At 34.9% G+C, this 57671-nt stretch carries 51 protein-coding genes (2 of these 51 running past the window's edge); 28 read left to right on the top strand and 23 right to left on the bottom strand.

Features of this window, described 5'->3' with window-relative positions; translation table 11 throughout:
- The 5 genes in view from ACGH6R_RS00805 to nikA are tightly spaced (at most 24 nt apart) and all read right to left on the bottom strand, a layout consistent with a single transcriptional unit that may run on beyond the window.
- A protein-coding gene (locus ACGH6R_RS00805) for an ABC transporter ATP-binding protein (RefSeq protein WP_411598631.1) crosses the window boundary here: on the bottom strand, nucleotides 1-535 show its 5' portion. The gene continues 245 nt to the left of window position 1, outside the view; the window shows 535 of its 780 coding nt (coding positions 1-535); its start codon is at nucleotides 533-535; its stop codon lies off the left edge, out of view.
- On the bottom strand, nucleotides 536-1402 hold the full coding sequence (locus ACGH6R_RS00800; protein ID WP_294827413.1) for an ABC transporter ATP-binding protein: 867 nt from the start codon (nucleotides 1400-1402) through the stop codon (nucleotides 536-538). It lies immediately after the preceding gene.
- The gene (gene opp1C / locus ACGH6R_RS00795) at nucleotides 1395-2228 is read right to left on the bottom strand and encodes a nickel/cobalt ABC transporter permease (RefSeq protein WP_411598630.1); all 834 of its coding nucleotides are present in this window, start codon (nucleotides 2226-2228) and stop codon (nucleotides 1395-1397) included. The genes ACGH6R_RS00800 and opp1C overlap by 8 nt, the downstream gene beginning before the upstream one ends.
- On the bottom strand, nucleotides 2225-3169 hold the full coding sequence (gene opp1B, locus ACGH6R_RS00790) for a nickel/cobalt ABC transporter permease (protein ID WP_220217247.1): 945 nt from the start codon (nucleotides 3167-3169) through the stop codon (nucleotides 2225-2227). Before opp1B ends, opp1C begins: the two co-directional genes overlap by 4 nt.
- Nucleotides 3170-3193: 24 nt before the next feature.
- Nucleotides 3194-4759: a nickel ABC transporter substrate-binding protein gene (nikA, locus tag ACGH6R_RS00785; protein WP_411598629.1), complete on the bottom strand. Its 1566-nt coding sequence runs from the start codon at nucleotides 4757-4759 to the stop codon at nucleotides 3194-3196.
- Nucleotides 4760-5054: 295 nt separating this feature from the next.
- Between nikA and ACGH6R_RS00780 the strand changes: the two genes are divergently transcribed.
- Nucleotides 5055-6377, top strand: a complete 1323-nt coding sequence (locus ACGH6R_RS00780) for a DEAD/DEAH box helicase (protein ID WP_411598628.1) — start codon at nucleotides 5055-5057, stop codon at nucleotides 6375-6377.
- A gap of 14 nt (nucleotides 6378-6391) precedes the next feature.
- Entirely contained in the window at nucleotides 6392-6730 is a 339-nt protein-coding gene (locus ACGH6R_RS00775; protein WP_267351012.1) for a YggL family protein, read from the top strand.
- Nucleotides 6731-6815: 85 nt separating this feature from the next.
- On the opposite strand, the gene ACGH6R_RS00770 is transcribed toward ACGH6R_RS00775, so the two are convergent.
- A complete protein-coding gene (locus ACGH6R_RS00770) occupies nucleotides 6816-8453 on the bottom strand; it encodes an ABC-F family ATPase (protein WP_411598627.1) in 1638 nt (545 codons plus the stop codon).
- 492 nt (nucleotides 8454-8945) lie between these two features.
- Here ACGH6R_RS00770 and ACGH6R_RS00765 point away from each other — a divergent pair, with 492 nt between their 5' ends.
- From ACGH6R_RS00765 to ACGH6R_RS00680, 18 genes are all read left to right on the top strand, one after another.
- A complete protein-coding gene (locus ACGH6R_RS00765) occupies nucleotides 8946-13670 on the top strand; it encodes a toxin VasX (RefSeq protein WP_411598626.1) in 4725 nt (1574 codons plus the stop codon).
- A gap of 21 nt (nucleotides 13671-13691) precedes the next feature.
- The gene (locus tag ACGH6R_RS00760) at nucleotides 13692-14357 is read left to right on the top strand and encodes a hypothetical protein (RefSeq protein ID WP_411598625.1); all 666 of its coding nucleotides are present in this window, start codon (nucleotides 13692-13694) and stop codon (nucleotides 14355-14357) included.
- 34 nt (nucleotides 14358-14391) lie between these two features.
- The gene (locus ACGH6R_RS00755) at nucleotides 14392-17640 is read left to right on the top strand and encodes a hypothetical protein (RefSeq protein ID WP_411598624.1); all 3249 of its coding nucleotides are present in this window, start codon (nucleotides 14392-14394) and stop codon (nucleotides 17638-17640) included.
- Between the two features lie 21 nt (nucleotides 17641-17661).
- Nucleotides 17662-18327 carry a hypothetical protein gene (locus ACGH6R_RS00750; RefSeq protein ID WP_411598623.1) on the top strand — a complete coding sequence of 222 codons (666 nt, stop codon included), beginning with the start codon at nucleotides 17662-17664 and terminating at the stop codon, nucleotides 18325-18327.
- A 28-nt stretch (nucleotides 18328-18355) separates the two neighbouring features.
- The gene (locus ACGH6R_RS00745; RefSeq protein WP_411598622.1) at nucleotides 18356-18508 is read left to right on the top strand and encodes a hypothetical protein; all 153 of its coding nucleotides are present in this window, start codon (nucleotides 18356-18358) and stop codon (nucleotides 18506-18508) included.
- A gap of 17 nt (nucleotides 18509-18525) precedes the next feature.
- Nucleotides 18526-19194, top strand: coding sequence for a hypothetical protein (locus ACGH6R_RS00740; protein WP_411598621.1), 669 nt, complete (start codon nucleotides 18526-18528; stop codon nucleotides 19192-19194).
- Nucleotides 19195-19226: 32 nt separating this feature from the next.
- On the top strand, nucleotides 19227-19352 hold the full coding sequence (locus tag ACGH6R_RS00735) for a hypothetical protein (protein ID WP_411598620.1): 126 nt from the start codon (nucleotides 19227-19229) through the stop codon (nucleotides 19350-19352).
- 46 nt (nucleotides 19353-19398) lie between these two features.
- Entirely contained in the window at nucleotides 19399-20058 is a 660-nt protein-coding gene (locus ACGH6R_RS00730; protein WP_411598619.1) for a hypothetical protein, read from the top strand.
- A 25-nt stretch (nucleotides 20059-20083) separates the two neighbouring features.
- Nucleotides 20084-20752: a hypothetical protein gene (locus ACGH6R_RS00725; RefSeq protein ID WP_411598618.1), complete on the top strand. Its 669-nt coding sequence runs from the start codon at nucleotides 20084-20086 to the stop codon at nucleotides 20750-20752.
- Between the two features lie 23 nt (nucleotides 20753-20775).
- Nucleotides 20776-20910 (top strand): hypothetical protein, encoded by a 135-nt coding sequence (locus ACGH6R_RS00720; protein ID WP_411598617.1) that lies wholly within the window; start codon nucleotides 20776-20778, stop codon nucleotides 20908-20910.
- A 46-nt stretch (nucleotides 20911-20956) separates the two neighbouring features.
- The gene (locus ACGH6R_RS00715) at nucleotides 20957-21625 is read left to right on the top strand and encodes a hypothetical protein (protein WP_411598616.1); all 669 of its coding nucleotides are present in this window, start codon (nucleotides 20957-20959) and stop codon (nucleotides 21623-21625) included.
- Nucleotides 21626-21823: 198 nt separating this feature from the next.
- Complete coding sequence (locus ACGH6R_RS00710) at nucleotides 21824-22492, top strand: hypothetical protein (protein ID WP_411598615.1); 669 nt, start codon at nucleotides 21824-21826, stop codon at nucleotides 22490-22492.
- Between the two features lie 25 nt (nucleotides 22493-22517).
- Nucleotides 22518-22769, top strand: a complete 252-nt coding sequence (locus ACGH6R_RS00705; RefSeq protein WP_411598614.1) for a hypothetical protein — start codon at nucleotides 22518-22520, stop codon at nucleotides 22767-22769.
- 611 nt (nucleotides 22770-23380) lie between these two features.
- The gene (locus ACGH6R_RS00700) at nucleotides 23381-28084 is read left to right on the top strand and encodes a toxin VasX (protein WP_411598613.1); all 4704 of its coding nucleotides are present in this window, start codon (nucleotides 23381-23383) and stop codon (nucleotides 28082-28084) included.
- Between the two features lie 18 nt (nucleotides 28085-28102).
- Complete coding sequence (locus ACGH6R_RS00695) at nucleotides 28103-28765, top strand: hypothetical protein (RefSeq protein ID WP_411598612.1); 663 nt, start codon at nucleotides 28103-28105, stop codon at nucleotides 28763-28765.
- 54 nt (nucleotides 28766-28819) lie between these two features.
- Complete coding sequence (locus ACGH6R_RS00690; RefSeq protein ID WP_411598611.1) at nucleotides 28820-29488, top strand: hypothetical protein; 669 nt, start codon at nucleotides 28820-28822, stop codon at nucleotides 29486-29488.
- Between the two features lie 27 nt (nucleotides 29489-29515).
- The gene (locus ACGH6R_RS00685; protein ID WP_411598610.1) at nucleotides 29516-30184 is read left to right on the top strand and encodes a hypothetical protein; all 669 of its coding nucleotides are present in this window, start codon (nucleotides 29516-29518) and stop codon (nucleotides 30182-30184) included.
- Between the two features lie 54 nt (nucleotides 30185-30238).
- Nucleotides 30239-30361, top strand: a complete 123-nt coding sequence (locus tag ACGH6R_RS00680; RefSeq protein ID WP_411598609.1) for a hypothetical protein — start codon at nucleotides 30239-30241, stop codon at nucleotides 30359-30361.
- Between the two features lie 547 nt (nucleotides 30362-30908).
- Here ACGH6R_RS00680 and ACGH6R_RS00675 read toward each other — a convergent pair.
- The 9 genes from ACGH6R_RS00675 to ACGH6R_RS00635 form a co-directional block, all read right to left on the bottom strand.
- On the bottom strand, nucleotides 30909-31517 hold the full coding sequence (locus ACGH6R_RS00675) for a hypothetical protein (RefSeq protein WP_411598608.1): 609 nt from the start codon (nucleotides 31515-31517) through the stop codon (nucleotides 30909-30911).
- 2 nt (nucleotides 31518-31519) lie between these two features.
- Nucleotides 31520-32284 carry a hypothetical protein gene (locus tag ACGH6R_RS00670; RefSeq protein ID WP_411598607.1) on the bottom strand — a complete coding sequence of 255 codons (765 nt, stop codon included), beginning with the start codon at nucleotides 32282-32284 and terminating at the stop codon, nucleotides 31520-31522.
- Between the two features lie 86 nt (nucleotides 32285-32370).
- The gene (locus ACGH6R_RS00665) at nucleotides 32371-32778 is read right to left on the bottom strand and encodes a hypothetical protein (protein WP_411598606.1); all 408 of its coding nucleotides are present in this window, start codon (nucleotides 32776-32778) and stop codon (nucleotides 32371-32373) included.
- A gap of 52 nt (nucleotides 32779-32830) precedes the next feature.
- A complete protein-coding gene (locus tag ACGH6R_RS00660; RefSeq protein WP_411598605.1) occupies nucleotides 32831-33292 on the bottom strand; it encodes a hypothetical protein in 462 nt (153 codons plus the stop codon).
- A gap of 284 nt (nucleotides 33293-33576) precedes the next feature.
- The gene (locus tag ACGH6R_RS00655; RefSeq protein WP_411598604.1) at nucleotides 33577-34020 is read right to left on the bottom strand and encodes a hypothetical protein; all 444 of its coding nucleotides are present in this window, start codon (nucleotides 34018-34020) and stop codon (nucleotides 33577-33579) included.
- Between the two features lie 318 nt (nucleotides 34021-34338).
- Nucleotides 34339-34977: a hypothetical protein gene (locus ACGH6R_RS00650; protein WP_411598603.1), complete on the bottom strand. Its 639-nt coding sequence runs from the start codon at nucleotides 34975-34977 to the stop codon at nucleotides 34339-34341.
- Between the two features lie 382 nt (nucleotides 34978-35359).
- Nucleotides 35360-36079 carry a hypothetical protein gene (locus ACGH6R_RS00645; RefSeq protein WP_411598602.1) on the bottom strand — a complete coding sequence of 240 codons (720 nt, stop codon included), beginning with the start codon at nucleotides 36077-36079 and terminating at the stop codon, nucleotides 35360-35362.
- Between the two features lie 205 nt (nucleotides 36080-36284).
- On the bottom strand, nucleotides 36285-36968 hold the full coding sequence (locus tag ACGH6R_RS00640) for a toxin-antitoxin system YwqK family antitoxin (RefSeq protein WP_411598601.1): 684 nt from the start codon (nucleotides 36966-36968) through the stop codon (nucleotides 36285-36287).
- A gap of 329 nt (nucleotides 36969-37297) precedes the next feature.
- Nucleotides 37298-37540 carry a hypothetical protein gene (locus tag ACGH6R_RS00635; protein ID WP_411598600.1) on the bottom strand — a complete coding sequence of 81 codons (243 nt, stop codon included), beginning with the start codon at nucleotides 37538-37540 and terminating at the stop codon, nucleotides 37298-37300.
- A gap of 584 nt (nucleotides 37541-38124) precedes the next feature.
- Here ACGH6R_RS00635 and ACGH6R_RS00630 point away from each other — a divergent pair.
- Nucleotides 38125-38982 carry a carboxylate/amino acid/amine transporter gene (locus ACGH6R_RS00630; protein WP_411596636.1) on the top strand — a complete coding sequence of 286 codons (858 nt, stop codon included), beginning with the start codon at nucleotides 38125-38127 and terminating at the stop codon, nucleotides 38980-38982.
- Between the two features lie 11 nt (nucleotides 38983-38993).
- Here the strand turns inward: ACGH6R_RS00630 and ACGH6R_RS00625 are convergent, their stop codons facing one another.
- The gene (locus ACGH6R_RS00625; RefSeq protein WP_411598599.1) at nucleotides 38994-39953 is read right to left on the bottom strand and encodes an AEC family transporter; all 960 of its coding nucleotides are present in this window, start codon (nucleotides 39951-39953) and stop codon (nucleotides 38994-38996) included.
- Nucleotides 39954-39967: 14 nt separating this feature from the next.
- Nucleotides 39968-40741, bottom strand: coding sequence for a peroxide stress protein YaaA (gene yaaA / locus ACGH6R_RS00620; RefSeq protein ID WP_411598598.1), 774 nt, complete (start codon nucleotides 40739-40741; stop codon nucleotides 39968-39970).
- A gap of 75 nt (nucleotides 40742-40816) precedes the next feature.
- Here yaaA and ACGH6R_RS00615 point away from each other — a divergent pair, with 75 nt between their 5' ends.
- Together ACGH6R_RS00615 and rnz are read left to right on the top strand one after the other, a co-directional pair.
- The gene (locus ACGH6R_RS00615; protein WP_220217224.1) at nucleotides 40817-41044 is read left to right on the top strand and encodes a YccJ family protein; all 228 of its coding nucleotides are present in this window, start codon (nucleotides 40817-40819) and stop codon (nucleotides 41042-41044) included.
- A gap of 5 nt (nucleotides 41045-41049) precedes the next feature.
- On the top strand, nucleotides 41050-41967 hold the full coding sequence (gene rnz, locus ACGH6R_RS00610; protein WP_411598597.1) for a ribonuclease Z: 918 nt from the start codon (nucleotides 41050-41052) through the stop codon (nucleotides 41965-41967).
- A 37-nt stretch (nucleotides 41968-42004) separates the two neighbouring features.
- Here the strand turns inward: rnz and argE are convergent, their stop codons facing one another.
- Nucleotides 42005-43162 carry an acetylornithine deacetylase gene (gene argE / locus ACGH6R_RS00605; RefSeq protein WP_411598596.1) on the bottom strand — a complete coding sequence of 386 codons (1158 nt, stop codon included), beginning with the start codon at nucleotides 43160-43162 and terminating at the stop codon, nucleotides 42005-42007.
- 348 nt (nucleotides 43163-43510) lie between these two features.
- Here argE and ACGH6R_RS00600 point away from each other — a divergent pair, with 348 nt between their 5' ends.
- From ACGH6R_RS00600 to ACGH6R_RS00590, 3 genes are read left to right on the top strand one after another with little or no spacing between them, the layout of a single operon-like run.
- Complete coding sequence (locus ACGH6R_RS00600; protein ID WP_267350896.1) at nucleotides 43511-44584, top strand: HlyD family secretion protein; 1074 nt, start codon at nucleotides 43511-43513, stop codon at nucleotides 44582-44584.
- A 13-nt stretch (nucleotides 44585-44597) separates the two neighbouring features.
- Entirely contained in the window at nucleotides 44598-47396 is a 2799-nt protein-coding gene (gene rbbA / locus ACGH6R_RS00595) for a ribosome-associated ATPase/putative transporter RbbA (RefSeq protein ID WP_411598595.1), read from the top strand.
- 2 nt (nucleotides 47397-47398) lie between these two features.
- Entirely contained in the window at nucleotides 47399-48532 is a 1134-nt protein-coding gene (locus ACGH6R_RS00590) for an ABC transporter permease (RefSeq protein ID WP_267350900.1), read from the top strand.
- A gap of 752 nt (nucleotides 48533-49284) precedes the next feature.
- On the opposite strand, the gene ACGH6R_RS00585 is transcribed toward ACGH6R_RS00590, so the two are convergent.
- The 3 genes from ACGH6R_RS00585 to ACGH6R_RS00575 all read right to left on the bottom strand — a co-directional run bounded on the left by ACGH6R_RS00585 (nucleotide 49285) and on the right by ACGH6R_RS00575 (nucleotide 52534).
- A complete protein-coding gene (locus ACGH6R_RS00585; protein WP_267350902.1) occupies nucleotides 49285-50106 on the bottom strand; it encodes a helix-turn-helix transcriptional regulator in 822 nt (273 codons plus the stop codon).
- A gap of 719 nt (nucleotides 50107-50825) precedes the next feature.
- On the bottom strand, nucleotides 50826-52091 hold the full coding sequence (locus ACGH6R_RS00580; protein ID WP_411598594.1) for a Y-family DNA polymerase: 1266 nt from the start codon (nucleotides 52089-52091) through the stop codon (nucleotides 50826-50828).
- The gene (locus ACGH6R_RS00575) at nucleotides 52088-52534 is read right to left on the bottom strand and encodes a LexA family protein (protein WP_267350906.1); all 447 of its coding nucleotides are present in this window, start codon (nucleotides 52532-52534) and stop codon (nucleotides 52088-52090) included. The genes ACGH6R_RS00580 and ACGH6R_RS00575 overlap by 4 nt, the downstream gene beginning before the upstream one ends.
- A gap of 999 nt (nucleotides 52535-53533) precedes the next feature.
- On the opposite strand from ACGH6R_RS00575, the gene ACGH6R_RS00570 reads away from it, so the two are divergent.
- Nucleotides 53534-54517, top strand: coding sequence for an AEC family transporter (locus ACGH6R_RS00570; RefSeq protein ID WP_267350908.1), 984 nt, complete (start codon nucleotides 53534-53536; stop codon nucleotides 54515-54517).
- A gap of 169 nt (nucleotides 54518-54686) precedes the next feature.
- Here ACGH6R_RS00570 and cmoB read toward each other — a convergent pair whose 3' ends face one another.
- Together cmoB and cmoA are read right to left on the bottom strand one after the other, a co-directional pair.
- Nucleotides 54687-55655, bottom strand: a complete 969-nt coding sequence (cmoB, locus tag ACGH6R_RS00565) for a tRNA 5-methoxyuridine(34)/uridine 5-oxyacetic acid(34) synthase CmoB (RefSeq protein ID WP_411598593.1) — start codon at nucleotides 55653-55655, stop codon at nucleotides 54687-54689.
- A gap of 66 nt (nucleotides 55656-55721) precedes the next feature.
- The gene (gene cmoA, locus ACGH6R_RS00560) at nucleotides 55722-56453 is read right to left on the bottom strand and encodes a carboxy-S-adenosyl-L-methionine synthase CmoA (protein WP_267378672.1); all 732 of its coding nucleotides are present in this window, start codon (nucleotides 56451-56453) and stop codon (nucleotides 55722-55724) included.
- Nucleotides 56454-56533: 80 nt separating this feature from the next.
- Between cmoA and ACGH6R_RS00555 the strand changes: the two genes are divergently transcribed.
- Nucleotides 56534-57671: the 5' portion of a metallophosphoesterase gene (locus ACGH6R_RS00555; RefSeq protein WP_411598592.1), read on the top strand. Its footprint extends 5 nt past the window's final position; only the first 1138 of its 1143 coding nucleotides appear in the window; its start codon is at nucleotides 56534-56536; the stop codon falls past the right edge of the window.

The raw sequence follows: 57671 nt of genomic DNA, 5'->3' as shown, positions 1-57671 counted from the left end.
CTTCATCAAACAAAATAAATTGCGGATGACAGGCAATCGCTCTGGCTATGCAAATTCGTTGCAATTGACCGCCACTCATTTCATGAGCAAACCGCTGACAGAATGAATGATCTAATCCAACTTGTTCCAGTAATTGATCTATTCGTTTTTTTCGTGCTGTCGATGATAACTTTTCGTGAATATCAAGGGGTTCAGCAATAATATTAGCAGCCGTAAAATAAGGATTCACCGAAGCATTATAATCTTGAAATACAGCGCTAATATTGCGTCGCTGTGATGAGCATTTCCATGCTCGTTTCGCAATATCTTGCCCGTTAAATAGGATCTTACCCGTATCGGGTTTTTCTAAACCTAAAATAAGCTTTCCAAGAGTGCTTTTGCCACTGCCACTTTCACCAATAATACCCAGACATTCGCCCTGTTTTAACGAGAAAGAAACATCATTAATGACCTTGTTCTTCTTGCGACTAAACAGACCTTGATGAGGTTGTAAAAAGGATTTGCTTACTTGTTCAACTTGCAATAATGCAGACATTTAAGCACTCTCCAATGTCGGAATAAACATTTTAGGATAAACCACCGAATCAAATTTAGCTAATAACTGTTTGCGCGCGCTGATTAGATAACGGGTGTAATCATTTTCAGCATGGTAAAAGATTTGATCTCGACAGCCTTGTTCAACAATTTTACCTTGTTGCATGACAACAATATGATCGGCAATATGATGAATCACGCCTAAATCGTGTGAAATAAAAATCATGGCGGTAGTTGATTGCTGCTTGATTTGTTCAAACATTTTCAAAATATGGAACTGACTAATCGAATCTAAAGCGGTTGTTGGTTCATCAGCAATGATCAATTCGGGTTTTAGCATTAATGCAATACCGATCATGATTCTTTGTAACATTCCACCACTCAATTGATGAGGATACTTATTATAAATCTGTTTGGGATCATTTAAACCGATTTCTTTAATCATGGTTAGTGTTTTGGCAACGGCATCTTTTTTGCTTAAGGGAAGGTGTGCTTGTAATGTTTCGATGACTTGTTTGCCGATACGATAAAGCGGATCGAAAGCACTCATTGGATGCTGTAAAATGATCGCGATAGTGTTACCCCGAATCTGACGCAGTGTGTCAGCTGATTGGGTTAAAAGATCGCCTTTCACTTGTCGATTTAACTGAGGTTGTCTAGGATTAAAAAGGATTTGACCTTCGACTTTAAAATAGGGTTCTAATAACCCCATGATCGCTTTACTGGTTAAACTTTTACCACTACCACTTTCGCCGACAATGCCTACGCATTGGTGATGTTCAACATTAAACGAAATGTTATCCAATAACGTTTGACCATTATCAAGGTTAACCGTGAGATTTTTAACCTCTAACAGGGGGTTACACATGTGTTTTTTCCTTCGGATCTAAAATATCTCGCAAACAGTCACCTAATAGATTAAAAGCCGCCACGACGACTAAAATAGCTATCCCCGGATAGACCATTTGCATTGGATGTTGAATCATTACATTCTTGGCTTCACTAAGCATTAATCCCCATTCGGCAGTCGGTGCTTGCACGCCCAATCCAATAAAAGAGAGCGCCGAAATATTCAAAATGACCCAGCCTGTATCGAGCGTGGCTAACACCACCAATTCCGACATAACATTAGGTAACAGATGACGGCGAATAATAAAGCTGTGTGGTGCACCAATGGCACGTGAAAATAAAATATAATTTTTTCGACTATATTTAATCACTGAACTGCGGATCATTCGGCTGTACCATGCCCATTTCACCACGATATTAGCAATAATCACGTTTTCAATCCCCACACCTAGCACTCCGACAATTGCTAAAATCATGACTTGACTAGGGAAGGAGAGCATAATATCGCAAAGGCGCATAATAACTTCATCAAGTTTGCCTCGTTGGTAACCTGAAATTAGCCCGATGATTGAACCGACGATAATGGTAATTGTCATGGTTAATAAGGATAAAAAGAGAGTCGAACGGATACCATAAAGTAAACGAGAAAAGATATCCCGACCTAAATGATCACAGCCTAGCCAATGTTCAGCTGAGATACTGGCATATTTGCGGATAATACGAACTTTATTTGGATCAAATGGGGCAATATAGGGCGCAAAAATACCCAAAAGAATGATGATGGAGATGATTATCAAACAGCATAATGCCATTTTATTTTTCATCAACTGTCTTGCTAAACTCATGCTAAATCCCCACTATTTTGTAATCGAGGATCCAACCATTGATGCACCACATCAACAATAAAATTACATACGACAAATAAAATCGCCATAACTAAAATATAAGCTTGAATCACCGGATAGTCTCGATTCATGATAGCAGCTATACATAAGCGCCCAAGTCCCGGCCATGAAAAAATATATTCCACAACAAACGAACCGGCAATCAATTGTGGAATTGTCATACCCAGTGCGGTAATGGTGGTATGTAATGAATTAACTAAGACATGTTTTAAAATTATCGCCCGTTCCTTTAATCCTCGACTACGTGCATAAAATACAAAGTAATTCTGCATATTTTCCAGCATATTATTACGAATAAAGCGAATATAAGTCGCAATATAAACAAAAGATAAAGTTATTGTCGGTAAAATAAGATTTTGCCATGTGCCATAACCATTGGTTGGTAACAGATCTAAATAATTAGCAAAAAACCAAATACACAGCAAACCAAGCCAATAACTAGGCATGGCGGTACCAATAAAAATGAGGATTCGAACAACATGATCGAAGACTGAGTTAGCAAAAATAGCACATAACACACCTAGTACTAAGCTAACGAATAAAGTAAGAACAAATGATGACACTGCCAAAAGTAAAGTTGGGGTTAAACAACGAATCATTTCATCCCAAACTAATCGATCCCGATGAACGAATGAACGTCCAAAATCCAGATGAAAAGCATGATATAACCAACTAAAATATCGAGACCAAAAGGGCTCATTTAACCCCAACTCTTGGCGCATACTTTCGATGGCTACAGGCGTTGGCATAATCTCATTTAAGCGTAAAGCAACTTCAGCAGGATCAGAAGGGGCAAGGTTGATCAGCAAAAAAGCAATGAACGAGATACCGATCAAAATCGGTATCATCATCAATAAACGTTTAAAAATATAATGTAACATTATGACTAACTAACTATAACGCAATTAATAGTGCATTTTCTCAAAAGGAATATCAAATTGTGATGGAGCAAACTCAATGCCTTTAAGAGATTTAATAGCAATAGCTCGATTGCGTTCATAAGTTAAAGGAATATAGACCGCTTGTTTATGCAATGTTTCAAGCACATAACGATATAGGGCTTGGCGTTCTTGCTCGTCCGTTGAAATCAATGCTTTGCTAATGCTGGCATCAATTTGAGGCTTTTCTTTTAAGCCTTGTTGTGCCATATAATCCCCATATACTGGTAATTTCATACCGGATAAAAAGGATTGTGGATCATAAGGCGTACCCCAAGAAATATCGAATACCATATCAAAATCACCCGCTTTTTGGCGGTCACGATAGCCTTGTTCTTCTTCACCATGAATATTCAGTTTTAATCCAACTTGTTCAAATTCATCTTGCATATATTGGGCGATGGTTTTTTGTGAAGCAGTATTACTATCATAATACAGTGTGATTTCGAACGGTTTGCCGTCTTTTTGGCGGTATTGTTGACCGTTGGCTTTTGTCCAACCTGCTTTATCCAAAAGTTGTTGTGCTAATTTAGTATCGTATTGATAAGGTTTTAATCCAATATTGGCATAAGGGATATTAGTCGCCATTAGGGTATCAGCCGGTGCTTCACTGTGATTAAAAATTCCTTCTGAAATATCATTTTTATTAATAATATGCTCAATTGCCTGACGCACATTAACATCACTCAATGCCGGGCGAGACGTATTCATCAATACGATACGGCTTGAAACAGGTTTAGACATCAATGTCTGAAACTTATCCATTTTCGAAAAACGCTCGAAAGAATCGGCATCCACCATATTTTTGCCATAAATCAGATCGATTTCACCTTTTTCAAGTGCCATCAAACGGCTTTGATTATCCGCAATCACCTTCATAGTTACGGTTTTAAGTTGCGGTTTGTTCCCCCAATAAGTGGGATTGGCTGTAAAAATAGCATACTGATCTTTCTTATGTTCACTTAACACATAAGGCCCCGTACCAATATAAGAATTAACGCCATTTTTGGTTTCACCATTTTTCATAACATTAGGTGATATAAAACGCATAGGGCGGGTGACGGCAATCTCAATCAAAAATGGATAGTAAGGTTCAGACAGATTGACTTGTAGGGTGTAATCATCAAGCGCTTTAATATCGGTAATTAAACGCACCATTTCAAGCCAAGTATGACGATCTTTATTTGAAAGTACGGCATCCCAATTTAATTTAGCGCTATGCGCATCGAATTTAGTACCGTCGCTAAATGTCACATCTTGTCGAAGTTTGAACGTATAGGTTTTTCCTTCATTACTGATTGTCCAGCTTTCCGCAAGCCAAGGTGAAAAAGAGCCATCTTCGTTATAATGGACTAAAGATTCATACAGCATATTTTGAGCCCACATCTCACCAGAATAGAGGTGAGGGTTAAGATCACGAATATCGCGAAAGTTAGCAAAAGTGATATCATCTTTAGCGAAACAATTAAGGCTAGCTGAGGCTAATGCGAAAACCATTAACCATTTTTTGGTGCGGTTGAAATGTACTATCATGGGCAATCCGTTATGCAAAAGTTTTTAAAAAAAATCATTGATGGAAATAGTGTCAAAAATGTCGTAAATACAACGATTTTTAGCGCAAGAATAGTAGCACAGATGCAAATGATAATAAATATCATCTAGTCTATTTTTTAGCAAAAAACTTACGAAATTTTGTTAAAATAAATCTTAACAGAACGATTTCATCGCAATCTTATTAACAGGGATAATAAATAATCAAACAAAAGTAATAGAATTGCTTTATAATAACTAACGAAAATTTAATTTTTGTTTATTTAGGAAACATTTCATGTCATTTGACTCTCTTGGTTTAGATGCCAAGATTTTAAAAGCACTACAAGAACAACACTACACTCAGCCTACCCCCATTCAACAGCAAGCCATTCCGGTAATCTTATCGGGAAAAGACCTTATGGCAAGTGCACAAACGGGCACTGGTAAAACGGCAGGTTTTGGTTTGCCAATTTTGCAAAAGCTGATTGAACAACAAGCAAAAACGGCAAATCGCCCCGAAACAAAAAAGAAGAAACGCCCCCTTTATGCGTTAATTTTAGCGCCAACTCGTGAACTTGCTGCGCAAATTGGTGAAAACATCCGTGATTACAGCCGTCATTTAGCAATTCGTTCATTAGTTGTTTTTGGTGGCGTAAGCATTAATCCTCAAATGATGAAGTTGCGTGGTGGTGTGGATATTCTGATCGCGACACCCGGACGGTTACTCGATTTAGTCCACCAAAATGCTGTTGATCTTGCAACGGTTAAAATGCTGGTTTTAGACGAAGCCGATCGCATGTTAGATATGGGTTTTATTCATGATATACGGCGAGTGATAGCAAAATTACCTAAAAAACGTCAAAATTTAATGTTTTCAGCAACGTTTTCAGATGAGATAAAAACACTGGCGGAAACGATTTTACATTCCCCTGAAACGGTTGCTGTCGCCAGAACCAACAGTACATCAACACAAATTACCCAATATGTTCATCGAGTAGATAAACGTCGTAAACGGGAATTACTGTCATACTTAATTGGTAAAAACCAATGGCAACAAGTACTAATTTTTACTCGCACTAAGTACGGCGCTAACCATTTAGCTGAGCAACTCACTAAAGACGGGATTAAAGCTTCAGCTATTCACGGTAACAAAAGCCAAGGCGCCCGAACCAAAGCCTTAGCCGATTTTAAAACTGGACAAATTCGGGCATTAGTTGCCACCGACATTGCAGCCAGAGGATTGGATATTGAACTATTGCCTTATGTGGTTAATTATGAATTACCGCAGGTTGCTGAAGATTACGTGCATCGAATTGGTCGAACAGGGCGAGCGCAAAATCAAGGGCAGGCAATTTCATTAGTCTGTATTGACGAACTGCCACAATTAAAAGCCATTGAAAAGTTAATCAAAAAACCAATACCCGAAATCCATACCGATGGTTTTGCCGTTGACCCAACCATTAAAGCTGGGCCGAAAACAAAATCTTCACCTAAAAAACGGCTATCGAAAAACGATCACAATACGCAAAATCGGTCTAATCAACCCAATAAGCGTGGTGGTGTTAACCGAACAAAAAAATACGCTAACACAAATAATAAACAGAGTCATATTCATTAAAATAGAAGGATATTATCATGGTAAATCGCAGTCGACGTTTACGTAAAAAATTACATATTGAAGAGTTTAAAGAGTTAGGTTTTACTGTCAGTTGGTCTTTTGACGAAGGGACAAGTGAAGAAACCTTAGATAACATTGTTGATCAATTCATCCTCGAAGCTATCCAACCAAATGGTTTAGCATACGAAGGAAGTGGCTATCTAAACTGGAAAGGCATTGTCTGTACTCAAAAACTCGGCAATTGTACCGAAGCGCATCGTGACATTGTGACAAAATGGTTGGAAAGTCATGGTTTAAAAAATATCAAAGTCAGCCCGTTAATTGATATTTGGTGGGATGAATTAGATTTCTAATCGATTTTAAACCATATTTGATTAAGTTAGCTTAATTATTCAATAGCCACAATTGTGGCTATTTGTTTGCAATTCATTTAACTAATTATTCGATTCCTTGACTACGTAAATAATCTTCATAATTACCGGTATAATCAATCACTTTTTCTGGCGTAATTTCGACAATACGAGTCGCTAACGAACTGACAAACTCACGGTCATGTGAAACAAAGAATAGGGTACCTTGATAAAGTTCTAACGCCATATTGAGCGACTCGATCGATTCCATATCTAAATGGTTTGTCGGTTCGTCCATGACAATGATATTCGGTTTTTGCATCATCAATTTACCAAATAACATCCGTCCTTTTTCACCACCCGACAGCACTTTAACCTTTTTCTTAATATCATCTTGTGAAAATAATAAGCGACCCAAAACACTTCGTACAGCTTGTTCATCATCAGTAGGTTGCTTCCATTGGCTCATCCAATCGAACACGGTTAACTCATCATCAAATTCATATTCATGATCTTGGGCATAATAACCGATATTGGCATTTTCTGACCATTTAATTTCGCCTTGCTCAGGCGTTAGTTCTCCCATTAAGGTTTTAATTAAAGTGGTTTTACCAATCCCATTGGTACCTAAAATGGCGACCTTCTCGCCGACTTCAACCATTAAATTAAGATTATTAAACAAAGGGCCATTATCAAAGCCTTTGGTCAAATTCTCAACGACTAAGGCATTACGGAACAATTTTTTATCTTGCTCAAAGCGTATAAATGGATTTTGACGGCTAGATGCTTTCACTTCCTCCAGTTTAATTTTCTCAATCTGTCTGGCTCGAGATGTCGCTTGTTTAGACTTCGACGCATTGGCACTAAAACGACTGACAAAAGATTGCAGTTCACTGATTTGTGCTTTCTTCTTAGCGTTATCCGCTAATAAACGCTCTCGGGCTTGTGTTGATGCCATCATATAATCATCGTAATTACCCGGATAAATACGCAATTCACCATAATCAAGATCTGCCATATGGGTACAAACCATATTTAAAAAATGGCGATCATGCGAAATAATAATCATGGTACTTTCACGCTCATTAAGCGTATCTTCTAACCAACGGATGGTATCGATATCCAAGTTATTGGTTGGCTCGTCCAGTAATAAAATATCGGGATTCGAAAAGAGCGCTTGGGCTAATAACACACGTAGCTTCCAACCAGGGGCAATTTCACTCATTAGACCATAATGCTGTTCAATGGGAATGCCGACCCCTAGCAATAGTTCGCCAGCACGAGACTCGGCACTATAACCATCCATTTCGGCGTATTGGGTTTCTAAATCAGCCACTTTAAAACCATCTTCTTCACTCATTTCCGGTAAAGAATAGATCCGATCACGTTCTTGCTTGATTTCCCACAACTCAGTATGCCCCATAATCACCGTATCTAACACGGTAAAGGATTCAAAAGCGAACTGATCTTGACGTAATTTACCTAATCTTTCATGAGGATCTAACGCCACATTACCCGAAGTTGGCACCAAATCGCCACCAATGATCTTCATAAACGTTGACTTACCGCTACCATTGGCGCCAATAAGCCCATAACGATTGCCGTTCCCAAATTTAACCGAAATATTTTCAAATAGCGGTTTACTACCAAATTGCATGGTGATGTTATTTGTACTTAACACTGAATTAACTCTCAATTGACTATCGTCTTCAATCAATTTTGCCATTACAAAACAATCTAAGACGTAAAAAAAGTGATATGGATGACATTATGCCATATTTTACAATTTTTGCCGATTATTGATTTAACATTGGCATGCAAAAAAAGACCTTTTTTGAGGGGGATTGTAAAAATCAACAAGCTTAATTTACAATGCTTCAAGGGGTGAAATTTACGTAAATCTGTCATTTCATTTTGGCGCATATATTACTAATTTAATTAAAATTTTTTTAAGAAAAAAACTTGCAAACTATTTAAAAAAAACGTAAATTCAGCATATCTATTTTAATTATTAATTTGTGGCATTCAAAATAAAGTTAATAAAACTAAATTAAGTTTGATGATTCAAATAATAAGCTATAAAAGATTAATCAATTAAGTGTTTTGTAATTAAATATTGCATACCCATCAATGAGTAGTATGTCATTTAAAAATACAAAAACCTCAATATGATTAATTTTTAAAATAAAAATAAATTTACATAAAAATGAGTGGAAAAATGGAAACAAATAACAATTCCAATACCGATTTCAACGACAACGACATTCAATCGAACACCGATGCCCCTGTTGTCACAACCGAACTCATACACGAAGCGAAAGAAAACATGGCGCTAAGTAACGGAAAATGTGGCGCCTGTCAGCGAACGGGATTTCCGCTATTTTTAGTTCGAAAAAGTGTGGTGCCTAAATTTTTTAAAAATAGCGAAACCAATATTTGGGAAAGTGGCATGTTGCCACTAAAAAATCACGAGCCGACTACCGCCTTTACGCACTTTAGCTATGTTTATCGAACTTTACGTGAAGGTTATGTCTATATCTTGCTTCAAAAAAATAAATCGGCAAAAGGGTGGCAAGGTACCGATCTAAATTTATTAAAAGTCAAAGTGTTTGAAGTGACAAAATCTGGCGCTTTTCGATTAAGAGAGTTTCGTGACGTTAAAGGCACCAGACCAAAAGAGCTACCGGAAAGCTGTATTACAGAAGGGCACCAATTTAAAGCTAAATTTATCACGCTGGACAACAAAATTTATGACAAAGCGTGGATAGCCTACAGTCCTTACCGTTGGGATAAAGACGTGGTGGAGCACTACCGCAAAAATGAAGACGACCGAAATGAACGTTTCACGGTGGTTGATTTAACACAAACCGAGCCATCAAAGTTAACGGCTAATGGGGAACGTAGCTTTTCATTCAGCGATTTTACTCGAGAGCCTGTCAAAGCAGCGCCTGTTGAAGGCGAAAAACAAGAGAGTGAATCAACAACAGCAGTTGAAGGTCCGACAAAACGCTATCTGCTGGAAATGGAATGCAATAAACAAGAAGTGCTGGATTATTTCAATAAAGAACAGCTAGATGCAAGACGTCAAAAATCAAAAGAAGAACAAGACAAAGCACAAAAAAATGCATCCCAAAACAGCAACACACAGGCACAAAGCAAACCTGCTTCGGTTGGCATAAAAGATACCAAATTAAATAAAGAAATAGCTAAAGGCAGTTTTTATGCACAAAATTACGATTTAAAAAATCAGCTTGAAAACACCGAAGCAAGCATACTGCAAAACTACCGTAAACTATTTTGCTCAGCCAGTCAGTTTAATACCTTAAAAAAAGAAGTCGGTGGACTCAATGACGATTTCAGCAAAACAATAGACGGCTATAAAGGCGAAGCTTACGATAACTCGAATTACAAAACGGCCGAAATCGGCGTTATCTTAGTTGAAGACAGCTTAGGGATAGCTGAAGAGCTTGCCGTTCAGCGCAGACAGCTATTGTCACCGGTGGTGGATGGTTTAGCCGGTCGCAGTCAAGAACAAACCCTTGCCATTCAAAAAAGGTTACAAGCCAATTTAGGCAAAACCGTTAAAGATTTGATACTGGAAGGAAAAGACGAGATTGGTGACGAAATAGACCCAAGCATTATTCAATCCTTTTATACCGAAAACCTAATTGATTTGGACTACAACAAACAATACCAATATGTCAATCGCATCCCTGAATATTTGCGGTATGTATGGCCTGTTGGGTACTGGTTAGAAAGAAAAGTCAATCAAGTGATGTCGAATGTAAAGGCGAATGTCATGGGGCCACGCAAAAAGGCCATTGAAGATTACTTTAATAAACAGATAACCTATGCCAAGAATAAACCCTTACTATACTTCAAACCCGAAACCAGTTACGCGCGTAATCAATATACCAGTATTGAAAGTTATAAAGATATTTTAAAAAGTGAGAATCAGATTCAGGACGGCTCAGAATGTGTATTATTTGCCTTTTTTGATCCTGATGCGAGATACAGCCAACAGCTAAAAAAATATGCAGAGCAGCAAGCAAAAGAGTATTTAACAAAACAGCCTTATTCCGGTAATGCATCTCAAGACGAGATGGATGATATTCTTGTTACCTACGTAGTGGGTGATAAAGAGTTTGCCAAAGAACAAAATTTTACCATTGCTGTCCCTGCTTATACCGGTTTAAACGAAGTGGCTAAATTTTTCTATTTTAGGTTTGTCAGTCAAGTCAGTTTAAGCAGTGTCAATTCGGACAATACGCCACCACTGGGTGATTATGTTCCTATTTATTTAACTAAAAACCAAAAAGCACAAATTCTGACAATTTTTAAAAATAGTCAGGAAGCGCAAGATGTTTTAATGGATAATCTTGATGTCATTGCCGTAAAATTCCCGAATGCCAAAGAATGTGTTGCCGAATGGAAAAAAAATCAAGCTTGGAAAGACAAACATGGTCAACGTGTTAATGATGATACCCTACAAAAATATCAACAACTCGATAAACAGCTTTATAACAACTTAACTAACTATGTAAAAAATGTATCGAAGGACTATTTTACGTATCTGCTATGGTTATTTGGCGATCATAACCCCGTGCAATTTTGGTTAAAAGAATGTACACCCGACACGTCAGACCGGCATATTAATGCCTTAAACAGCTTATTGGTTATTTTAGACAGTGATTTTACCGGTAATCTATACCTTGATGAGCAAGCCATGCTATGGTCATTATTAATCAACAATGAACAAAGTATTTATCGTCATTTTCTTGAAGGTCATCCATATTCACTGTTCAATGTGGCTTCGGGCAATGTGGCTGAAGCCGACCTGCAATTAACTGAAAATGTCAAAGCGATAATAGCAAATCAAGGGGCAGGGCAAGAACAAGGCACAACCGACGTTGATAATCCGCTGTCCGGTATTATAAGCTTAACGGAATATATTGATCCGATCAGTAATCTAGAATTACCTGGCAATGTCAAAGTGGGGGCTTATTTAACCGAAGAGCTGGTCAAACTCTCCATGACCAATATAGCGAAAACGCTTTCACATAGTGGAACTTATAATTTAAATACTGCGGTGGCCAATCAGCACCTAATCCAAGCGATGAACATGTTTACCACCGCAAGTCACGGAAGCTATCGCGTAAAAGTACCGGTGTCCAATTTACAGGATTTTTTAAACAATCTGGGCAGTTCAGCCAAGGTGGTCTACGCAAATCATCCCGGCGGTAATCTGGTTACCACCGCAGGCGACCGTATTCGTGGGCGTTATTCGGCAACCCGTGACCAGTTTACTCTGAGAGGACGCGACATAACCCGAGCGACGGGGCAATTTGTCGAGTTTGATGTACTGCTCACCTTCGAAAATGATATTGAACGACTTGAATTTGAAAGCAAAAAGACCACCAGCCGTGGCACTGCCAACGTTAATGCATTCAAAGATGTAAAAGCCATTAAATATGAAGAACTACAAGCCGCGAAATTTGGGGCAGAACAAAATTGGCGCAAAGAAGTATTAGACACTTCAGCAACGGGCATTGTTAATGTTCTCACGCTGACCTATCAATTTATTCAAATCAGTCTGTTAAACGAAAGACTCAAAACATTAACGGATTCGGCATTAATTGATAAAATATCTAAAGCGATATTCAGAACACACCTTGATATTGCTTTAACGGCATCAGAAGCCATTGTCACGGGGACGAAACTGGTCGCCTTATTTGGTGAACGCAACGACAACTTGTTAAAAATTCTTAAAGAACTGAACAAAGCTGGTGAAGTGATTACGAAAGCGGCTAAGGTGCTTGCCTTAGTAGATAGTATCGGCGAGCTGGGCAAAGCATTTAAAGCACTGGCTCGAGGTGATACCGGTTCGGTAGTGTATACGGTAACGTCAATCATTGGTATTGTCGGATTAATGTTAGGGCTGTCAGGACCATGGGGCATTGCCTTAATGTTGGCACCGCATATCATCAATTTTCTGTTTGGCACCTACGATGACGCCAGTGAATGGGACGAAATGGAAAAATGGATCAACCGCTCAATATTTGGCAAGTTTAACCGTGTTGACTTGTTTCCGCCATACCCAATCAGTGATACAGGTAACTACTTGTCCGAACAAGATTTTTATTTAGCGTCACGCAAAGGGTTTTGTCGCACGGCACATTACGAAGTTAAGTTGAAAGACCTTGTTACCGAGGCAATGAACAAAAATGCAAATAGACTTCACACAAAAAAATCATTCACGATCGATTGGGGAACGGACGATCAGACAGAAATCGGTGAACAGATAAAAGGAGCAAAATCAGGCACCAAGTACAATCTACATTTGGTGATGCAATTACCGGATTTTGTTAGAGACAAAGCTAAATTTAAAGGTAAAGTAGTGATCCGCCATGCTGAAGGTGAAATGGAGACCATATTAGCTGTCAGTCATGGAGGAGAAGGATTAAAAATTAAGACCGTCCAGCTGAACGCTAAATACTTTGAAATTGTCAATAATGATATGGTAAGAAGTGGAAAAAAAGAAGAATATGATTATTATCAAGATTCATCCGGAAATAATACAAATGAAGAAGATGTTAATGAAAAAAACACAGCTAATCAATTATGGTATCAAATGCAAGATATTTGTAACAATCAATCACCGGCGCAAAAAGTAGTATCAGACACTAACAGCCAACTTGAATCACTATTAGACAAAACACAACCCGTGAAAGAAATTGAAGTCGGTTTATTTTCTATTAATCAATTATTAGGTCGAGTCGTGAATAATTTTGAAGTGATTTGTACTTTTGAATATTTGCCGGAGGGCAACACAGACAGATATGGTAATAAAGCCTTTCCTTATCTACTTTCTTATCAATATAAAGTGGTCAGCTGGTTAGGTGAGCTGGTCGATAATGTTGGTAGCGCCGTAAACATAAACTAATTAAATAAGCAGGAACCTTTAATGAACAATAAAAAGATAAAACACTTACTGTTAAGTTGCAGTTTAATCCTATTATCGCTATTAACCGGTTGTGATAACACTGATTATAAAGCCCGAATACAAAAAGAAAATGACCGAAATAATCCGAATGGAAACAGAGCTATTTGTCTGTATGTGAATAATCTGAAAAGTGATATGTATCCTTATACCATACAATATTTGGAAGGCGAGATAAACCCCGAAGATCCGTATGATAAAATTAAGCAGAATAAAAGACTTAATTTAAAATTATCCCTGTATGCCAAAGAAGGGCTATTTACTGAGGAGTTAGTAGGTTATGACGGCGATAAACCTTTGTATCGTTATAACTTGACTGATGAAGGGCGCAAATATCTGGATAAAAGATGGGCTGGCACAAATTTCTGTTTTGGACGTGTAGTGGTGGAGAAAATATTGGAAGTGGATAATCAATGGAAAGATAAACCAATGGTGATATTTAGTTACCATATGGATAACGTGCCTAACTGGATAAAAAATCCAGAGATTTATCGATTATATCCGGGCTATGGTAGTATGGAAGCAGCAGTGACAGGCAATGAGCTAGCAGAAGGAATTCACTATTATTCTAAAAAGAGTGATGGAACTTTACGCTTGCGTGTAGGCGTAAGTGGTAAGTATGTTTTATAACTTTCTTATCATTATTGGGTTATTTGTTTAAAACATGAATTATACGACACGCTTTTTACTCAAAATTGAAACAGACAACCAAGTGATGTCGAATGTAAAGGCGAATGTCATGGGGCCACGCAAAAAGGCCATTGAAGATTACTTTAATAAACAGATAACCTATGCCAAGAATAAACCCTTACTATACTTCAAACCCGAAACCAGTTACGCGCGTAATCAATATACCAGTATTGAAAGTTATAAAGATATTTTAAAAAGTGAGAATCAGATTCAGGACGGCTCAGAATGTGTATTATTTGCCTTTTTTGATCCTGATGCGAGATACAGCCAACAGTTAAAAAAATATGCAGAGCAGCAAGCAAAAGAGTATTTAACAAAACAGCCTTATTCCGGTAATGCATCTCAAGACGAGATGGATGATATTCTTGTCACCTACGTAGTGGGTGATAAAGAGTTTGCCAAAGAACAAAATTTTACCATTGCTGTCCCTGCTTATACCGGTTTAAACGAAGTGGCTAAATTTTTCTATTTTAGGTTTGTCAGTCAAGTCAGTTTAAGCAGTGTCAATTCGGACAATACGCCACCACTGGGTGATTATGTCCCTATTTATTTAACTAAAAACCAAAAAGCACAAATTCTGACAATTTTTAAAAACAGTCAGGAAGCGCAAGATGTTTTAATGGATAATCTTGATGTCATTGCCGTAAAATTCCCGAATGCCAAAGAAAGCGTAGCTGAATGGAAAAAGAATCAAGCTTGGAAAGACAAACATGGTCAACGTGTTAATGATGATACCCTACAAAAATATCAACAACTTGATAAGCAGCTTTATAACAACTTAACTAACTATGTAAAAAATGTATCGAAGGACTATTTTACCTATTTAATATGGTTATTTGGCGATCATAACCCCGTGCAATTTTGGTTAAAAGAATGTACACCCGACACGTCAGACCGGCATATTAATGCCTTAAACAGCTTATTGGTTATTTTAGACAGTGATTTTACCGGTAATCTATACCTTGATGAGCAAGCTTGGCTATGGTCATTATTAATCAACAATAAACAAAGTATTTATCGTCATTTTCTTGAAGGTCATCCATATTCACTGTTCAATGTGGCTTCGGGTAATGTGGCTGAAGCCGACCTGCAATTAACTGAAGATGTCAAAGCGATAATGGCAAATCAAGAGGCAGGGCAAGAACAAGACACAACCGACGTTGATAATCCGCTGTCCGGTGTTAATACCTTAACGGATTATATCGATCCGATCAGTAATCTAAAACTACCTAACAATGTCAAAGTGGGGGCGTATTTAACCGAAGAGCTGGTCAAACTCTCCATGACCAATGTAGCGAAAACGCTTTCACATAATGGAACTTATAATTTAAGCAGGCCGGTGACCAATCAGCACCTTATCAGAGCGATGAACATGTTTACCACCGCAAGTCACGGGAGCTATCGCGTAAAAGTACCGGTAACCAATTTACAGGATTTTTTAGACAAACTGGGCAGTTCAGCCAAGGTGGTCTACCCAAATCAGCACGGTGGTAATCTGGTTACCACCGCAGGCGACCGTATTCGTGGGCGTTATTCGGCAACCCGTGACCGGTTTACCCTAAGAGGACGCGACATAACCAGAGCGACAGGGCAATTTGTCGAGTTTGATATACTGCTCACCTTCGAAAATGACATTGAACGACTTGACTTTGAAAGCAAAAAGACCACCAGCCGTGGCACTGCCAACGTTGATGCATTCGAAGACGTAAAAGCGATTGAATATGAAGAACTACAAGCCGCGAAATTTGGGGCAGAACAAAATTGGCGAAAAGAAGTGTTAGACACTTCAGCAACAGGTGTCGTTAATGTTCTCACGCTAACCTATCAATTTATTCAAATTAGCGAGTTAAACAAAAAACTTAAAACATTAACGGATTCAGCCTTGCTTGATAAAGTATCAAAAGCGATATTCAGAACACACCTTGATATTGCCTTATCGGTATCAGAAGCCATTATCACGGGGACAAAACTGGTCGCCTTATTTGGTGAACGTGGTGACAACCTGTCAAAAATTCTCAAGAAACTGAACAAAGCCGGTGCAGTCATTGGGGGCGTGGCTAAGGTGCTTGCCTTAGTGGATAGTATCGGCGAGCTGGGCAAAGCATTTAAAGCACTGGCACGGGGGGATACCGGTTCAGTGGTTTACGTGGTGACGTCGATCATTGGTTTTGCGGCAGCCGGAATTGGGTTAATGTTAGGGCTGTCAGGACCATGGGGTATTGCCTTAATGCTGGCACCGCATATCATCAATTTTCTGTTTGGCACCTACGATGACGCCAGTGAATGGGACGAAATGGAAAAATGGATCAACCGCTCAATATTTGGCAAGTTTAGCCGTGTTGACTTGTTTCCGCCATACCCAATCAGTGATACAGGTAACTACTTGTCCGAACAAGATTTTTATTTAGCGTCACGCAAAGGATTTTGTCGTACAGCGCATTACGAAGTTAAGTTGAAAGACCTTGTTACCGAGGCAATGAACAAAAATGCAAATAGACTTCACACAAAAAAATCATTCACGATTGATTGGGGAACGGACGATCAGACAGAAATCGGTGAACAGATAAAAGGCGCAAAATCAGGCACCAAGTACAATCTACATTTGGTGATGCAATTACCGGATTTTGTCAGAGACAAAGCTAAATTTAAAGGTAAAGTAGTGATCCGCCATGCTGAAGGCGAAATGGAGACCATATTAGCTGTGAGTGATAGTGAAAAAGCATTAAAGATTGAAACCGTTCAGGTCAATGGCAAATACTTTGAAATATCCAACAATGAAATGATTAGAGATAAAAAACAAGAAATCTATCAATATTTTAATGAGATTTCTGAAAATGAGGATGATGAAGAAAACGCGCAAAACCAAGAAAGTAAAAATGAAAACAACACAGCTAATCAATTATGGTATCAAATGCAAGATATATGCAATAATCAATCACCGGCGCAAAAAGTAGTATCCGACACTAACAGTCAACTTGAGTCACTATTACATAATTCACAAAAAGCAAAGAAAATTAACGTTGGCTTATTTTCTATTAATCAATTATTAGGTCGAGTAGTGGATAATTTTGAAGTGATTTGTACTTTTGAATATTTGCCGGAAGGCGACACAGACAGATATGGCAATAAAGCGTTTCCTTATCTACTTTCTTATCAATATAAAGTGGTCAGCTGGTTAGGTGAGTTGGTCGATAATGTCGGTAACGCTGTAAAGATAAACTAATTAAATAAGCAGGTACCTTTAATGAACAATAAAAAGATAAAACACTTACTGTTAAGTTGCAGTTTAATCCTATTATCGCTATTAACCGGTTGTGATAATACCGACTATAAAACCCGAATTCAAAAAGAAAATGACCGAAATAATCCAAGTGGAAACAGAGCTATTTGTCTGTATGTAAATAATCTAGAAAGTGATATGTATCCCTATACCATAAAATATATACCTGGTTATCATAAAGACATGTACTATAGGGATCCTATTTATGTCAATCATAAATTAAATCATCGATTAGCACTATATGCGAAAGAAGGATTATTTACCGAGGAATTAGTGGGCTATGACGGCGATAAACCACTGTATCGTTATGATTTAACCGATGAAGGACGCAAATATCTGGATAACAGATGGGCGGGTACTAATTTCTGTTTTGGACGTGTAGTGGTGGAAAAAATATTAAAAGTGGATAATCAATGGAAAGATAAACCAATGGTGATATTTAGTTACCATATGGATAACGTGCCTAACTGGATAAAAAATCCAGAGATTTATCGCTTATATCCGGGATATGGCAGTATGGAAGCAGCAGTGACAGGAAATGAGCTAGCAGAAGGAATTCACTATTATTCTAAAAAGAGTGATGGAACTTTACGCTTGCGTGTAGGCGTAAGTGGTTCATATGTATTATAAATTTATCATTAGGTTACTTGTTTGAAACATGAATTATACAGCACGCTTTTTACTCAAAATTGAAACAAACAGCCAAGGTAATCAAGCGTTCCCTTATCTACTTTCCTATCAATATAAGGTGGTCAGCTGGTTAGAGGAGTTGGTCGATAATGTCGGTAGCACCGTAAGAATAAACGAATAAAAAAACAGGTAATGATAATGAACAATAAAAAGATAAAACACTCACTCTTAAGTTGCAGTTTAATCCTCTTATCGCTACTGACGGGTTGTGATAACACCGATTATAAAACCCGAATTCAAGAAGAAAATGACAACATTAATCCCAATGGTAATAGAGCTGTTTGCTTAAGAGTTGGCAAGCTATTTAGTAATATGTATCCATATACCATTCACTATCTTGAAGGCGAGATAAATCCCAAAGATCAGTGGGATAAAATAGCTGCAAATAATAGACTTAATTTAAAATTATCCTTGTATGCCAAAGAAGGCTTATTTACCGAAGAATTAGTCGGTTATGATGGTGATAAACCGCTGTATCGTTATGATTTAACCGATGAAGGGCGTAAATATATAGATAAAAAATGGCGAGGCGGTACTAATTTCTGTTTTGGTCGAGTGGTAGTGGACAAAATATTGAACGTTGATCATCAATGGAAAGATAAGCCAATGGTGATATTTAGTTACCATATGGACAATGTGCCTAACTGGATAAAAAATCCGGAGATTTATCGCTTATATAAAGGTTTTGGCAGTATGGAGGCAGCAGTGACAGGCAATAAACCAGCAAAGGGCATTCATTACTACAGCATAAAAAGTGATGGTACATTAAAATTATCTGTTGGAGCAAGTGGCGGACTTGTTTTATAAATTTATTTTAATCATTAATTTGCTTGTTTAAAATGAATAATTTAGCGTATTATCAATTAAGTTATCACACTAACAACCAAGGCAATAAAGCGTTCCCTTATCTGCTTTCTTATCAATATAAGGTGGTTAGCTGGTTTGAAAACTTAGTTGGTCGATAGCGTGGTCAAGTCATAAAATAAACGAATAAAAAAACAGGTAATGTTAATGAACAATCAAAAGATAAAACACTCACTGTTAAGTTGCAGTTTAATCCTCTTATCGCTACTGACGGGTTGTGATAACACCGATTATAAAACCCGAATTCAAGAAGAAAATGACAACATTAATCCCAATGGTAATAGAGCTTTCTGTCTAGAAGTGGGTGAAATTTATAAAGATATGTATCCCTATACGATTAAATATATGGCAGGTTATCATAAAGATATGGATTATCAAGATCCCATTTATATCAATCATAAATTAAATTACCGATTAGCGTTGTATGCCAAAGAAGGATTATTTACTGAAGAGTTAGTGGGTTATGACGGTGATCAACCGCTGTATCGTTATGATTTAACCGATGAAGGACGTAAATATATAGATAAAAAATGGTGGGGTGGCACCAATTTCTGTTTTGGTCGCGTAGTAGTGGATAAAATAGTGAAAGTGGATCATCAATGGAAAGATAAGCCAATGGTGATATTTAGTTACCATATGGAAAATGTGCCAAATTGGATAAAAAATAAAGAAATTTATAGCTTGTATAAAAATATTGAGGATGATGTAACAGGAAACAAGCCGGTAAATGGCATTCATTACTACAGCATAAAAAGTGACGGTACCTTAAAATTAAGAGTAGGTGTAAGTGGTTCATATCTTTTATAACTAAATAAAAAAACAGGCAATGATAATGAACAATAAAAAGATAAAACACTCACTGTTAAGTTGCAGTTTAATCCTCTTATCGCTACTGACGGGTTGTGATAACACTGATTATAAAACCCGAATTCAGGAAGAAAATGACAACATTAATCCCAATGGTAATAGAGCTGTTTGCTTAAGAGCAGGCAAACTATTCAATAATATGTATCCCTACACGATTCAATATCTGGAAGGAGAGATAGATCCAGAAGATCCATGGGATAAAATTGCTGCAAATAATGATCTTAATTTAAAACTATCCTTGTATGCCAAAGAAGGGTTATTTTCCGAAGCATTAGTCGGTTATGATGGTGATAAACCACTGTATCGTTATGATTTGACCGATGAAGGACGTAAATATATTGATAAAAGATGGTGGGGTGGTACCAATTTCTGTTTTGGTCGAGTGGTGGTGGAAAAAATAGTGAAAGTGGATAATCAATGGAAAGATAAACCAATGGTGATATTTAGTTACCATATGGATAATGTGCCTAACTGGATAAAAAATCCAGAGATTTATCGCTTATATAAAGGTTTTGGCAGCATGGAAACGGTAGTCACAGGCAATAAACCCGCAAAGGGCATTCATTACTACAGCATAAAAAGTGATGGTACCTTAAAATTATCTCGTGGTGTAAGTGGTGGACTTGTTTTGTAAATTTATTTTAATCATTAAGTTACTTGTTTAAAAATAAAAAATTTACGCATTATCAATTAAGTTATGACACCGAAAACCAAGGTAATAAAGCGTTCCCTTATCTGCTTTCTTATCAATATAAGGTGGTTAGCTGGTTTGAAAACTTAGTTGGTCGATAGCGTGGTCAGGTCATAAAATAAACGAATAAAAAAACAGGTAATGTTAATGAACAATCAAAAAATAAAACACTCGCTGTTAAGTTGCAGTTTAATTCTATTATCACTACTAACCGGTTGTGATAACACCGATTATAAAACTCGAATTCAGGAAGAAAATGACAACATTAATCCCAATGGTAATAGAGCTGTTTGCTTGGATGTGGGTGAAATTTATAAAGATATGTATCCTTATACAATAAAATATATGGCAGGTTATCATAAAGATCTGAATTATAAAGATCCTATTTATGTTAATCATAAATTAAATTACCGATTAGCGCTGTATGCCAAAGAAGGGCTATTTACCGAAGAGTTAGTGGGTTATGAGGGTGATCAACCGCTATATCGTTATGATTTGACCGATGAAGGACGTAAATATATTGATCAAAAATGGTGGGGTGGCACCAATTTTTGTTTTGGTCGAGTGGTGGTTGACAAAATATTGAGCGTTGACCGTCAATGGAAAGATAAACCAAAGGTTGTATTTAATTACCATATGGACAATGTGCCTAACTGGATAAAAAATCCAGAGATTTATCGTTTATATAAAGGTTTTGGCAGTATGGAAGCGGCAGTGACAGGAAATAAACCTGCAAGGGGGGCTCATTACTATAGCATTAAAAGTGATGGTACCTTAAGGTTATCTGTAGCGGAAAGCGGTAAATATGTTTTATAAATTTATCATTAAATTGCTTGTTTAAAAATAAATAATTTAACGCATTATCAATTAAGTTATGACACTAACAACCAAGGCAATAAAGCGTTCCCTTATCTGCTTTCTTATCAATATAAGGTGGTCAGTTGGTTAGATGAGCTGGTCGATAATGTTGGTAGCGCCGTAAACATAAACTAATTAAATAAGCAGGAACCTTTAATGAACAATAAAAAGATAAAACACTTACTGTTAAGTTGCAGTTTAATCCTATTATCGCTATTAACCGGTTGTGATAACACTGATTATAAAGCCCGAATACAAAAAGAAAATGATCGAAATAATCCCAATGGTAATAAAGCAATTTGCTTAAGAGTTGGCAAACTATTTAATGATATGTATCCCTATACAATAAAATATATGGCTGGTTATGATAAAGATATGGATTACCAAGATCCCATTTATATCAATCATAAACTAAATCAACGATTGGCGCTGTTTGCCAAAGAAGGATTATTTACCGAGGAACTGGTTGGATATGACGGTGATAAACCGTTATATCGTTATGATTTGACCGATGAGGGGCGCAAATATCTCGATAGAAAATGGCTAAGGGGTACCAATTTTTGTTTTGGACGAATAGTAGTGGAAAAAATATTGAAAGTGGATAATCAATGGAAAGATAAACCAATGGTTAGATTTAGTTACCATATGGATAACGTGCCTAACTGGATAAAAAACCCAGAGATTTATCGCTTATACCCAGGATATGGCAGTATGGAAGCAGCAGTGACAGGCAATGAGCTAGCAGAAGGAATTCACTATTATTCTAAAAAGAGTGATGGCACTTTAAAATTAAGTGTAGGTGAAAGTGGTTCCTATTTTTTATAGCTAAATAAAAAAACAGATAATGATAATGAACAATAAAAAGATAAAACACTTACTGTTAAGTTGCAGTTTAATCCTATTATCGCTATTAACCGGTTGTGATAACACTGACTATAAAACCCGAATACAAAAAGAAAATGACCGAAATAATCCCAGTGGTAATAGAGCTATCTGCTTAAGAGTTGGCAAGCTATTTAATGATATGTATCCCTATACCATTCACTATCTTGAAGGTGAGATAAACCCCAAAGATACCTTTAAAAAAATTTCTGCAACATAAAGCTATCCTTGCACTAGCCAAAGTATAGCTACTTACTTAAGAATAGATTATCCCTTCAATAAATCTTACCTTTAAAAAGTAATAAGTGTGAAATTTTATGTAATTGTAAATGAATATGAGCTTGATTTACAAAGCTTCAAGGGCTGAAACTTACGTAAATCTGTCATTTGATTTGTGATATATCTTTATAATTTAATTTGAATTTTTTTGTAAAAAAAACTTGCAAAGTGACTAAAAAACACGTAACTTTTACGAACATATTTTGATTACCAATACAATGCATCTTAGATAAAACTTAATAAAACTAAATAAGATTTAATTTTTAGAAGATGATGTAAGGATTTTGTGAATTAATTCATCTTGTTGCGATTAAAAATTATGTGAATAGAAGCATGTAATTTGACATTAGAATATATTAATGCGTCATTGCGATTAATTTTTTGATAAAATTTGAACAAAAACAATCAGTAAAAGATAACTATTTGATAATGATCTTATTCTAAATAATTTAATATCAAAAATTTTAGGTTTTATTCATTGTTTTTACCAAATGAATTGCGTGAATGACTAATAGACAAAATATAAATAGTATAAATAAATGAGTGGATATAATGGAAACAAATAACAATTCCAATACGGATTTTAACGATAACGACATTCAATCGAACACCGATGCCCCTGTTGCCACAACCGAACTAGTACACGAAGCGAAAGAAAACATGGCGCTAAGTAGCGGAAAATGTGGCGCCTGTCAACGAACGGGATTTCCGCTATTTTTAGTTCGAAAAAGTGTAGTGCCTAAATTTTTTAAAAATAGCGAAGCCAATATTTGGGAAACTGGTATGTTGCCACTAAAAAATCACGAGCCGACTACCTCCTTTAAGCACTTTAGCTATGTTTATCGAACTTTACGTGAAGGTTATGTCTATATCTTGCTTCAAAAAAATAAATCGGCTAAAGGGTGGAAAGGTACTAATTTAAATTTATTAAAAGTCAAAGTGTTTGAAGTGACAAAATCTGGCGCTTTTCGATTAAGAGAGTTTCGTGACGTTAAAGGCACTAGACCAAAAGAATTACCAGAAAACTGTGTCTTAGATGGACATCAATTTAAAGCCAAATTTATCACGCTGGACAATAAAATCTATGACAAAGCGTGGATAGCCTACAGTCCTTACCGTTGGGATAAAGAAGTAGTGGATCACTACCGTAAAAACAAAAAAGACCGAGATAATCGTTTTACGGTAGTTGATTTAACGCAAACCGTGCCATCATTGTTAACGGATAAGGGTGAACGTAGCTTTTCATTTAGTGATTTTACGCGCGTGCCTATCAAATCAACCCCGTTTGTTGAAGGCGAAGAACAAGTAAAAGTGACAAAACGCTATCTATTGGAAATGGAATGCAATAAACATGAAGTACTTGACTATTTTAATAATAAACAGCTGGATGACAGACGTCAAAAATCAATAGAAGAGCAAATTGAAGCACAAAAAAATGCATCTAAAAACGGCAATTCACAAGCACAAACCCAATCCCCTTCGATTGGTATAAAAGATACCAAATTAAATAAAGAAATAGCCAAAGGCAGTTTTTATGCACAAAATTACGATTTAAAAAATCAGCTTGAAAACACCGAATCAAGCATAATAGAAAACTACCGTAAGATATTTTGCTCAGCCAGTCAGTTTAATACCTTAAAAAAAGACGTTGGTGGACTCAATAATGATTTCGTCAAAACAATAGACGGCTATAAAGGCGAAGCTTACGATAACTCGAATTACAAAACGAGCGAAATCGGCGTTATCATAGTTGAAGACAGCTTAGGGATAGCTGAAGAACTTGCCGTTCAGCGCAGACAGCTATTAGCACCTGTCATCGATGGTTTGGCAGGGAACAGTCAAGAACAAATTATTGCTATTCAAAAAAGATTGCAATCAAATTTAGGCAAAACGGTTAACCAGATAATTCTGGAAGAAAAAGACGAAATTGATGATGAAATAGACCCAAGCATTATTCAATCTTTTTATTCAGAAAATTTGATTGATTTGGAATATAACAAACGGTATAAAAATGTTCATCGACTTCCTGATTACTTACGATTAAAGTTCCCTCCGGCTGATTGGTTAGAAACAACAATCAATACATTTGATGCTCATTTTACATCATATTTGTTTAGTTCAAGAAAAAAAGCGATTGAAGAGTACTTTGATAAACAGAAAAGTGATGCCTATAAAAAACCATTACTTTATTTTAAACCCGAAACCAGTTATGCACGTAATCAATATAACAGCATCGAAAGTTATAAACAGATTTTGAATGATCAAATGGAATCTCCGACAGAATGTGTGTTATTTGGATTTCATAGGAAAGTACCGCCGCAAGGTACGTTGCCAGATCTGATCGACGTCAGAGAAAGAAATCAAGCAAACTCTCAAGCTAAAACTAAACTATCGCCGGGTAATCAACCGGGGATGGGCAAAGATCACGAAAAAGCACTCGATCCATTGATTATTGTTGATGTGGTAGGTGAACAAGAATTCTGTATGGAAAATCAACTCAACTATCATGGTCCGACATATCAAAATGCATTGTCAATGGTTGGACGCTACTACTATTTTCGATTAGTCAAAGAAAAAGGATTTGGTCGTACTGGCGTAACTAATCCACCATTAGGTGATTATGAAGTCATTGAACTGACAGATGAACAAAAACAACAAATCTTCGCTATTTATAAACAAAAGCCTGACGCATTAAACCTTAATATGATTAAGCATGATGTCGTTGCGGTAAAATTTCCTAACGCGAAAGAAAACGTTGCCAAATGGAATAAAGATAAACAATGGAAGAAGAAAGCAGACAAACATATCAATGCAGATTCCTTAAATAAATATGAGCAATTAAACAAACAGCTTCATAAAAATTTAACCGATTATGTAAAAAACGTATCACAAGACTATTTTACTTATTTAATATGGTTATTTGGCGAAAATAACCCAACACAGTTTTGGTTAAAAGAGTGCGACCCTGACACGTCAGACCGGCATATTAATGCATTAACCAGTTTATTAATGATTTTAGATACTGATTTTAACGGCAGTTTTTACTTAGAACAGCAATCCGAATTATGGACAAAGTTGATCAACTACGAAAACAGTATTTATCATCATTTTATTGAAGGCAATAAATATTCGCTGTTTAATGTTGCGTCAGGTAATGTGGACGAAGCTGACAGGCAATTAACAGAAGATGTAAAAGAAATACTCGCAAACCAAAATAGCGGTGCCGACAACAGATCAACTAAAATTAATAATCCACTTTCAAAAGTAAACAGTGCCGTTAAATACGCCCAAGCCATTAGCAATTTAAAAATCAAAGAAAACGTAACAATTGCTGCCTATGTTAAAGAAGAGTTGATCAAATTATCGATGAGCAACATTGCAAAAACGCTTGCTAATAAAGACATCTATAATCTTGAAAAAGAAATCACTAATAAACATTTGGTTAAAGCGTTGAATATGTATTCAACGGGTGTGCATCAACAATATAAATTGAAAGTATCCGTGAGGGATATACCGAATTTTATCGATAATCTGGGTGAATCAGCACCAATTGTTTTTTCTAAAGAAAATAACCTTATCACCACAGGTGGAAAAACGATCCGATCGGACTATTCAGCGACAAGCAAAAAATTCACATTAAATGCATTTGATTTAACTCAAGCAAAACGAGATTATGTCGAATTTGATATGATCATCACCTTTGATAGCGAACAAAAACGATGTGCGTTTAATGATCGCATATCAAATTTACGAGGAAAAGCAAAAGTTAAACAATTTTATGATATTACCTTAGTTGAAGAGTCCGAACTCTTTATCGCAGAATACCAAAAAGAAAAGAAAATACGACAACAAGTGTATGATACGTCGCTATCAGGGGCAATAAATGTATTAAGCCTGGCATTTCAATATCTGCAAATCACGTCTTTAGAGAAACGACTTGAAGAGCTAGGCGATTCGGCATTGATAGACAAACTTTCTAAATCATTGCATAGAGCGCATTTTGACCTTGTCTTAACGTTATCCGACACCATATTGAGTGGCATTAAGTTGGCCGCGTTGTTTACAGCACGTAACGATAATCTGGCGAAGATACTCAGTGCGTTAGGTCAAGCCAGCAAAGCAATAGGGGGCATTGCCAAAGTCGTTAATCTAATAGATAGTTTTGGTGATTTATGTCGTGCTTTTAACGCCATAAAACGTGGCGATACCAATGCACTAAGCTATCTACTGACATCAACGATTGGTTTTGTTGCTGCAGGAATTGGATTATTTTTTGCGATTTCTGGACCGTGGTGCATTGTTTTACTATTAGCGCCTATGATTATCAATTTTCTGTTTGGCAGTTATGATGACGGCACGGAATGGGACGAAATGGAAAAATGGCTTAATCGCTCAATTTTCGGTAATTTTAACCGAAACGATCTTTATCCGCCGTACCCAATCAGTGATACGGGTAACTACCTGTCAGAACAAGATTTTTATCTAGCATCACGTAAAGGCTTTTGCCGTACGGCGCATTACGTGGTCAAATTGCAGGACCTTGATAAAGAAGCAAAGAATAAAAAATCAAATAATGCGAATCGAAAAAAATTGCCAATCGTCAATTGGGGGACAGATGATCAGAGAGAAATCATTGAACAGATCAACGCATCCAAAGATCGCAAAAAACACAATTTACATTTAGTGATGCAATTACCGGATTTTGACAGAGAAAAGTCTACTTTTGACGGTAAAGTCATTATACGGCATCGTAAAGCAGAATTGATTACTGTATTAAATGTCAGTCATGGTGAAGAAGAACTTGTAATTAAAGAAGAAAAAGCTAATCCTGATTATTTTCAGTTGGTTAATGACAGCATGACAAGGAATAAGAATCAAGAACATTATCGTTTTTTTAAAGTTAATGCAAACGATAAGTTAAAATATTGGCTTGAGATGCAACAAAAAGTTGAACCGACGCCGGCTAAAAAAACGGATAATAAGAATTTTGTGGAAAAAGAAAACACTAAATTGGAAGATATACTGAATAATTCCCAAAATAAAGAGCCGACAATTGGATTATTTATGATTAATCAGATGTTGGGTAGAGTTATCGGCGAATTTGAAGCTATTTGCAGTATTCAGTACTTTCCAAAAGGCAAAACCGACAGTTATGGCAAACCACAATACCCGTATCTGCTTACCTATCAATTTGAAGCTGTCACTTGGTTTGAATCCTACTGGAAAGAAGTGAGTGAAGCCGGAAAAACAGAATAATCCAAAAAGGAACAAATTATGAAAACGCTATTTTTGAAAAAATCCTTATTAGGTAGTGGACTTACACTCCTAATGTTACTAACGGGTTGCGATATGAACGATTATAAAACCCGTATACAAAACGAAAACGATTATAATAATAAAACGGGTAATAAAGCAGTATGCTTATGGGTTGGAAAAATATTTCCAGATATGTACCCTTATACCATTCACTATTTAGAAGGGGAAATCGATCCAAATGATCCTCATGATAAAATAAGACGGAATAATAAACTCAACTTAAAACTATCCCTGTATGCCAAAGAGGGATTATTTACCGAAGAGCTGGTGGGCTATGATGGTGATAAACCCTTATATCGCTATAATTTAACTGATGAAGGGTTAAAATATGTTGATTGGTGGGGTGGGACCAATTTCTGTTTTGGACGTGTTGTAGTTGAAAAAATACTGGACGTTGATAATCAAATGAAAGGAAAACGGATGGTATCGTTTAGTTACCATATGGAAAACGTTCCGAACTGGATAAAAAATCCAGAGATTTATCGTCTATATAAAGGATATGGCAGCATGGAAGCAGCTGTAACTGGAAAAGAACCGGCGGAAGGTGTCCACTACTATAATGTAGGCAGTGACAATAGTTTACGATTAACGGCAGGTGAAAGTGGTGGATATATTTTATAATTAATAAATTATTCACAACGATAAGTTATGTACTAATCTAAACAGACATAAAGTATGAAAACACAGTATTTAAAAAAATCCTTGTTAAGCAGTGGACTGACACTCTTAATGTTACTAACGGGTTGCGATATGAACGATTATAAAACCCGTATACAAAACGAAAATGATTATAATAATAAAACGGGTAATAAAGCAGTATGTTTACGGGTGGGACAAATATTTCCAGATATGTACCCTTATACCATTCACTATTTAGAAGGGGAAATTGATCCCGATGATCCTCATGACAAAATTTATGCCAATAATGAACTTAATCTAAAACTATCCTTGTATGCCAAAGAGGGATTATTTACCGAAGAGCTGGTTGGCTATGACGGTGATAAACCCCTGTATCGCTATAATTTAACTGATGAAGCGTTAAAATATCTTGATAGAGATTGGTGGGGTGGAACCAATTTCTGTTTTGGTCGTGTTGTAGTTGAAAAAATACTGGACGTTGATAATCAAATGAAAGGAAAACGGATGGTATCGTTTAGTTACCATATGGAAAACGTCCCGAATTGGATAAAAAATCCAGAGATTTATCGTCTATATAAAGGATATGGCAGCATGGAAGCCGCAGTAACCGGAAATGAGCAGGCAGAAGGTGTCCACTACTATAATGTAAGTAGTGACAATAGTTTACGATTGACGGCAGGTGAAAGTGGTAGTTTATATTTATGATGTCATTGTAATTAGTGGTAACGTAATATGAAGACACAATATTTAAAAAAATCCTTATTAGGTAGTGGACTTACACTCTTAATGTTACTAACGGGTTGCGATATGAACGATTATAAAACCCGTATACAAAGCGAAAATGATTATAAAAATAAATCAGGCAACAGGGCTGTATGCTTACGGGTCGGAAAAATATTTCCAGATATGTACCCTTATACTATTCACTATTTAGAAGGAGAAATTGATCCCGACGATCCTCATGACAAAATTTATGCCAATAATGAACTCAATCTAAAGCTATCCTTGTATGCTAAAGAGGGGTTATTTACCGAAGAGCTGATAGGTTATGACGGCGATAAACCTTTATATCGCTATAATTTGACCGATGAAGGGCTAAAATATGTTGATAAAAAATGGTGGGGTGGAACCAATTTCTGTTTTGGACGTGTTGTAGTTGAAAAAATACTTGACGTTGATAATCAAATGCAAGGAAAACGGATGGTATCGTTTAGCTACCATATGGAAAACGTCCCGAACTGGATAAAAAATCCAGAGATTTATCGTTTATACAAAGGATATGGCAGCATGGAAGCCGCAGTTACCGGAAAAGAACTGGCAGAAGGAATCCACTACTATAATGTAAGTAGTGACAATAGTTTACGATTGACGGCAGGTGAAAGTGGTAGACTTGTTTTATAAATAAAAAATTATTTATAACGATAAGTTATATTGCAACCTTAATAGACATTTTATATGAAAACACTATTTTTGAAAAAATCCTTATTAGGCAGTGGATTTACACTCTTGATGTTACTAGCGGGTTGCGATATGAACGATTATAAAGCCTGCGCACAAACTGAAAACGATTACAATTAATCAAACGGGCAATAAAGCAATATGTTTGGCAGTAGGATATCTAAAAATAGGAATAAATGCTGACATAATTCACTATTTTAAAGGTGAAATCGCTTCGACTAGCAATGACCAATAATGGACTTAATTTAGCGCTATCCTGATTAGCAATCTATCATCTTTTCCAATCTCATCAAAAAGGGATGAAAATGAATGTCAAAATAACACCTATTATTAAGCACTGCAATCAGTCAGCGCAAAATCAATCATCGTTAAATACCATTTGCCTTCAATCCAAGATAAGTAAAAAATAAAAGTTTTACCCCAAAATATTTTATCTTTTTCAGGTTTTAAGTCAGAAACCAAAATCACTTTGCGGGTAATGGGTTCTAATGTTTGGACTTTGGATAATTGATTGAACCTTGCATTATCTTTTTGGTTATAAGCATTAATAACTTCATTGACCGTTTGTTGAAATAAAAATTCTTTTATCTGTGCATCAGAAACGGATATATTAAAAAAACAGTTAGCAATAAAACCAGTATTGTTTCATCTTCATTTTCCTATTCTTTTAATGGATTAATTCAAAATTGCCATTTTTATTGATTTTAAATTTTAATAAATGTGACTCTATTTTAGGTATTGTGGTGTGTTTGATAATATTTCCGTTATCATCAATTGAAACCTTATTTTTAGAATATTCTTGAATGAATATATTTCCATTTTCATCAATGGCAAAATCATTCCAATAGGTGACTTCGAATGTGAATCTATGGTCTATTAATAAAGCATCAATCCTATTTCCTGCATGATCATAACTGTTTATTTGAAAAAATAAGCAGGGATATTCTGACTCTACCCATCCTTCGTATATAATCCCTGTCACTCTTTGTAAACCAATTGAAACGTCTAACACTGGGTAATAATATTTTGATGTTGAATAATAATCCTGAAAATTTTTAGGCTTAATATTTTTTTCTGATTGGGTAAATTCTTTTTTTTCCAAAAATTGAGCATTTATTTTATAAGTCCCCGTATTTTCGTCATAAGAATAATAACTTTTTAAACCATCAGATGTAAAAGGCAAAGTATGTTGAATGGTGGTATTTTTCGTACTGCCATTTGAACTACCGATGACAATTAGCATAAAAAACAGAAAAAGAAGGATATGTTTCTTCATTTTTAATCTTTTTTATAAACTTCAGTCATTTTATTATCCATAAAGTTAGGTGATTGAAAATAATATCTTTTATCCTTAATAAACAGGTTAAAGATAAAATTGCCTTGGGTTTGTTCTTTTGCTAATCCTTGATAGGCGCAAAGACTGACGTCGTTTTTTAGGTATAACGGTAAATCGTAATCAAGCGTATTAAGTTTAATCTTAGTATCATGAATAGTAAGTGTTAAATATGTCGAACTATAATGACCATTAAAATCTTTTAAGGTCGTTGGTTGATATTGCAAAATAGTATTAATTGCTGATTGATAATGTTGTTTGTATCGTTCTTCTAACTCAGGATGTTGTTCGACTAATGCTTCGGTGACAAAGTCCCCTAGAAAGTATCGGGAATGTTTAGGATCTCGGTAAGAATATAGTTGTGATTGTTCAGTGTGCTTATCGGTAAGTAAAAACCATGATTGCGAACCTAACAGGATATCATAAAGTTTATTATTTTTGGTTAATTCAGCTTTAATATAGATACCATCAGGGGTAAAACCATAATAATGTTCAAAATTAACATCATCGGGTAAATATTCTTCGTGCTTATTTTGCGTAATCTCTAAAATATCGTTTGCACTTAAATGCCAATCTAAACACATTTGGTAATAAATGAGATTTCGAAATTTTAAATCATGACATGACTTAGTCATATTGGTTATCTCATCTTGTGCTTGGCACGAGAAGGTTATTAATAGGCTTGTTATTAGTATTAAAATTTTATTCATTATTTCCAATCTACATTGTTATTTTTTATCATGCTTTTATATTAAGATTAATCTATTGATTGGATTAATATCCAAGCATTGAATTATTATTTAGGTATAGTTGAAAGTTCTTTTAACTCAACTTCGTACAAATCATCAAAGTTGTATATTTTTTTCGAGATGATTTTATTTTTTTCATATTGCGTAATAATTTTGTAGTCTTTTCCAAACTCGTCGGGGTGGTAATACGTCGTTTCGATCAATTCGCCTTTTTGATTATATTTGCTCCATAATCCAACTTGAATTCCTGTTCCATTATAAATTCCTTGGCAACCTGATAATTTTAATGTTCCATTTGGAAAGTATTCTTTTATCGGTTTTTGACATAAGGCTTTATCAGTGGATAAAGTTTGACTAAAATCGCGTTTATTTTCGTCAGCCAAACTTGAATTACATGAACATGAAATGAATACTATTGCGACTAGTAAATATAAATTTTTTTTAGCATTACTCATCTTTTAAATTTTCCATGTTTTTTAGCTGTTTATCTTCTTTCGAACTTAAACTTTATTTGCCATTAAATTCGACTTGTTCATGACTTATCCATTGATTACCTTTCCACTCTCCGTCACACTTTTGCACCCCAGACCAGACAACTTTTGATTTTTTGATATCGATAATGACACATTGATAGTTTTCGTGTAGCCATCGCTCATTGTCTGATATTTCAACATAACCTTTGATAATCGCATCCATTTTAACATAATGTTTATTTTCAGATATTTTAATATTTATTGAGTCAATACCGGTATATTGGTCATCATCATCATATCCTTTGATTTTAGATGTAATCCCATTTTTAATTAATCTTGGATCTGAATAAAGATTGAATTCTTCATTATAAGTTAAGAAGATTAATTCTATTTGATCGGTAATTTTTAGTTTATTCGCAATAGGGACTGGTTTTATAGTTGTACCCACACAGGAAAGGCTAAAAATAAGTAATGTTATATATAATAAATATTTCATCAATCTTTCCGTTGCGTTTATCACATCTTATGGCAAGAGTATACTTTATTTCAGGTAATATTGAATTGTTTATTTTTCATTTAATGTGGATTTTTAATCAATCAATTACTCTGAATAATAACAATTTTTGTGAATACATTTTTTTATTATCCCGCATTTTACGCACTGCAATCCATAGTATAAAAATCTAGAATTGTTAAATACCATTTATTATCTAATTGAGTTAGATAAAATATGAACATATTTTTTTCATCCCTTGGTAATATACCTGGAAAGTTTTCTATCTAAACAACTTTCACTGTTTTAGGGGCTATTTTATCGGCAATGGCTTGATACTCCTGCCAAACTAGTCTTTTTTCAAATTGATAGTGTTTTAATTCCCAATGATAATAATCAAGCGCTATTTTTAAAGCGTCAATATTACTTTCTTTTGGATTGGCATACAGACCAAGTTTAGTGACTTTTTCACTACATGGATCAAAGGTAGGATATTGTTCATATTGTATTTTAGGATTGCCAGATATTGAAAACGCTAGCAATTCATCTTCTACCCAAGACGGTATTGTATTTTCAATGATTTTATTATTCGATTTAAATTGTTCAATGCTTCTTATTGTGGGGCTGGTACTCGCATTATATACAATGAAAAGACCTATATCCTTATGAATATATTGGTTAATTCCTTTAAAATCCTTTTCATTAAACAAGTTAATAAGTTGATAAACCATAGTATTAAAATTTTGCTGTGGGATTGTTTGAGTAACTGCTGGTTGATTTTATATTTTTTGACTACATGCTATGTTAGCCAAAGACAAAAGGATTAGTAATATTATTTTTAATTTAAAATTGTTTCCTTTTACCATTAAATTAACCTGTTAATATTATTTAAAATTAATTCTTTTTTATTTTTAGTTTTTTTGCTAGTCCAGCTTGAAAGTATAATATTATCAGGGTTAAAACCATAGCAATAAATACAACAGCATGATCAAATAAAAATCTTAGTGCTTGTTTTGATGATGTGTTTCTCTTTTAATTCATTATATGGATTATCTTTCCTTTTGTTTTTTCCAACTAAATTTTTCACCCGATTGTTTTTTTTGTAAACACTCTTCAGTAGAATATTGTCGTGGGCAGGCAAAGCAGTCTTTGGTATTTTCATTGGTAAAATGTAAATCATCAGGGATTTTTATGATGTCATTTATTGGTTTTATTTTTTGACTTAAGCAGATCAAGCTTGCATTTGCAGAATCATAATCATCCTTTGCTATTTCAAATGTAAAAAGGATACGATCCCAACCAGTTTGTTTGAAGATTTCTAATTTGTTATTTCTTTCTCGAATAAATAATTGATAAGCGCTTACGCCTATGGTGTTTTGTATTTCGACAATGACATAATCCAATTTATTTATCAAAGAGATTTCAAAAACTCTTTCATAGCTATTCTGGGAATTTAAAAAAACATCGGATTGCAAAATTATTTTATGAGAAAAAATATCAAAAGTATCCAAAATATAAGTATTTTCGGAATCATCATTTTCTATAATGGGTGACGTTGTTTTAGCCGTTTCATGTATATTCTTTTTTTCATTAAAGAAACTAACTTCCACATTTTCTTGATTTAATTGTTTATTACTACAACTACATAGCAATACTATAATAAAAAAGTAACTTATTTTATTTTTCATTACGTTATCTATCTTATCGATTAGAACTTTGTTGATGATATTTTATACATTCTTTGATCCATTTGTTCTATTTTTTAAAACGGCTATTTTATATCAGCTTGTTTACCAGCGTTTATACTAATAAAGGTGATAACTAAAATAACCAGTTATTTCATACACTATCGTTACTTCAATTCATCGATTTCTTTATCCACAAATTTGCGTTCGACAAGCTCACCGTCTTTATAGGTTTCTGTGTACAAATGTTTGCCTTTTTTGCGTATATAGATATTAGAGATTTCTCGAAAGTTAGAAATAGATAAATGATTATTATATGCGGTTTGTATTTTATCTCTATTTTGTTATTTAGTTAAATTAATACAATCCGCATAATCACTCATTTTTATTCAGGAACAAAATTATTGATATTATAAAAGACGATATGATAGCCATTACCTATGTTTAACGTTATTTTTTTATAGGTAAATTCAACAAACAGGCTTTGTAATGAGTGAAAATCACGCTCTTTTTTAGATAAGAATTGTGTTGCATATTCAATATACTCAGGGCAACAATCCTTATATTTTTCTGGGTTATCGATTATTTCATTCTGATAGAACTGTTTTTGAACCAAATAAGACTCTTTTCGGATCTCATCAAAATATTTTTCTTGGCAAATGGCTTCTAGCTGTGATGTGGTTTTAATCGCAGTTAATAAAATAAATTTCCCTTTATTGTTATGCAACTGTATATCTTCTTTAAAAGAAAATGGTAAAAATTCAACAGTTCGTATACCATCAATTAAGTCTTGAGAAACCCCATATTCTATTTCACCAGTTAATAGAAAATCTTGATCCTTATTATCTATAAATTCAATTTGCAGATCATCTATACCCAGATACAGCTTTTTAATGATAAAAAGCGTCTTCCCTTTTTGTACCAGTGAAAAATCTTCTTGGTTTAATCCTTTTAATGTTAATTTTTTATTGCCTAACTGAATTAAAACAGGATCATGGTCTAACGCAATGACTTTGCTATAGTTTATGTTTGTTTTTTCCTCTTTATCCGCATAACCACAAGAAGTCAAAAAGCTAATGAGTAAAAGTATAGCTATCGTTTTCATTATTTTCCTAATTGAATAGTAGTATGTATAAAATCTATATTAAATCCTCAATGTTCATGATCATAATGATTTTGAACACCTGAGCTTACACCAGCAAACTCTGCCAAACTTGTCGCATAGTTAGATCTGAATCCATATTCAAAAGTAATTTGGTAAATAGTCGCATTTTTATTTCAATCAAAATTTTCTATTTTTCAATTATTTATTATTTCGGTATGGTTAAAAGCTCTTTTAACTCAGTCTCATATAAATCATCAAAATTGTAAATTTTCTTTGAAACAACTTTTCCATTCTTATATTGAGTTACGATTTTATAGTCTTTGCCGAATTCATCGGGATGATAATAGGTGGTTTCGATTAAATCGCCTTTTTCATCGTATGTTTTCCATAATCCTACAGGTATTGTGGTAGCATTATACATATCCATAAACCCTTCACCTAGCTTAACGCCATTTTCAAAGTACATAGTAGTGAGTTTGGGTAATTCTAAAGAGTCAGTAACTATTGTTTCTATAAGATTTATTTGTCCATTAGGATAATAAATAACATATAATACATCTCCTTTTTTAACTTCATCTCTTACATAGCGGATGAATTTTAGTTTTCCATTTGGGTAAAATCCTTGAGAAGAAATGCCGTCTGGTTTATATGATGACATATAATACACAGATTCTAATTGACCGCCTTTAGTATAGTAAGTTTTTATATAATCCGCTGCTTTATTGCCATTGATATAATATTCATATCGTAGAAAACCCTCCGGAGTATTGGATTCTTTAATTCGTACTGAATGTGACGGGGTAACTTCGGAAATCTTTTTTTCTTCAATGCGTTGAACACATGCCAAAATGCCAACAAAAAAAATAGACACTATTAGTAATTTTTTCATTTTATTCTTAAAAATTTTTATTAATGTTGATTTCCAACCCTTGAGCAAGTTGCTATGTTACTAAGTCCATATTGCCGTAAATACTTTTTGCATCTTTAGGGTGTGTAATATAATCAAGCTTGATTAAAACTTTATATTTCGTTTGATTTTTTCCCCAAAGAACTCCTACATTATTTCTAGCATCAGGGTGTTTCTTTCCTATATTGACAACAGTATAACAACTAAAAATATTAAGTTGTTATGTTTATTTTTTTATTTATTGTTAACTTACCACCGTTAATATTTATGAGGGTGATAAGCATAATAATCGTTTGTTTACTACACAATCTTTAATTCAATTCATCGATTTCTTTATCCACAAATTTGCGTTCGACAAGCTCACCGTCTTTATAGGTTTCTGTGTACAAAAGTTTGCCTTTTTTAGCAGAAGATAGATCAGCAGATCCATCTGGCTTCTCTTGGTAATCTAATTTATAAAATTTCCAAATTCCAATCGGTAACCCTTTATGGTAATTTGCTTCAAGATAAGTATAACGGAGAGGATAAATATAATAACCGTTCGGTTTCTTCAACACCATAAAAACGGTAGGATCATCCTGACAAATAAGAATTTTGGTAAAAATTTAATTACTAGTAATATTATGATTACAATCTTTAATAATTTCATAGTGTCATCCATTTATAATCTTCTTGGATAGATTGAATTTTGCCTTCAACTGTCACCGGACTGTATCTTTATAGCGGAATAGGGTAACAAACCTTTCTTTGTTTAATCACTATTCTTTATATTGAAAAATTTTTGTACAACAATTTAGAAACATCTTGAGTCATTACAGGATAATTTGAATTTAATCATGTTTATGTTCCTTTAATATCTGAATTAAGTTCAATATATCTACGATTATTGGGTGTAAAATTCAAAATTTTATTTTCCATTAGACTTTTTACTTGTGGAATGGATTTTGCTACGGCAGTATTCGATGAAGGGTACTAATTATTTGTATACAGGTTATCAAGTAATGTGGTCGTGTAGAATGATTAAATAATTAAGATCATAAACGTTATTTGTCACCAATTATTGTAATAAATCGTTTACAAGTTAATGATGAATTGGTACGATGCGTGCAATTTAAAATTAATTTGTTATTTGTAATTTATGTTTTATCTTATTTTTGTCACGATTGTTTGGTCATTTTCATTCAGTCTTATTGCTGTTTATCTCAGTGGACAAGTTGACTCTTGGTTTGCTGTTGTGATGCGTGTTTTGTTAGCTTTTATTACTTTTATTCCTTTTTTTCGATTTCGTGGTATCCGCTTTAAACAGATGATTCTGTTAATGGGCGTTGGAGCCTGTCAATTGGGGATTATGTACTTTTTTTATTATAATTCCTTTCAGTATATTTCAGTACCTGAAGTCCTTCTTTTTACCATATCAACGCCTATTTATGTCACGATTATTTATGACATATTGCAAGGTCATCGTCTTCGATATAGTTATCTGTTAACGGCTATTATTGCCGTTATTGGTGCAGCTATTATTCGCTATGATCATATCAGTCGTGATTTTATTATTGGATTTTTATTAATTCAGGGCGCAAATGTTGTGTTTGCTTTAGGGCAGGTTGGGTATAAACGAATTATGGAACTTTATCCATTGCCCCAACATCAAGCTTTTGCATGGGTCTATTTAGGGGCTGTGCTTGTTGCTAGTCTTGGCTGGTTATTGTTTGGTGATTATTCAAAATTACCTACAACCAACTTACAGTGGGGTATCATTATTTGGCTTGGTGTGATTGCCTCTGGTTTGTGTTATTTTTTATGGAACTATGGCGCAACTAAAGTGGACTCAGGGACATTAGCGATTATGAATAACGTGGTTATTCCAACAGGCATCTTGGTTAATGTCGTAGTTTGGCATCAATCCATTGACTGGATTCGATTTTCAATTGGAAGTGCGGTAATTGTGTTTGCTTTAATACTTCATCACAAAGTAAAACGCCACTCCCCAAAATAAATTAAATAACATTATGTTAAGCCAAATTGTAACATAATGGATAATATCAACGGTGTTGTTATGGATGATAATGCTGTTGATATGAGTAAACTTGATGCAATAGGGCCTTGTAATACCTCAAATTGTCTTGCCATCATATAACAGTTAATCGCAATCGATACTGAGCTTAATAATACAATAACTTGTAATTCCAATACGGGTAATCCTAACAGTTTTCCTGTCACAAATGTAACAATAGGTAGTATTGCCATTTTTATCATACAGATTGTTGCGGTAATGTGTAATTTGTTCCTGATTTGATATTCGGCCAGCCCCATGCCTAATACAATAAGTGATAAAGGTGCTGTCATGTCACTGACCATTTTTGTGGATTGTTGAATGAATTTAGGTAATGCGATACCCGTATAATTAACCGCAATACCGGCAAAAATGCCTAGAATTATAGGGTTTTTGGTGACATTTTTGAATGCTTTAATAAATCCTTTGCTGGAAAGTTTTCCCATTTGTACAAATTCGATCGATACGGTTGCTAGCGTCCATAAAATAAGTGCATTAAAGATGACAATAATCGCAACAATTGGAATTGCACTGTCACCTAGTAGCATTTTTATGATTGGGATACCAACAAACACTGTATTGGTATAGATTCCCCCCATAGCAAACATCGTACTTTCAGAACCATTTAGGTGAAAACATTTATAGGCGATTAAGCAACCTAAAGCAAAAACAATAAATGAGCTACCGAAGAAAACGAATAATAGTTTCATATCGATTTCAGAATGCTCGGAAAAATGGCTCATAATTTGAAAGAGCATAATCGGAAAAGCGATATAAAAGGTGAATTTGGTTAAACTGTCGGTCACCGTTTTTTGCCAGCGACCTAATTTAACCGCTATATAGCCTAATAAAATAAGAATAAATAGCGGTAATGTTGCGACAAATTGTTGTCCTAACGTCGAAAAAAAAGCCATATGATAATTACTATTTATTGATGTTTACGAATAAAATACCATTCTAACTGCGTCGATCGTTTTGGATCAAATTGATAGCCTTCAAGGTTAAAGCTTTTTATATCATCAGGTTGATTGAGGTTATTTTTGATAATGTAACGACTCATTAATCCTCGTGCTTTTTTGGCATAAAAACTAATTACCTTGAATTCACCTTTACTTTCATCTAAAAAAATAGGTTGGATAATCGTCGCTTTTAATTGTTTTGGTTTAATGGCTTTAAAATACTCATTCGAGGCTAAATTGATTAACGTTGGATTTGCAGTTTTATGAAACTCATTATTTAACTGGTCGGTTAATTTATCTCCCCAAAATTGATATAAATTATTGTTATGACCGTTTTTTAGGCGTATCCCCATTTCTAAACGATAGGGTTGAATAAGGTCAAGGGGGTTGAGTAGACCATAAAGTCCGGATAAGATCCGTAAATGAGATTGAGCAAATTTTAAATCTGCTTCTGAAAAATCGTCGACATGAAGCCCTTCATACACATCACCTTTAAAAGCAAGAATTGCTTGTCTGGCATTTTCAAGATTAAATTCTTTATACCAATGTTGAAATCGTTCATAATTTACTTCAGCCAATTTTGGACTAATTGACATCAATTTAGCTAAATCGTCGGCGGATAATTTTTTACACTCTTTAATAAGTATCTCAGAATCTTTAATAAATTTAGGTAGTGTGTGTGTGTTCGTGATAAGCGGACTTTGAAAATCGAGGGTCTTGGCAGGAGAAATTATCGTTAGCATAAAGTGATACACCTATTGTAATTTATGTAAATTGAGGGTATTTTACACCTAATCTTGCAAAAAAGGGGTATAAAAATGAATCAAACCAAAAAAGAAATACATGACCTTCGTTCTTGGGCAAAAATTCGTGAAACATCTCTAGAAATTGCAGAAGCCATTTTTGAGTTAGCACATAATGATGAAAAGCTTGCTGAACAAATTTGGTCAGAAGGTAGTGATGAAGTATTGCCACTTGCCTTTTCTAAAACAAAAGCAGATAGACTGTTTTGGGGTGAACAAACAATCGAGCGTAAAAATATCTAAGTTTTATGAAATTGACTTTTTTAGGCACCAGTGCTGGTTGCCCAACAGCTGAGCGTAATGTGAGTAGTATTGTGCTCGATCTTTTGCAAGAACGAGGCAAATTATGGTTGTTTGATTGTGGTGAAGCCACACAAATGCAAATGCAAAAAGTTAAATTTAGTCTTGCAAAACTTGAAATGATTTTTTTAACACATTTACATGGTGATCATCTGTTTGGGCTTCCAGGGGTATTAACCACGCGTTCTTTAATGCAAAATCAATCCGCTTTAACCTTAATTGCACCTAAAGGGGTGAAGCAATTTATTGAAACGGTTATCGCAATTAGTCACTCTTGGTTAAGTTATCCACTCAATATCATTGAGCTTGAAGAAGACTGTACGGTTTTCGAAGATGAAAAGTTCAAAGTCGAAGCAACATTGTTGCAGCATCGTGTTCCTTGTTTTGGTTATCGTATTATTGAAAAGGATTTACCAGCCAGTTTAGATATCGATAAATTAAAACAAGATAATATCGAAATTGGCGCACACTATACACTTTTGAAAGCCGGTAAAACCGTTACCTTAGAAGACGGTCGTGTTATTCATGGTAATGATTATTTAGGATCGGTAAGGCAAGGTCGAAAATTGGCAATTTTTGGTGACACGGTGCCATGTCAAGCCTCAATTGCGCTAGCCAAAGATGTTGATTTAATGGTGCATGAGGCGACTCAAGAGCATGCTTTGGAAGAAAAAGCCTTAGAACGCGGGCATTCTACCACTGTTCATGCTGCAACGATTGCTAAATATGCCAATGCCAAGCAACTTATCATGACCCATATCAGCCCAAGATATAGCCTTAAAGATAATGATAAATTACTTAATGAGGCAAGAAGCATATTTGCTAATACGGAAATTGCGAGTGATTTTTCAACGTTTAATCTCTAATTCTTTTCGCCGACTGTTTCGACGAAAAGGATATTTTTTATAAACAAAAATCTTTAATCAAATTTTCGATAGCTATTTTAGTCGGTTTTAAAAAATCCATTGAAATAAACTCATCAGGTTGATGTGCTTGTTCAATAGAACCAGGACCTAATACAATGGTTGGTGAAATTTGGTTTAAATAAGGCGCTTCAGTACTGTAGTTTACGGTTTGCGCAGTTTGACCAACTAATTTTTCAACTTGCTGTAAAGCAGGATGATCTTTTTTACATTCATAACCCGGAATTGGGGATACTTCATATTCAACCGAAATACGGTTAGGGTATTTGTCCATGACCGGTTGTAAAGCCTGACAGAGATCATGATAAAGCGAATTAACATCGTTGTTTGGCAATACACGAATATCAATAATTAGCTCGCAACAACCACAAATACGGTTTGCTGCATCTCCTCCATGAATTACCCCGAGATTAAGCGTCGGATAGGGAACAGTAAAACCGTCATTATGATACCGTTCTTTAAACTGCTGTTTCAGTTTTAACAATTGTGCGATAGCTAAATGCATGACTTCAATCGCATTTATTCCTTTGTCTGGATCACTTGAATGACCAGACTTACCAATGACTTTGATTGAGTTGGAAATAAAGCCTTTGTGCGCACGTATCGGTATTAATGATGTTGGTTCACCAATGATTGTACAATCGGGTTGTAAGTGAGTATTTTTAGCAAAAAATGATGCTCCAGCCATGGTGGTTTCTTCATCAGCGGTAGCAAGAACATAAATAGGTTTAGTTAGTTTGGTTAGATCGATATCACGTAAGGCATCAAGTATAAAAGCAAAAAAACCTTTCATGTCTGCTGTGCCTAATCCATATAACTTGTTGTTTTCTTCCGTTAATTTGAAAGGATCTTTAGTCCATTGTCCTTCATCAAAAGGCACTGTGTCAGTATGGCCGCTAAGCAGTAATCCACCTTGTGTCTGGTTTTCATTATTTGAATAAGTCGCTAATAAATTAAATTTACCGCGAGTATTCGGTACGGGCTGTATTTCAATTTTGAAACCTAACTTTTCAAACCAGTTTGCTAATTTGTCTATTAAAGGTTTGTTTGAAAAATCGAGTTTTTCATTGGTTACATTGCTGATTGTTGGGGTTGATATCAGTTCACTATAAAGCGTTAAAAAAGAGGGCAGTGCCATACAAAATCACCTTAAATTGCTAATTAAATTAAATCCATTAATAAGATGATAAGCATATCACTTACTGTAAGATTTGCCTATGACTAACGCTTATGTTTCACGCCGTTTTTAATCTGCATGACTAATTTAGTAGTAACTCATTATGACCAGCAAACATTCATTTGGTGTGATCAATTGATAAAGATTCACTGATTTTCAATTTTTTAACATTTCTTGCGTTTATTTTGTATGCTGATTTTATTTGTAAAAAACATTTGTTATTATTTGATCATTACTAAATAGCATATAACGATTCAATATTTCGTTAAGCTTGATTATAAATTAATTATTTTGAACAAGGCATGAGTTATGAAACAAATAAGCAAAAAATGGATTATTATCACCGTCGTTATACTTGCTATTATTTTTATTGCATGGCAGCAACTAAAAACGGATGGATATGGTGCGGATTTTACTAGTGGAAATGGGCGTATTGAGGCAACCGAAATCAATATTTCTGCAAAATTAGCAGGTCGAATTGAAAAAATTAATGTGAATGAAGGGGATTTTGTTAAGGCAGGGCAACCACTCGTTGTAATGCAAACGGATACGTTGCAAGCCAAATTGAACGAAGCTCAAGCCCAATACCTTCAAGCCATCAGTAATGAGGCAAGTGCTAAAGCACAAGTTTCTTTAAAAATGAGTGATAAAATTGCGGCTTTAGCCGGTGTTACTCAGCGTGAAAGTGACTTAGATATCGCTTCAAAACATCTTCAACGAACAACCACCCTTTATCAAAAAGGGGCTTTATCCATTCAACAATTTGATGATGATACCGCTAAATTCAATAGCGCTAAAGCGGCATTAGATTCTGCTCAATCACAAGTGACAGCAGCGGATGCCGCAATAGAAGTTGCACAAGCTGGCGTGGAAAGTGCTAAATCAGCTATTAATGTTGCTGATGCCAATATCAGACAAATCCAAGCCGATATTGATGACAGTACACTCGTTGCACCTGTCGATGGTCGTATCCAATATCGTATTGCTCAATTAGGTGAAGTGATGCCTTCTGGTGGTAAAGTGCTAAATCTGGTTAATTTGTATGACGTTTATTTAACCTTCTTTTTACCCGAAACTGTAGCGGGCAAAGTAGCCATTGGTGACGAAGTTAGATTGATTTTAGATGCCTTACCTGACAAAGCCATTTCAGCTAAAATTTCGTTTGTTTCGAGTGTTGCACAGTTCACCCCTAAAACGGTTGAAACGAAAGATGAACGCCAAAAATTGATGTTTAGAGTGAAAGCACAACTCGATCCTGAATTATTAAAATGTTTTATCAATCAAGTAAAAACGGGTTTACCAGGTGTAGCATGGGTGAGATTAAACCCGAATACTTCTTGGCCAGCTGATTTATCTGATGTAGCCAAATGTCCAACTAAATAATTGGAGATAGCATATGTCAGAATCAGACAATAAGGATTTAGCTTTATTAGCAGAAGCTAAATCTATTGATGATGCAGTGGTTAAAATTAGCGATGTTTCACTGCATTATAAAAAAAATTGTGCGCTGGATAACATTAGTTTAACTATTCCACCAAGGTGCATGGTGGGATTAATTGGACCCGATGGGGTTGGTAAATCAAGTTTGCTGTCTTTGATTGCGGGTGCACATGTTATTCAAGACGGTTTAATTTATGTTTTAGATGGCGATATGCGAGATAAGTCACATCGTAAAGCGGTGTGTACTCGTATTGCTTACATGCCACAAGGATTAGGTAAAAATCTTTATCCAACATTGTCTGTCGAGGAAAATCTTCAATTTTTTGCTCGTTTATTTGGTAATGATGCCGCAGAGCGTCGACGTCGCATTGACGAATTAACAAAAAGTACTGGGCTGTATCCCTTTTTATCAAGACCAGCAGGGCGACTATCTGGCGGTATGAAACAAAAAGTCAGTTTATGTTCTGCTTTGATTCATGATCCTGATTTACTGATTCTTGATGAACCTACCACGGGGGTCGATCCCCTTTCCCGAGCACAATTTTGGCAATTAATTAATAAAATTCGGCAGCAAAGACCACAAATGAGTGTTATTGTGGCAACAGCTTATATGGATGAAGCACAAAACTTTGATTGGCTTGTTGCAATGTATGGCGGTAAAATTTTAGAAACAGGCACACCTAAATCATTATTAAGCCAAACAGGAAAAGATAATTTAGACGATGCCTTTATTCAGTTGATGCCAGAAAGTGCCAAACAAGGCTATCAAGCCGTTGAAATTCCACCTTTGGATGTAAATAACAATCTACAAACAGCGATAGAAGCGAAAGGGCTAACTAAGCAATTTGGTGATTTTATTGCAGTCGATCATGTTAATTTTTCGATTAAACAAGGCGAGATTTTTGGCTTTTTAGGGTCAAATGGTTGTGGTAAATCAACAACCATGAAGATGTTAACTGGCTTATTACCTATTTCGTCCGGTGAAGCTTGGTTATTTGGTAAACCTGTTGATGCCAATGATATTAATACCAGACGGCATTTAGGTTATATGTCTCAAGCTTTTTCTTTGTACAGTGAATTGACTGTTGAGCAAAACTTAGTGCTACATGCACGTTTATTTGGCATTGAAGAAAGTAAAATACCTGAACGTGTTTCTGAACTTCTTAAACGGTTTGGATTAGAGCAAGATGCTCAAAATCTACCTGATAGCTTACCTTTAGGGGTTAAACAGCGTTTATCTTTATCGGTCGCCGTTGTGCACAACCCAGAAATATTAATTTTAGATGAACCGACATCGGGCGTCGATCCGATTGCTCGAGATGACTTTTGGCGTTTGATCATCGAATTATCCCGTAAAGATAAAGTAACGGTTTTTATTACTACCCATTTTATGAATGAAGCCGCAAGATGTGACAGAATTTCTTTAATGCATGCGGGGAAAGTGTTGGCAAGTGATACTCCCGATAATATTATTGCATCGAAAAACGCGTCGACTTTAGAAGATGCCTTCATCCGTTATCTAGTTGATGCAGGTGCTGACGATAGCGATGCACAACAAAAATCGACCGAAGCTCCAGTTACCGCCGACAAATCCCAAACAGTCATCCCACCAGCGAATCATCTTCAAGGATTTAGTTTAACACGGATGATTGGTTGTTTATGGCGTGAAACACTTGAACTGTCGCGAGATCCTTTACGTGCGATGTTGGCATTAATGGGGTCAGCAATCTTAATGCTCGTTATGGGTTATGGGATTACGCTAGATGTCGAAAATTTACGTTTTGCCGTGCTCGATCGTGACCAAAGTGAAATCAGTCAAAACTATACGCTTAATTTGTCTGGGTCCAAACGTTACTTTGTTGAAAGGCCACCTATAACGGATTATGCCGATATGGATGCCCGTTTACGAAGTAATGATATTGCGTTAGCGATTGAAATTCCACCTAATTTTGGACGAGATATTCAACGTGGTGATTCCGTTGATATCGGTGTTTGGATAGATGGTGCCATGCCACTACGAGCAGAAACCATTAAAGGCTATGTACAAGGTATGCACCTTGCTTGGCTAAGTCAAAAAGTTAAAGAAATGTCGGGAAAAGATTCAACCAGTTTGGCGAATATTGAGACACGGTATCGATATAATCCTGATGTAAAAAGCTTACCGTCAATGGTACCGGCGGTTATTCCTATTTTATTATTGATGATTCCTTCCATGCTGGCAGCTTTATCGGTTGTCCGTGAAAAAGAGATGGGATCGATTATTAATTTATATGTTACCCCTGTAACGCGTGCTGAATTTTTATTAGGTAAACAAGTACCGTATATTATTATTTCTATGTTTAGTTTTTTGCTGTTGCTGTTTATGGCGATTACTATTTTTGGCGTGCCAATCAAAGGCAGTTTATTTACCTTGTGTCTGGCTGCTTTAGCTTATTGTATTATTTCAACGGGGCTTGGGCTGTTGGCGTCAACTATTACACGTAGTCAAATTGCAGTGATATTTTTAACCTGTGTCGGCACTATGTTACCTGCTATTCAGTTTTCGGGTTTACTCAATCCTGTGGCTTCATTGGAGGGGAGTGGGCGTTATATCGGTGAAGTTTATCCAACAACACATATGCTCATTATTGCACGAGGTGTATTTAATAAAGCACTGGGTTTTAATGATTTACACAATTCTTTATTCGCATTATTAGTCACTATTCCTGTTGTGCTGTGCGCCAGTATTTTTCTTCTTAAAAAACAGGAAGGGTAGTTATGAAGCAAAGCTTAATTAATATTTATCGATTAGGTATTAAGGAATTATGGGGACTATTACGCGATCCTATCATGCTTCTGTTAATAGGTTATTGTTTTACGTTTGATATTTATATTGCCGCTACAGCAACATCTGACTCGCTTCATCATGCCTCAATAGCGGTGGTTGATGAAGATGATTCACCGTTATCAAGACAAATTGTTGCGGCTTTTTATCCGCCGATGTTTAATCAACCTGTAAAATTATACTCAATGGATGAGGTGGATCGAGGCATGGATACCGATAGCTATACCTTTGCTTTAAATATTCCGCCTAATTTTCAGCGTGATGTGTTGAACAATCAAAGTCCTGAAATTCAATTAAATATCGATGCGACTCGAATGGGGCAAGCTTTTGTAGGGAATGGTTATATCACACAAATCATCACGGGTGAAGTGACAGAGTATGTTAATCGTTATAGCAAAGCAACGGATTTACCTGTCAATATTCAAGTTCATACCTCATTTAATCCGAATTTAACTCGCTCTTGGTTTGGCTCGGTAATGGAAATCATTAATATTGTAACGACGTTATCCATTATTTTAACCGGAGCTGCATTAATGCGAGAACGTGAACATGGCACTATTGATCATCTGCTTTCCATGCCTGTCACACCGTTTCAAATAATGATATCTAAGGTATGGTCAATGGGATTAGTGGTGTTAATCTCAACTTGGGTGGCATTACTATTGGTGGTAAAAAGCTGGCTTAATGTTCCAATTAATGGCTCAATTACGTTATTTTTGATTGGAGCCGCTTTACATTTATTTGTGACAACGTCACTTGGAATCTTTATGGCAACCATAGCCAAATCAACGGCACAATTTGCCATGTTGTTAATTTTAATTTTATTACCGTTGCAAATGTTGTCCGGTGGTAGTACACCAAGGGAAAGTATGCCTGAAGTAGTACAAAATATTATGATGATTGCCCCAACAACGCATTTTGTCGAATTAGGGCAAGCCATACTATATCGTGGTGCAGGGTTGAGTGTTGTGTGGACATCCTATGTATGGTTAATTGGAATTGGATCGGTCTTTTTCTTTATAGCATTAAGACGTTTCCGTAGCTCAATTGTTAATATGGGATCGTAAGTCACTTGCTATATGCTGATAAACCATAACCAATCGATTGATTTTTAATGAGTTGGTTATGGTTTATTATTTTTTCAATTTAATTGCCTTCATCTTCTATAATGGTCATTATCATCTTGAATCAATCATATTTACTTAAACCGATCAGTGAATAAAATTGCAATCTTCGTTTATTGAGCTAACTTAATGTTTGTCATTAATATTGGGTTATTACGCCAAATATTTTCATAATTTTATAAATATGAATGATTTTGTCACTAAAATGAATGTAAATGTCATTTCTTTTATATCAGTTATTGTTAAAATTTACCGCAAATTTAGCCAGCTACAAGTGTTAAATCCTAATAAACATAATGGGTTAAGATTAACAGTTGTGGCAATGTTATTTTCTTGAGTAGTAAATAAATTAATGCTTGTGTTTGTCATTTAAGACTGTTGTATGAAAATTTAATGGTTTTCATATGATGAAATTCAGCGCTATTTCGTTAATTTAATTTTAGTGGTCTTGTTGTCGCTAATAGTTTTCACAAATTTTCAGTAAACGTCACGAAATAAGTAAAGGCTGTATTATTTTTGTTTTGAATTAAGGCTGATTCAACCTTAATTCCTGTATGTCTATCTATCAAGATAGATATTAAAATCTTTAAAGTTCCACCATTTATTCAATTACTAGAACTAGCATGTTTACCAGCGAAAGTAATATTCATTCTTAACGTGGTTTCCATTTAATGGAATAAATGATGAAATGTTTATTAGTTTCGTTTGGTGTTTTTTAATTCTCTTGGCGTTAATCCAAAATTAGCTTTAAATCTTTGTGAAAACCGAGTGGACGAAGAATACCCTATCATTTCAGCGATATATTCTGTTGAAAAATTAGAGGTTTGTAATAAATGAAGCGCTTGTCCCATCACGAGTTTTTCCTTAATTTTTTGTATATTTTCCCCTTCAAGTTTCAATTTTCGATACAACGTTGCTTTACTCATGCAGATTTCTTTGCAAATTTCATCAATGGTTATTTTTTTATTGTCTTTTTTATTAAATATTTCAATTACTTTTTGCGTGGTTTCTTTTCGATTGGGTAAACATGCCAAATTTTCATAACCGGAATGGACTAACAGTTTAATAATTTCTTTTCTACGATTTGTAATGATGTCATCAGATGCCCATTCTAAGCATTCTATCATTTGTGAAACACATTTATAAAAGGCAGAATTTGCTTTCCCTGCGGTATATTCATTGGTTTTCTTTGTATTGATGTTGATTGATGTATCATTAAAATCAGAAAATTCAAAATTAATAAGTAATGCAAAATAATTCGTATTTGCGGGTATATTTCTCATGTTCATTGATTGAACATCGGTGAAAAAAATAAAATCTCCTGTATTGCAGGCTAGTTTTTTTTCATTACCAATCACTTTGCAACCACTTAATATAATTATCAGTAAAGGCTTTAAAATCGGTATATTTGATAAATTTTGTTGCTTTTTAGAGGTGTAAATTGAGATATAATTGCTGTTACTATTTGCTTCACTTAACTGTTTAAGTTTTTCAATTTCTACTGCGGTATTATTCATCCTAATTGCCCCATTACTTTCGTGTATTTTTTATCGTGATGATGAAAAACATGTTGACGTTGTTCAGTATATCGTTCTGTTATAAAATTTATGCTTCATACACTGAATCTATTAACGTATAAGCAAACAATAAATAAGGTCACAAAAATTTTTTACACATTTAGTACTCCTGTTGGTTATGGAAAAATGTAAGCCAATGTCCAAAAGTTGTGGCCTTTAATGGAAATTTACTTATAAAGCTTTGTTACTAAAAAATTAATTCACAACTTTTTATAAGCAATGCCATAACCTATCAAACATAATCTATGTGAAAATGTATATTTATTTAACGTATTTTAATTACTCAAAATAAAGCTATTTATTTCGTTTAAAATTGTTTTTTCGAGCTTTGTTATTTCTGGATAAGCATTTTGAAGACATACTTTAGCACTGTATATTCTTCTTTTTTGACTTATTTTTGAACTGTTAGTATGCATTTAATACACGCTAACAACTCGATAAAGTTAACATATTTTAATCAAAACGTTAACTTTTTGTAAAATAAATTTTATGAGTAAAAAATCAAATTTGCATGTTATGACTATTTTTATATGCCCAATCGTTATTTATCTTAACGTTTATTATGATAAAAAAACGTAATTTAGATTTTTCTGTTGGAAATGCAAAAATTTACAACATTATTCTTCGTTATAATGATTGGTTATTTTTGTTGCTAATTATCATTTAACTAATGGTAATTCATCCCAACGTGTTGTGTAACGTTGGCTAAGCCGTTCTCGTTTGATCTGCCAAGGTGCGGTTTTTCTACTTCCGCCTAATTGAATGGTATTTTTACCCATTTTTTGATTAATGGTATCGATTGTTTTCATTAAGTTATCATTTTTTTGCTGTAAGACTGGCAGACTATTTAAAGCAAATAAGTCAGATTGGCAAAAGCTATCTTTAGCTTTTAAATCGAGTAACATAACACCTGACTTCATAAATAAAAATCCTTTTTTATAAATTGCTGCTAGCCCCTGTTGTGCTGCATGAATAATTACTCTTGAATCATCAGTAGGTGATAGTAGCGGTACGACAATCGAGGGATTGTATTGAATTAAGTCTTGACGAAACCGATTTGTTTTCAAAAAAACAAGTACAGCATTAGCAATCGATTTTTGTTGTCTTAGTTTTTCAGCTCCTCGACTGGCATGAATACGAATGGCCTCTTGCAAATCAAATAATTCACCTGTTAACTGCCCAAAACTACGTGATGTCATAATGTTTTTTTTAGGTGTTGCAATGTCATCTAATTCAATAGCGTTAATACCTTGCAGCTCTAATATGGTACGTTCAAGCACGACGGAAAATTGTTGTCTAATTTGTTTTAAATCTGCCTGACGCAGATCCCACGCAGTATGAATGCCTAATGTTTGCAATCTTTTGGCTATGCGTCTGCCAACGCCCCAAATTTCATCAACAGGAAATGATTTTAAAATCTGATCAAGTAAGGCTGAATCGTTAGGAAGGCAATAGACCCCTTGATAAATAGGCTGCTTTTTTGCAATGTGGTTTGCCAACTTTGCTAACGTGTGGGTTGATGCAATGCCAATACTTACCGGAATCCCAGTATCACGTTTTACTATTGCCCTTAAATGTTGACAATGGGTTGTAACATCGCTAAATCCCGCCAGTTTAATAAAAGCTTCGTCAATAGAGTAGGGTTCAATATCGGCAGTATAATGGCTGGCAGTATCAAAAACACGTTGGCTCATATCGCCATAAAGTTCATAGTTAGAACTTAATAATGTAATTTGTTTTCGAATGTTAGCCTCAATTTGGTAGGCAGGCATACCCATTGGTACTAAAGGTTTAAGTTCATTGGAGCGTGCGATGACACATCCATCATTATTGGATAAAATGCCAATTGGTTTTCCTTCTAATTTAGGGTTAAAAACACGCTCACACGAAGCATAAAAGTTATTACAATCAATCAGCCCAATCATGCATGACCACGTTTTCGTAAAGAATGAATAGTGTGTATAACAACGCCCCATATATGGACTTCTTTACCCGCTAATGAAATAGGGGGATAAAGTTCATTGCCTGATAATAGATAATGTTGTCCATCAATAAGTCCCAGGCACTTACATGTTAGTTCACCGTCAACAGCTGCAACGACAATATCTTCTATTTGGGGTGCTAATGAACGATCTACTACTAAAAGATCACCACTAAAAATACCATAGTTAATCATTGATTCACCTTGTGCTTTAATATAATAAGTAGCACTTGGGTGTTTAACTAAGTGATCGGTTAAGTCCAGTTTGGCTTCTAAATAATCATCAGCAGGCGATGGAAAGCCAGCCCTAACAGGGGTATCAACCAAAGGTAAGTAATTTTTGATAGTGCTATCAACGGTTCCTAGCACAATACAGGATTTACTCAAGAACGTTTCTCCTAAAAATATACAGGTAAAATTTATACTATGTAGTAGTATTCGTGATAAAAAACGAATAGTGTATAAATATACAGTATAAAATTCTTGATTCAATGAAAAACACTGTAAAAAAATAGCAATGTGACAAAAAATGACCATGTGTAATGGATGATAAGTATATTTTGACGAACCAGTAAGTTTGACGATCTGAATCAAGAATAGTTGAAATAATGGCAGGATTGAATTTGTATTGTTGCAAAAAATAGAGAACAAAATCGCAAGCTATCATAATAATTGATTTAAATTACATTACGGCATTTTACAAAACCACTTAAATAGTTTACATTATATTGATTATTTATTAATTAATTTACAACATAATTCACTATACCTTGTATTTTTGTTCACAGCCCTTATATAAGTGACTAAAGGTAAACTTTAAGTGTGACTTATCGAAATAATACAAAAAGTCAATTTGTTAACCTAAGTACGCCTGATGCAATTTTGATTGGTTATCGATGATAAAAAGCGCTATTTAGTTTGTTTTAGCTTAATTTTGATTTTTACTCTAATTTAACGCTCGTTTTTTTTATTTTCTCATCTTTTGTTTTTTATAACAATAAAATACCAATATTGATATATATCAATAATATTTGTTGCGATTTTTTGTTTTTTTAGACAGTCAGTATTGCCAGCTCGACACAAGGGCGAAAAGAATCAGATATAATATTTTCCAAGTTATGTTATTTGACATTTAAATATAGCAAGGGTTGTCGTATTAAAAATATTTTTCAAAAACACAAAGTGCGTAAAACAACATTTAGTTATATCAAGTTTTTAAAAAACTGAAAAAAGGTTTTGTCGCTAGTTTTATTATAACTGGGTCATGTTCAGTTTTATTACCTACTTATTTTAGCTCGGTCTATAAATATAAATTCTAATCCAAAGTTACCGACCAATTACCGAATATGTATTTTAAGTAATATTATTTTAGGAGTTTTAAAAAAAATGAATCTAATTTGGTCTGCAGTAGGGCAAGTTGTTAGTTCTTGTCTTCCGGTGTTTTTATTAATTTTTCTTGGTTGGTTATGTGTTCATCAGAATATTTTTACCAAAGACTCCAAGAAGCTATTATCCGGTTTAGTGTCAAACTTTGTATTTCCGGCATTACTTTTTGTGCATACATCACATGCTAAGCCGTCTGAAATATTCAACGGTATTTGGATGATTGCATTTTTCTGTACAATGTCATTTTTATGGATAATTTGTTTTTTAACCAATAAATACATTTTACATAAAGATTTAAAATCAACAGCGATGAACGCGATGTTATGTTGTTTCCCGAATATGGGGGGAATGGGCGTACCATTTTTAACATTGATGTTAGGTGCATCGTCAACCATTTCAGTCGCTGTAGCGAATTTTGTGGTGGCGTTATCATTGATACCAATGACGATTTTCTTATTGGAATTGTGTGATACGAAAATATCTGGCGGAAAAGTAACGGGCAACATGGTATTTAGCGCAGTGAAAAACTCGTTAATGAAACCAATGTTTTTAGCGGTCATTCTGGGCTTAATTGTCAGTGTTACAGATGGAACAAAATGGTTACCACATTTTGTCTTTAATACCTTTGATATCATGTCGAATGCTTGTAACTTTATTTCGTTAATTGCCGTTGGGGTAGGTATCTATGGTGTTAAATTGAATTTTTCAAAACCGTTGATTATCAATGTGATTTTAAAAAGCTTCTTTACACCAGTAGTAGCTTTAATTGCGGTAAACCTTTTTGGTATTACGGGTATGGAGGCGGAAGAGTTAGTATTCTTGTTAGCTATGCCAACAGCATCAACAGCCGTTATTTTGGCTTATAATTGGAATGTTGAGCAAGAACAAGCATCAAGTATCTTTTTTGCTTCAACAATTTTATCCATATTTATTTTACCAACGTTGCTTTTAATTATGCATTTTACGGTACCGGGTGTGCAATAAACAATTTGTTTAAGCGAAAAATAGGTATAAAAAACGGGTATTAAGCCCGTTTTTTGTTTATTACTTGTTGTTTTTTTATTTTGGCGGTGTTTGCTTTAACATAAGATAAAACAGTATTTTGATAGGATTGTTTATTACAATTTAAATAAATTTTCACTAATGTAAAAAGCTATTTTTGTGCAATAAATACCGCTCGCATTGGGGCAGGATAACCCTCAATGGTTTTACTCAGATCATTTGGATCGAGAAAATCAACAAGTGAATCAGACGTCATCCAATCGGTTTTACGTTGTTCTTCTAAACTAGTTTGTGAAATATCCACCATTCTGACATCTTTAAAACCGCATTTTTGTAGCCAATTTATCATGGTAGGTACCGATGGAATAAAGTAAACATTGCGCATTTGTGCATAACGTTCACCAGGCATAAGCGCTTGATGTAAGTCACCTTCAATAACGAGTGTTTCTAATATTAATTGTCCACCATCAACAAGCTGATCTTTTAATTGGTAAAGATGATCAAGAGGTGAACGGCGATGGTATAAAACACCCATCGAAAATACCGTATCAAAAGCATTAAGCTTTGGTAGCTCTTCAATGCCAAGTGGTAATAAATGTGCTCGTTTATCATCACCTAATAATTTTCTGACGGCTTCAAATTGACATAAATAAAGAGCCATAGGATCGATGCCTACTGCAAGTTTAGCCCCAGCGCCAATCATTCGCCATAAGTGATACCCACTATTACAACCAACATCTAAAACAAGTTTACCTTCTAAATTATCAATATGATGAATAAGACGTTCCCATTTCCAATCAGAACGCCATTCAGTATCGATATCTATACCATAAAAATGAAATGGTCCTTTGCGCCAAGGCATCATGTTTTTTAATAGCTGAGTAATACGTTGCTGTTCCCCAGTTGAAAGAGGAGTTTGCGTTTTTACGCTGACACCATGCAATAAATCTATATGATAGGGCGTTATAACAGGTAAGTGTTTAATACTATTTAGCCATTGTGTAAAACGGCTATCTAAGTTTTGTTTTTGCCAATTGGCTAATTGTGCCGGTAAGACTTCAAGCCAGCTACTGAGCCTATTTTTTGCGATAATCTGGTAAAAATCACCAAAATCGATCATTCTTTTGTGTCCTTATAAATTTGATTTTTGACTGATATATGGATTGTTAACTATCCTAAATAACGGCTATTTTATAGCAATGATAGAACCAAAATTGAAACATTGGAACCAAGTGTTAATATGTGTAAAACCTGCTTTGGTTAGGCGTTCATTATGGATTTCGATAGTATCAGTCAGCATGACATTTTCTAACATATTACGCTTTTGACTAATTTCTAACTCACTGTAACCATTCGCACGTTTAAAATCATGATGCATATTGAACAGTAAGTCATCAATAGTTGAATCAGTAAAACTAAATTTTTCAGATAATACCAATATACCATTGGGGTTTAATGCTTGATAAATCTTATTCAAGACTTGTTGTCGGGATTCGGGTGTTAAAAATTGTAATGTAAAATTGAGAACAACCATGGATGCATTTTGCATCTGGATATTACAGATGTCGTCACAGATTACATCAACGGGCGTATTGGCCTTAAAGGCGTCGATATGGCGTTTACAACGTTCAACCATCGGTAACGAATTATCAATAGCCACAATATGGCAATTTTCATGTTTAATATTACGACGAATAGAGAGCGTTGCTGCACCTAATGAACAACCTAAGTCATAAATCATTGAGTTCGGTTGGACAAATCGTTCAGCCAACATACCAATCATAGAAATAATATTCGAATAACCCGGCACCGAGCGTTGAACCATATCTGGAAACACCTCAGCAACTTTTTCATCAAAAGTCCAGTCACCTAATTTATCGATAGGGGTTGAAAATAATTGATCTATTTTTGAATTCATAAAAGTTGAAGTTATAGATAACGAATAAAAAATAATTCTGTTATGATACCACTTTTTTAAGTTAATTTGTTTGAAGCATTATGAATTTTGTTATTCTTTTTATAAGTTTGATGAGTATTTTAGTCATTATTTACTTAGGTAAACGGTGGTTATTTTGGCTAGATTTTCATTTAAATGGTTATTTGAAATTGGCTTATTGGTTAGCATTAGCAACCATAGCTACCACATTTATCCTGTCAAAAGTATTGAATGATTTTCCGGCCTTTTTTGGCATATTGTTCAGTTTAACTATCTGTTTTGTTTATGCGACATTACTTTTTGACTTTATTCACTTAATAAGTAGAAAAAGATTTAAACCCGATTTTTGGGTGAGTTATGTTTATGTCGGTTGCGTAATTGTACTGTTTATATTTGGTCATCAAATGGCGACTAATTCTAAAATAGTAACTTATCAAGTTACGATTAATAAACAGGCTAATGTTGATCATTTACGTATTGTTCAATTAAGTGATATTCATCTTAATGGGTTAACCCAGCGTAAATTTATCAAGCAAATGGTGGACGAAGTTAACAAACTTAATGCCGATCTTATCGTTATCACGGGTGATACGCTAGATAAACAATTAAAATCATTTACAGAAACTGACTTTAATAAACAATTTTCACAATTGAAATCGAAATATGGTACCTATATTATTTTTGGTAATCATGAATATCTAGCCATTAATAAAGAACATCCTCATGGCGAGGATATTGTTGATGCGTTTAAAGCTGCCAATATGCGCGTTTTACGAGATGATATTGTGTACCTTAGTGATTTGAATATCACGTTAATTGGTCGAGAAGATTTTTCATCGAGTAAGTATGATTTAAAACGAGCGGAACTTGCTGATTTAATGATGTTTGCCGATACGTCTACACCCATCATTTTATTAGATCATCAACCCAAAAATCTTGATGAAACAGCTAACGCCGGAGTTGATTTAATGATTTCAGGACACACGCATGGTGGGCAACTTTTTCCAATCAATCTTTTGTTATCTGTTATTTATAAAAATGCTGATGGGATATATCATGATACAGAAAAACAGTTTACCAGTATTGTAAGTAGCGGTTATGGCTTTGGAAGTATACCTTTACGCTTAATGACACGTTCAGAAATTGTTGTCATTGATGTGACGTTTGATAATAACAAAGAACAATCAAATCATTCTTTAG

Origin of the sequence: Gilliamella sp. CG13 (assembly GCF_046635805.1) — a bacterium.
GTDB lineage: Bacteria > Pseudomonadota > Gammaproteobacteria > Enterobacterales > Orbaceae > Gilliamella > Gilliamella apicola_I.
This window is presented reverse-complemented; position numbering and strand designations above follow the sequence as displayed.

Coding starts and splice junctions, on each gene's coding strand:
- ACGH6R_RS00800 (WP_294827413.1), bottom strand. CDS start 1,402: ATGTGTAACCCCCTGTTAGAGGTTAAAAATCTCACGGTTAACCTTGAT.
- opp1C (WP_411598630.1), bottom strand. CDS start 2,228: ATGAGTTTAGCAAGACAGTTGATGAAAAATAAAATGGCATTATGCTGT.
- opp1B (WP_220217247.1), bottom strand. CDS start 3,169: ATGTTACATTATATTTTTAAACGTTTATTGATGATGATACCGATTTTG.
- nikA (WP_411598629.1), bottom strand. CDS start 4,759: ATGATAGTACATTTCAACCGCACCAAAAAATGGTTAATGGTTTTCGCA.
- ACGH6R_RS00780 (WP_411598628.1), top strand. CDS start 5,055: ATGTCATTTGACTCTCTTGGTTTAGATGCCAAGATTTTAAAAGCACTA.
- ACGH6R_RS00770 (WP_411598627.1), bottom strand. CDS start 8,453: ATGGCAAAATTGATTGAAGACGATAGTCAATTGAGAGTTAATTCAGTG.
- ACGH6R_RS00765 (WP_411598626.1), top strand. CDS start 8,946: ATGGAAACAAATAACAATTCCAATACCGATTTCAACGACAACGACATT.
- ACGH6R_RS00760 (WP_411598625.1), top strand. CDS start 13,692: ATGAACAATAAAAAGATAAAACACTTACTGTTAAGTTGCAGTTTAATC.
- ACGH6R_RS00755 (WP_411598624.1), top strand. CDS start 14,392: ATGAATTATACGACACGCTTTTTACTCAAAATTGAAACAGACAACCAA.
- ACGH6R_RS00750 (WP_411598623.1), top strand. CDS start 17,662: ATGAACAATAAAAAGATAAAACACTTACTGTTAAGTTGCAGTTTAATC.
- ACGH6R_RS00745 (WP_411598622.1), top strand. CDS start 18,356: ATGAATTATACAGCACGCTTTTTACTCAAAATTGAAACAAACAGCCAA.
- ACGH6R_RS00740 (WP_411598621.1), top strand. CDS start 18,526: ATGAACAATAAAAAGATAAAACACTCACTCTTAAGTTGCAGTTTAATC.
- ACGH6R_RS00735 (WP_411598620.1), top strand. CDS start 19,227: ATGAATAATTTAGCGTATTATCAATTAAGTTATCACACTAACAACCAA.
- ACGH6R_RS00730 (WP_411598619.1), top strand. CDS start 19,399: ATGAACAATCAAAAGATAAAACACTCACTGTTAAGTTGCAGTTTAATC.
- ACGH6R_RS00725 (WP_411598618.1), top strand. CDS start 20,084: ATGAACAATAAAAAGATAAAACACTCACTGTTAAGTTGCAGTTTAATC.
- ACGH6R_RS00715 (WP_411598616.1), top strand. CDS start 20,957: ATGAACAATCAAAAAATAAAACACTCGCTGTTAAGTTGCAGTTTAATT.
- ACGH6R_RS00710 (WP_411598615.1), top strand. CDS start 21,824: ATGAACAATAAAAAGATAAAACACTTACTGTTAAGTTGCAGTTTAATC.
- ACGH6R_RS00705 (WP_411598614.1), top strand. CDS start 22,518: ATGAACAATAAAAAGATAAAACACTTACTGTTAAGTTGCAGTTTAATC.
- ACGH6R_RS00700 (WP_411598613.1), top strand. CDS start 23,381: ATGGAAACAAATAACAATTCCAATACGGATTTTAACGATAACGACATT.
- ACGH6R_RS00695 (WP_411598612.1), top strand. CDS start 28,103: ATGAAAACGCTATTTTTGAAAAAATCCTTATTAGGTAGTGGACTTACA.
- ACGH6R_RS00690 (WP_411598611.1), top strand. CDS start 28,820: ATGAAAACACAGTATTTAAAAAAATCCTTGTTAAGCAGTGGACTGACA.
- ACGH6R_RS00685 (WP_411598610.1), top strand. CDS start 29,516: ATGAAGACACAATATTTAAAAAAATCCTTATTAGGTAGTGGACTTACA.
- ACGH6R_RS00680 (WP_411598609.1), top strand. CDS start 30,239: ATGAAAACACTATTTTTGAAAAAATCCTTATTAGGCAGTGGATTTACA.
- ACGH6R_RS00675 (WP_411598608.1), bottom strand. CDS start 31,517: ATGAAGAAACATATCCTTCTTTTTCTGTTTTTTATGCTAATTGTCATC.
- ACGH6R_RS00670 (WP_411598607.1), bottom strand. CDS start 32,284: ATGAATAAAATTTTAATACTAATAACAAGCCTATTAATAACCTTCTCG.
- ACGH6R_RS00665 (WP_411598606.1), bottom strand. CDS start 32,778: ATGAGTAATGCTAAAAAAAATTTATATTTACTAGTCGCAATAGTATTC.
- ACGH6R_RS00660 (WP_411598605.1), bottom strand. CDS start 33,292: ATGAAATATTTATTATATATAACATTACTTATTTTTAGCCTTTCCTGT.
- ACGH6R_RS00655 (WP_411598604.1), bottom strand. CDS start 34,020: ATGGTTTATCAACTTATTAACTTGTTTAATGAAAAGGATTTTAAAGGA.
- ACGH6R_RS00650 (WP_411598603.1), bottom strand. CDS start 34,977: ATGAAAAATAAAATAAGTTACTTTTTTATTATAGTATTGCTATGTAGT.
- ACGH6R_RS00645 (WP_411598602.1), bottom strand. CDS start 36,079: ATGAAAACGATAGCTATACTTTTACTCATTAGCTTTTTGACTTCTTGT.
- ACGH6R_RS00640 (WP_411598601.1), bottom strand. CDS start 36,968: ATGAAAAAATTACTAATAGTGTCTATTTTTTTTGTTGGCATTTTGGCA.
- ACGH6R_RS00630 (WP_411596636.1), top strand. CDS start 38,125: ATGTTTTATCTTATTTTTGTCACGATTGTTTGGTCATTTTCATTCAGT.
- ACGH6R_RS00625 (WP_411598599.1), bottom strand. CDS start 39,953: ATGGCTTTTTTTTCGACGTTAGGACAACAATTTGTCGCAACATTACCG.
- yaaA (WP_411598598.1), bottom strand. CDS start 40,741: ATGCTAACGATAATTTCTCCTGCCAAGACCCTCGATTTTCAAAGTCCG.
- ACGH6R_RS00615 (WP_220217224.1), top strand. CDS start 40,817: ATGAATCAAACCAAAAAAGAAATACATGACCTTCGTTCTTGGGCAAAA.
- rnz (WP_411598597.1), top strand. CDS start 41,050: ATGAAATTGACTTTTTTAGGCACCAGTGCTGGTTGCCCAACAGCTGAG.
- argE (WP_411598596.1), bottom strand. CDS start 43,162: ATGGCACTGCCCTCTTTTTTAACGCTTTATAGTGAACTGATATCAACC.
- ACGH6R_RS00600 (WP_267350896.1), top strand. CDS start 43,511: ATGAAACAAATAAGCAAAAAATGGATTATTATCACCGTCGTTATACTT.
- rbbA (WP_411598595.1), top strand. CDS start 44,598: ATGTCAGAATCAGACAATAAGGATTTAGCTTTATTAGCAGAAGCTAAA.
- ACGH6R_RS00590 (WP_267350900.1), top strand. CDS start 47,399: ATGAAGCAAAGCTTAATTAATATTTATCGATTAGGTATTAAGGAATTA.
- ACGH6R_RS00585 (WP_267350902.1), bottom strand. CDS start 50,106: ATGAATAATACCGCAGTAGAAATTGAAAAACTTAAACAGTTAAGTGAA.
- ACGH6R_RS00580 (WP_411598594.1), bottom strand. CDS start 52,091: ATGATTGGGCTGATTGATTGTAATAACTTTTATGCTTCGTGTGAGCGT.
- ACGH6R_RS00570 (WP_267350908.1), top strand. CDS start 53,534: ATGAATCTAATTTGGTCTGCAGTAGGGCAAGTTGTTAGTTCTTGTCTT.
- cmoB (WP_411598593.1), bottom strand. CDS start 55,655: ATGATCGATTTTGGTGATTTTTACCAGATTATCGCAAAAAATAGGCTC.
- cmoA (WP_267378672.1), bottom strand. CDS start 56,453: ATGAATTCAAAAATAGATCAATTATTTTCAACCCCTATCGATAAATTA.